Source organism: Micromonospora cabrerizensis, assembly GCF_022230955.1.
Lineage (GTDB): Bacteria > Actinomycetota > Actinomycetes > Mycobacteriales > Micromonosporaceae > Micromonospora > Micromonospora cabrerizensis.
Genome location: NZ_JAKKFI010000059.1, coordinates 1 through 56,002, shown reverse-complemented (window position 1 = coordinate 56,002; position 56,002 = coordinate 1). Strand labels below are relative to the sequence as shown.

Sequence of the window (56,002 nt, the reverse complement as noted above, 5' to 3'; positions counted from 1 at the left end):
CGTGCGAGATGTCGGTGAGCCGGCCCTTGCCGCTGGCCGCACCACGGGCGGCGGCGGCGATGCCGGCCCACATCGCGTCCTCCGCGACCGTGGCCATCTTCAGCAGAGCCGGGTCGACCTCGCCGACCCCGACGGTGATCGCCGAGTCGCCGTGCCACCCGTCCAGGACCGCACCGCAGTCGATCGAGATCAGGTCACCGGCCTGGAGCACCTGCTTCGGCGACGGGATGGCGTGCACGATCTGCTCGTTGACCGAGGAGCAGATCGACGCCGGAAAACCGTGGTAGCCCTTGAACGACGGAACGCCACCCGCCTCGCGGATGGTCGACTCGGCGATGGCGTCCAGGTCGGCGGTGCTCACGCCGGGGGCGACAGCATCCCTCATCCGGCGAAGCGCCTCGGCGACCACCAGCCCGGCGGCCCGCATCTTCTCGATCTGGTCAGGGGTCTTCAGCTGGATGTCCAGCTGGGGACGACGCATGGAGCGATTACCTTTCGTTGCCGAACAGCGGGGCACGTCACGCGTACCCCGCTGTTCGCACTCTATCCGCCGTGGCCCGGCCGGACCTCAGCCGCCGTACGACCGCAGGGCGTCGATGGCCCGGGTGGTCACGTCCTCCACCGGCCCGGTGGCGTCGATCCCGACCAGCTTGCCCTGAGCGCCGTAGTAGTCGACCAGGGGCGCGGTCTTCTCGCTGTATTCGCGGAGCCGGGTCGCGATCGTCTCCGGCTTGTCGTCGTCGCGCTGGAACAGCTCGGCGCCGCACCGGTCACAGATGCCGGGCCGGGTGGTGGCGTCGAACTCGACGTGCCAGATCTTGCCGCAGCCCCGGCAGGTACGCCGACCGGAGAGCCGCCGGATCACCTCGTCGTCGTCGACCACCAGCTCCAGGACCAGATCGAGCGCGGTGCCCAGGTCGGCGAGGAGCTTGTCCAGAGCGGCCGCCTGCGGAGTGGTCCGCGGGAAACCGTCGAGAAGAAAACCCTCGCTGGCGTCGGGCTCGGCCAGCCGGTCCCGGACCATGTTGATGGTGACCTCGTCCGGAACCAGCTCGCCCGCGTCCATGTAGCGCTTCGCCTCGACCCCGAGCGGAGTGCCCTGGGTGACGTTCGACCGGAAGATGTCTCCGGTCGAAATCTTCGGCACCGAGAGGTGCGCGGCGATGAACTCGGCCTGTGTGCCCTTGCCCGCCCCCGGCGGGCCAACCAGAACGAGTCTCATCTACCGCAGGAACCCTTCGTAGTTCCGCTGCATGAGTTGGCTCTCGATCTGCTTCACGGTCTCCAGACCGACGCCGACCATGATGAGCACAGCGGTGCCGCCGAACGGGAAGTTCTGGTACTGCTGGTTGTCCAGCCAGATGAAGAAGAAGTTCGGCAGGATCGAGATCACGCCCAGGTAGAGCGCACCCGGCAGGGTGATCCGGCTGAGGATGAAGTCCAGGTAGTCGGCGGTCGGCTTGCCCGGGCGGATGCCCGGCACGAACCCGCCGTACTTCTTCATGTTGTCCGCGACCTCGGTCGGGTTGAACGTGATCGAGACGTAGAAGTACGTGAAGAAGATGATCAACAGGAAGTAGACCGCGATGTAGATCGGGCTGCTCGGGTTGACCAGGTTGTTCTGGATCCACGCCTGGGTCTTGCCCGGGTCGTTCTGGTCGAAGAACTGAAGGGCGAGCTGCGGCAGGTAGAGCAGCGACGAGCCGAAGATGACCGGGATGACACCCGCCTGGTTGACCTTCAGCGGGATGTAGGTCGAGGTGCCGCCGTACATCCGCCGGCCGATCATCCGCTTGGCGTACTGCACCGGGATGCGGCGCTGCGCCTGCTCGATGAAGGTGACCGCGGTGATGACCACCAGGACCAGCGCGATGACCAGGGCGAACATGTCCCAGCCCTTGCTGGTCTTGATCTGCCAGCCCTCGCTGGGGAGCCGCGCCGCGATCGAGGTGAAGATCAGGACGGACATGCCGTTGCCGACGCCGCGGTCCGTGATCAGCTCGCCGAGCCACATGACCATGCCGGTACCGGCGGTCATCGTCATCACCAGGATGGTCAGGGTCAGCCAGTCCGGGATGCCGGTGCCGGTGGGGATGATCGGGAACTGGTCGCAGCGGTTCTGGAACAGCTGACCGGAGCGGGCCAGGGCCACGAAGGCCGAAGCCTGGAGCACGCCGAGGCCCAGGGTCAGGTAGCGCGTGTACTGCGTGATCTTCGCCTGACCGGCCTGGCCCTCCTTGCGGAGCTGCTCCAGACGCGGGATCACGACGGTCAGCAGCTGCAGGATGATCGACGCGGTGATGTAGGGCATGATGCCCAGCGCGAAGACCGAGAGCTGTAGCAGCGCTCCGCCGGAGAAGAGGTTGAGCAGGTTCACCACCCCGGTGGTGTCCCCCTGGATGGTGTCGAGGCACTTCTGCACGTTGCCGTACGAGACGCCCGGGCTGGGGAGCGTCGCGCCCAGCCGGTAGACCGCAATGATGCCTACTGTGAACAGCAGCTTCTTGCGCAGGTCAGGCGTACGGAACGCACTGAGAAAGGCGGACAGCAACTTCTTCCTCCTGCGCGAGGCGGGCCGCCGGTGATCCCTGGCGGGTCGGGGTGGATCACGGGCGAGTGCCCGCAATCCATGGCTGGGATGGGACTCTAACAGCCCCACCCCGGTCCGGGCAGATGCGCCCGACTACATAAATCGATTCCGATATTACCGGGCGCTCAGGCCCCAGGTAGACCATGGCGCCCGCCAGTTGCTCACAACTGGACGGGCGCCATGGGTCTTACGCCTTACAGCTCGGTGACGGAGCCACCGGCGGCAGCGATCTTCTCCTTGGCCGACGCACTGAACGCGTGCGCAGACACCTGGAGCGCCACACCGCCGAGATCCCCGGTGCCGAGGACCTTGACCGGGTGACCCTTGCGGACCGCGCCGGACTCGACGAGCTCCAGCGGGCCGACCTGACCACCATTCGGGAACAGCTCAGCGAGTCGGTCCAGGTTGACCACCTGGAAGACCACCTTGAACTTGTTCTTGAAGCCCTTCATCTTCGGAAGGCGCATGTGGATGGGCATCTGCCCACCCTCGAACGCCGCCGAGATGTTCTTACGGGCCTTGGAACCCTTGGTACCGCGACCAGCCGTCTTGCCCTTGGAACCCTCACCGCGACCCACACGGGTCTTCGCGGTCTTGGAACCGGGCGCCGGGCGCAGGTGGTGAACCTTGATCGTCATTACTCGACCTCCTCGACCTTCACGAGGTGGCTCACAGTGAAGATCATGCCGCGGATCTCGGGCCGGTCCTCCTTGACCACCACGTCGTTGATCCGCTTGAGACCGAGCGAACGCAGCGACTCACGCTGGTTGTGCTTGGTCCCGATACCGGACCGGAGCTGGGTGACCTTCAGGCGTGCCATCAGCGCGCCACCCCCGCACGAGACGCCAGCATGGCGGCCGGCGCGACGTCCTCCACCGGCAGGCCACGACGCGCCGCGACCTGCTCGGGGGACTCAAGCCCCTTCAGGGCCGCCACGGTGGCGTGCACGATGTTGATCGGGTTCGAGGAGCCGAGGCTCTTCGAGAGCACGTCGTGGATCCCGGCGCACTCCAGCACGGCGCGCACCGGACCACCGGCGATGACACCCGTACCGGCCGAGGCCGGCTTGAGCAGCACGACGCCAGCGGCGTCCTCACCCGTGACCGGGTGCGGGATCGACTGGCCGATCCTCGGAACCTTGAAGAAGTGCTTCTTGGCCTCCTCGACACCCTTGGCGATGGCCGCGGGCACCTCCTTGGCCTTTCCGTAGCCCACGCCGACCGTGCCGTCGCCGTCGCCCACGATCACCAGGGCGGTGAAGCTGAAGCGACGACCACCCTTCACGACCTTGGCGACGCGGTTGATCGCGACGACCCGCTCAAGGTGCGGGGTCTTCTCGACGGGCGCGTTTCCGCGGCCGCCCTCACGGCGGTTGTCGCGGCGACCACCCTCGTTGCCACCGGACCCGCCGCCACGGCGCTGTTGACCTGGCATCAGCAGCCTTCCTTATCTCTCGTGACGGGGTTGTTAGAACTCGAGCCCGGCTTCGCGGGCGGCGTCGGCAAGCGCGGCGACTCGCCCCGCGTACCGGTTGCCACCGCGGTCGAAGACGACCTTGGAGACGCCGGCGGCCTTGGCCCGCTCGGCGAGCAGCGCGCCCACCTTGCCAGCCAGGGCGCTCTTGTCGCCCTCCGTGCCACGCAGCGAGGCGTCCAGGCTCGACGCCGACGCCAGGGTGTGACCCTTGGTGTCGTCGACGACCTGGGCGACCATGTGCCGCAGCGAGCGGGTGACGACCAGGCGCGGACGCTCGGCCGTACCACTGACGTTCTTGCGGACGCGGAAGTGCCGACGCGCACGCCCGACGGCGCGCTTGGCGGCAACGCCGCGGCGGCGCTTGAGCAGCGTGGCGCTCACTTCTTACCTGCCTTTCCAGCCTTGCGGCGGATGACCTCGCCCTGGTACTTCACGCCCTTGCCCTTGTAGGGCTCCGGCGGGCGGATCTTCCGGATGTTGGCGGCGACCTCACCGACCTGCTGCTTGTCGATGCCAGCAACGTGGAACAGGGTCGGCCGCTCCACCGTGAAGGTGATGCCCGCCGGGGCGGGGACGACCACCGGGTGCGAGAACCCGAGCGCGAACTCGAGGTCCGAACCCTTGGCGGTGACCCGGTAACCGGTGCCGGCGATCTCCAGGCTCTTGCGGTAGCCCTCGGTGACCCCGACGATCATGTTGGCAACCAGCGTACGGCTCAGGCCGTGGAGTTCCTTGGCCTTGCGCTCGTCGTTCGGCCGGTTGACGCTCAGCTGCCCATCCTCGGCCCGCTCGACCGTGATCGGCTCGGCGAGGGTGTGCTCAAGCTGGCCCTTGGGGCCCTTGACCTTGACGGTCTGCCCGTCGATCGTGATGTCGACGCCGGCTGGCACCGGGATCGACTTACGTCCAATTCGCGACATTTCTACCAGTCTCCCGTTACCAGACGAAGGCGAGGACTTCCCCGCCAACACTCCGCTTGCGGGCCTGCCGGTCGGTCAGCAGCCCCTGGGACGTCGAAATGATCGCCACGCCCAGCCCACCGAGCACCCGCGGGAGCCCGTCCGACTTGGCGTACACCCGGAGACCGGGCTTGGACACGCGCTTGATGCCGGCCAGGCTCCGCTCGCGGTTCTGGCCGTACTTCAGCTCGACGACCAGTCGCTTGCCGACGGCGCCCTCCTCGGGCTCCTCGACCGACCAGGTGGCGATGTAACCCTCGGCCTTCAGGACCTCGGCGATGTTCGCCTTGATCTTGGAGTAGGGCATCTTCACCTGATCGTGGTACGCCTGGTTGGCGTTACGCAGACGCGTGAGCATGTCTGCGATCGGGTCGGTCATCGTCATGGATTTCGTCAGCCTTTCTCGCCGGGGTTCCCCGGGCATCAGCCCCGGGCCTACGGCGAAGAGCAATACCTAATCGGTGCAGGAGTTCCCGGCCGACGGCCGGGACGCGGTCGCCCTTACCAGGAAGCCTTGGACACGCCCGGCAGCTCACCACGGTGAGCCATCTCCCGGATGCAGACCCGGCAGAGCCCGAACTTGCGGTAGACCGCCTTCGGACGCCCGCACCGCTGGCAGCGGGTGTACGCGCGAACCGAGAACTTCGGCTTCGCGGCCGCCTTGATGATCAGCGCCTTCTTGGCCATCTCAGTTCTCCTTGAACGGGAAGCCCAGGAGCTTGAGCAGCGCCCGGCCCTCGTCGTCGGTCGTGGCGGTCGTGACCACCGTGATGTCCATGCCCCGCTGGCGATCGATCCGGTCCTGGTCGATCTCGTGGAACACCGACTGCTCGGTCAGACCGAACGTGTAGTTGCCGTGCCCGTCCAGCTTGCGCCCGTCCAGGCCGCGGAAGTCGCGGATACGCGGAAGCGCGATGGAGAGCAGCCGGTCCAGGAACTCCCACATCCGGTCGCCACGAAGGGTGACCTTCGCGCCGATCGGCATGCCCTCGCGGAGCTTGAACTGCGCGATGGACTTGGTCGCCCGCCGCACCTGCGGCTTCTGGCCGGTGATCGTGGCGAGGTCGCGGACCGCGCCGTCGATCAGCTTGGCGTCGCGAGCAGCCTCGCCGACACCCATGTTGACGACGACCTTGACCAGCCGCGGCACCTGCATGGGGTTGCCGTAGCTGTGCTGCTCGCGCAGCTGGGCCACGATCTCGTTGCGGTACCGCTCCTTGAGGCGCGGCAGGGTCTTTTCGGTAGCCGTGGTCATCACAGGTCCTTACCGGTGCTACGCGCGATGCGGACCTTCTGGCCGTTGTCGTCGATCCGGTAACCGACGCGGGTCGGCTTGCCGTCGGAGTCCAGGACCTGCACGTTCGAGACGTGGATCGGGGCCTCCTGAGTGACGATGCCGCCGGTCTTGGCGCCACGCTGGGTGGTGCTGATACGGGTGTGCTTCTTGACCCGGTTCACGCCCTCGACCAGGACCTTGTCCTGCCGCGGGTAGGCCTGAATGACCTTGCCCTTGGCACCCTTGTCCTTGCCGGCGATGATGACGACCGTGTCGCCCTTCTTGACCTTCACGGTCACAACACCTCCGGCGCGAGGGAGATAATCTTCATGAACCGCTTGTCCCGCAGCTCCCGGCCCACCGGGCCGAAGATGCGGGTACCACGCGGGTCCCCGCCGTCCTTGATGATGACGGCGGCGTTCTCGTCGAAGCGGATGTACGAGCCGTCCGGACGACGCCTCTCCTTGGCCGTGCGAACGACGACCGCCTTGACGACGTCGCCCTTCTTCACACCGGCACCCGGGATCGCGTCCTTGACCGTGGCCACGATGACGTCGCCGATGCTCGCGTAGCGCCGACCCGAGCCGCCGAGAACCCGGATGCACAGGATCTCCCGAGCACCCGTGTTGTCGGCGACGCGCAGTCGCGACTCCTGCTGAATCACGTCTATCTCCTATGTCTGCCGGTTCTCCGGCCGCCGCAGCGGCCGGCCGGAGCCTGGCGGAACCTACGCCCGACGCAACGCCGGGCTCGAGCCTTCGCTACTTGGCCTTTTCCAGGATCTCCACGATCCGCCAACGCTTGGTGGCGCTCAGCGGCCGGGTCTCCATGATGAGAACCCGGTCGCCGGTGCCAGCGGCGTTCTGCTCGTCGTGCACCTTCAGCTTGGCCGTACGGCGCATGATCTTGCCGTACAGCGCGTGCCGAACCCGGTCCTCGACCTCGACCACGACGGTCTTGTCCATCTTGTCGCTGATCACCAGGCCCTCGCGGACCTTGCGGCGCGACCGCGCGGCGGCGGTGGCGGTCTCTTCGGTCATGATGCAGTCACCTCAGTCGGCGCGGCCGAGAGCCCCAGCTCGCGCTCACGCATGATCGTGTAGATCCGGGCGATCTCCCGACGGATGACCTGCAACCGCCGGTTGTTGTCCAGCTGCCCGGTTGCGGCCTGCACGCGGAGGTTGAACAGCTCCGCCTTGGCCTCCCGCAGCTTCGTGACCAGCTCCTCTTCGGAGAGCTCACGCAGCTCGGTCGCCTTAACGCCCGCTGCCATCAGGATTCACCCACTTCGCGCGTAACAATGCGGCACTTCATCGGGAGCTTGTGGATCGCGCGACGCATGGCCTCTCGCGCGATCTGCTCGTTGGGGAAGGACATCTCGAAGAGAACCCGCCCCGGCTTGACGTTGGCGACCCACCACTCGGGCGAACCCTTACCGGAACCCATCCGGGTCTCGGCAGGCTTCTTGGTGAGGGCCTGGTCCGGGAAGATCGTGATCCAGACCTTGCCACCACGCTTGATGTGGCGAGTCATCGCGATACGTGCCGACTCGATCTGCCGGTTCGTCACGTACGCCGGCTCGAGAGCCTGAATCCCGAACTCGCCGAACACCACCCGGTTACCACCCTTGGACGCGCCACTGCGGTCCGGGTGGTGCGGCTTGCGGAAGCCCTTCGGAGGCTTGCGCGGCATCAGCATCTGTCAGCCCTCCTGCTGCGTTTCTGCCGGCTGAGTCGCGGCCGGAGCGGAAGCCGTTGCGGCGACAGCTGCGCTGTCGACCGGCTCGCCACTCGGCGTCTCGGCCTGCTGCGCGATGGTGGTCGCAGCAGCCCGGCCGGCCTCGGTGCCACCAGCCGTGGTGCCGGACGAACCCGACCGGCCACGACGCGGACGCTCGGGACGGTCGCCACGCTCACCACGACGCGGGCGGGACGGACCGGCCTCGGCCGGAGCCTCCCGGCCCGGAACGGCGTCGCCCTTGTAGATCCAGACCTTGACACCGATCCGACCGAACGTCGTACGGGCCTCGAAGAAGCCGTACTCGATGTTGGCCCGCAGCGTGTGCAGCGGAACCCGGCCCTCACGGTAGAACTCGGTCCGGCTCATCTCGGCGCCGCCGAGGCGACCCGAGACCTGAACCCGAATGCCCTTGCAGACCGGGTTCTTCATCGCCGACTGCATGGCCTTGCGCATCGCCCGACGGAAGCTGACCCGGCTGGACAGCTGCTCGGCCACGCCCTGCGCAACCAGCTGGGCGTCCGACTCGGGGTTCTTCACCTCGATGATGTTCAGCTGAACCTGCTTGCCGGTGAGCTTCTCCAGCTCGCCGCGGATCCGGTCGGCCTCCGCACCCTTACGGCCGATGACAATGCCCGGCCGGGCGGTGTGGATGTCGACGCGGACACGGTCGCGGGTGCGCTCGATGTCGACCTTGGAAATCCCGGCGCGCTCGAGGCCCTTGGACATCATGCGGCGGATCTTGACATCCTCGCCGATGTAGTCCTTGTAGAGCTTGTCCGCGAACCAGCGGGACTTCCAGTCGGTCGAGATGCCGAGCCGGAACCCAGTGGGGTGAACCTTCTGACCCATTACTCGGCGTCCTCCGTCTTGCTCTGCGCTTCGGCCGGTGCGGCCTCCGTGGCCGGGGCGGCCTTCTTCGCCGCGGCCTTCCTCGGCGCTGCCGGCGCGACCGCTTCGACCGCCACAGTGATGTGGCAGGTGCGCTTGCGGATTCGGTACGCCCGACCCTGCGCCCGCGGCTGGAACCGCTTCATCGTCGGGCCCTCGTCAACGAAGGCCTCGCTGACGAGCAGCGCGTCGGGGTCCAGCCGCTCGTTGTTCTCCGCGTTGGCGATCGCGCTAGCGAGCACCTTGTACACCTGCTCGCTCGCAGCCTGTGGCGCGAACTGCAGCACCGTTAGCGCCTCCTTCGCGGGCAGGCCGCGGACGAGGTTGACCACCCGGCGCGCCTTCATCGGCGAGATGCGCACGTGCCGCGCAACCGCCCGCGCGCCCGGAAGCACCGGAGCGTCGCCCTTTCCTGGCATCGCTGTAACCCCTTGTTCCCTCTATCCGTATGCCCGCGGCGTCAGCGCCGACGGCTCTTCCGGTCGTCCTTCTCGTGACCCTTGAACGTGCGGGTCAGCGCGAACTCGCCGAGCTTGTGCCCGACCATCGCCTCGGTCACGAACACCGGGACGTGCTTGCGTCCGTCGTGCACGGCGATCGTGTGCCCCAGCATCTCGGGGATGATCGTCGAGCGCCGCGACCAGGTCTTGATCACGTTCTTGGAGCCCTTGTCGTTCTGGACTTCCACCTTCTTGAGCAGGTGGTCGTCGACGAACGGGCCCTTCTTCAGGCTGCGAGGCATGTCTTATCTCCCTCAGCCGCGCTTACGCGTGGCGTAGCGGCGGCGGACGATCAGCCGGTCACTCGGCTGGCCCTTACGGCGGGTGCGGCCCTCGGGCTTACCCTGCGGGTTGACCGGGTGGCGACCACCGGAGGTCTTACCCTCACCACCACCGTGCGGGTGGTCGACCGGGTTCATGGCGACACCACGGACGGTCGGGCGCTTGCCCTTCCACCGCATCCGGCCGGCCTTGCCCCAGTTGATGTTCGACTGGTCGGCGTTGCCGATCTCGCCGACGCTGGCGCGGCAGCGCACGTCCACCCGCCGGATCTCGCCGGACGGCATACGCAGGGTCGCGTACGCGCCCTCGCGGCCGAGCAGCTGGATGCCGACGCCGGCGGAACGGGCCAGCTTGGCCCCGCCACCCGGACGCAGCTCCACGTTGTGGATCGTGGTACCGACCGGGATGTTGCGCAGCGGCAGGTTGTTGCCGGGCTTGATGTCGGCGCCCGGACCGGACTCGACGCGGTCGCCCTGCTTCATGTCCTTCGGCGCGATGATGTACCGCTTCTCGCCGTCGGCGTAGTGCAGCAGCGCGATGCGCGCCGTGCGGTTCGGGTCGTACTCGATGTGAGCGACCTTCGCCGGCACGCCGTCCTTGTCGACCCGCTTGAAGTCGATCAGACGGTACTGGCGCTTGTGACCGCCGCCGTGGTGACGCGTGGTGATCCGGCCGTGGGCGTTACGCCCGCCCTTCTTCGGCAACGGAGCCAGCAGCGACTTCTCCGGCGTGGACCGGGTGATCTCGGCGAAGTCAGCGACGCTGGAGCCTCGTCGGCCCGGCGTCGTCGGCTTGTACTTACGGATAGCCATTGTCTACACCCCTCAGCTGACCGGGCCGCCGAAGGCCTCGATGCGGTCACCGTCAGCCAGCTTCACGATCGCCCGCTTGGTCGCCTTGCGCTGACCGAAGCCGGTCTTGGTGCGCTTGCGCTTACCCTGGCGGTTGAGCGTGTTGACCGTCAGGACGCGGACGTTGAAGATCTGCTGGATAGCGATCTTGATCTCGGTCTTGTTCGCGTCCGGGTGCACCAGGAAGGTGTACCAGTTCCGGTTCAGCTCGCTGTAGCTCTTCTCCGAGACGACCGGCGCGACGATGATGTCGCGCGGGTCGGCGATGGTGCTCACTTGCCACCCTCCTCGGTGGTCTCGGCGGGCACGCCCAGGAACTCGTCCAGGGCGTCCTTGGTGAAGACCACGTCGTCGGCCACCAGCACGTCGTACGTGTTCAGCTGGCCGGACTCGATCAGGTGCACGCGCGGCTCGTTGCGCAGCGACACCCAGTTCAGTTCGTCGGTGCTGCTCAGCACGACCAGGACCCGACGGGCCTCGGTGAGCTTGGTCAGCGTGGCCAGGGCCGCCTTGGTCGACGGCTTCTCGCCCGAGACGAACGCCTCGACGACGTGCACCTGCCCGGCGCGGGCCCGGTCGGAGAGGGCACCCCGCAGAGCGGCTGCCTTCATCTTCTTCGGGGTCCGCTGGCTGTAGTCACGCGGCACGGGACCGTGCACGACGCCACCGCCGGCGAACTGCGGCGCGCGGATCGAGCCCTGCCGGGCGCGACCGGTGCCCTTCTGCTTGTACGGCTTCTTGCCGCCACCGGCGACCTCGCCGCGGGTCTTGGCCTTGTGCGTGCCCTGTCGGGCCGCCGCGAGCTGGGCCACCACGACCTGGTGCATCAGCGCGACGTTGGCCTGCACGTCGAAGATGTCCGCCGGCAGCTCGACGGAGCTGCTGGTGGTGCCTTCGACGGTGCGCACGTCAACGGTGGTCACTTGGCCGCACCGCCCTTCTTCACCTTGCTCTTGGCCGCGGTACGGACCAGAACAAGCGCGCCCTTGGGACCAGGAATGGCACCCCGGACGAGCAGCAGGTTGTTCTCGGTGTCGACCGCCTGGACGGTGAGGTTCTGCACGGTGTAGCGCACGCCACCCATGCGGCCGGCCATCCGGGTGCCCTTGAAGACACGACCCGGAGTGGCGCAGGCGCCGATGGAACCGGGCGAGCGGTGCTTGCGCTCGACACCGTGGCCAGCACCCAGGCCGTGGAAGCCGTGCCGCTTCATCGGGCCGGCGTAGCCCTTGCCCTTGGTCTTGCCGGTGACGTCGATGGTGACGCCAGCCGGGAACTCCTCGACCGTGACTTCCTGGCCGAGCGAGTATTCCCCAGCGTCCGTGGTGCGCAGCTCGACGATGTGCCGGCGCGGCGCCACGTCCGCCTTGGCGTAGTGGCCGCTGATCGGCTTCTTGACCTTGCGCGGGTCGATGATGCCGTACGCCAGCTGGACCGCGGAGTAACCGTCCTTCTCGGCGCTACGAACCTGGCTGATGACGCACGGGCCGGCCTCGACCACGGTCACGGGAACAACACGGTTGTTGTCCCAGACCTGGGTCATGCCGAGCTTGGCGCCCAGGATCCCCTTGACTTGCCTGTCCATTTGTCCGGTCCCTACAGCTTGATCTCGATGTCGACGCCAGCCGGCAGGTCGAGGCGCATGAGCGAGTCGACCGTCTTCGGGGTCGGGTCGATGATGTCGATCAGCCGCTTGTGCGTGCGCATCTCGAAGTGCTCGCGCGAGTCCTTGTACTTGTGCGGCGAGCGGATAACGCAGAAACGGTTGATCTCCGTGGGCAGCGGCACCGGGCCCGCGACCTGCGCCCCGGTGCGCGTCACCGTCTCGACGATCTTCCGAGCCGAGGAGTCGACGACCTCGTGGTCATAGGCCTTGAGCCGGATGCGGATCTTCTGTCCCGCCATGGTGGCTTCTGTTCCTTCTCTCGATGCCGCTGTGTTGCGGGCGCCTGTACCGGCTGGCACAGGCCCACTTCGCCGACCCCCGCGGTCGGGCGTGTCGCGCCCTCGGATCGGGCTCCGCCCCGTGGTTCCGGAGCGGTGCTGACCGCGCGGTGGGTCAAGGCGCCGATCGCATTACCGCGACCTGAACGCCGTGCGAGGGTGGTTGGCGACTGGGCCGCCAACCACCCCACGCTCGACTGCCTCGCCACCCGGAGGTTCAGCGAAAGCCGAACACAGGCGACGAACTGTCGTTACGCAACCTGACTAGTATGCCGCACGACCGGCGGCGGGTCTAATCGGGGTTACCTAGTTCACTTGATGATCTTGGTGACGAACCCGGCGCCGACGGTGCGGCCACCCTCGCGGATCGCGAACTTGAGGTTCTCCTCCATGGCGATGGGCTGGATCAGCTTCACCGACATGGTGGTGTTGTCGCCCGGCATGACCATCTCGGTGCCCTCGGGGAGGGTGACGACACCGGTGACGTCCGTGGTCCGGAAGTAGAACTGCGGGCGGTAGTTCTGGAAGAACGGGGTGTGGCGGCCGCCCTCCTCCTTGGAGAGGATGTAGACCGTCGCCTCGAACTCCGTGTGCGGGGTGTTCGAGCCCGGCTTCACGACGACCATGCCGCGCTCGACCTCGTCGCGCTTGGTACCACGCAGCAGCAGGCCGACGTTCTCGCCTGCGCGGGCGTCGTCCAGGGTCTTCCGGAACATCTCGATCGCGGTGACCTTGGTCTTGAAGCTCTTCTCCTTGATACCGACGAGCTCAACATCCTCGTTCGGCAGGAGAACGCCGCGCTCCACGCGACCGGTGACGACGGTGCCACGACCGGTGATCGTGAAGACGTCCTCGACCGGCATCAGGAACGGCATGTCGACCTCGCGCTCCGGCTGCGGGATCGAGGTGTCGACCGCGGTCATCAGGTCCAGCAGCTTGCCGGTCCACTCGGGGTCACCCTCGAGGGCCTTCAGCGCCGAAACCCGAACCACCGGCAGGTCGTCGCCCGGGTACTCCTGCGACGAGAGCAGCTCACGGACCTCGAGCTCGACGAGCTCCAGGAGCTCCTCGTCATCGACCATGTCGCTCTTGTTGAGCGCCACGACGATGTACGGCACACCAACCTGACGGGCCAGCAGCACGTGCTCGCGGGTCTGCGGCATCGGGCCGTCGGTCGCCGCGACCACCAGGATCGCGCCGTCCATCTGCGCGGCACCGGTGATCATGTTCTTGATGTAGTCCGCGTGGCCGGGGCAGTCCACGTGCGCGTAGTGCCGCGCCTCGGTCTGGTACTCGACGTGCGCGATCGAGATCGTGATGCCGCGGGCCTTCTCCTCCGGCGCCTTGTCGATCTCGTCGAACGGCGTGTAGGGGTTCAGGTCCGGGAACTGGTCGTGCAGGACCTTGGTGATGGCCGCCGTCAGCGTCGTCTTACCGTGGTCGATGTGACCAATGGTGCCGATGTTGACGTGCGGCTTAGTCCGCTCGAACTTAGCCTTCGCCACTGGTGTCCTCCTGTGGACTTCTTGGTTCGTACGCCCGGCGCGCCGGTCGGCGCTTAGGACTCTGTCGACAGCCTTTCCGGCCAGAAGGCCGGGAAGCCATTGTGGGTTCTGCGGCGATGAAGCCTACAGGCCCGGTCTCACGCGATCCGATCGTGGTGGCCGCGGGCGGGTAAAACCTCCCGCGACCAACCACGAATCACCTGCTCAGGGCGTTACTCGCCCGTTGCCTTGGCGATGATCTCCTTCGCGACGCTCTGCGGAACCTCGGCGTAGGAGTCGAACTGCATGCTGTAGCTAGCCCGGCCCTGGGTCTTCGACCGCAGGTCGCCGACGTAGCCGAACATCTCCGACAACGGCACCAGAGCCCGGACGATGCGGGCGCCACTGCGCTCCTCCATCGCCTGGATGATGCCGCGGCGGGAGTTGAGGTCACCGATGACGTCACCCATGTTCTCCTCAGGAGTGGTGACTTCAACGGCCATCATCGGCTCGAGCAGCGCGGGATCGGCCTTGCGGGCCGCGTCCTTCATCACCATCGAGCCGGCGATCTTGAATGCCATTTCCGACGAGTCGACCTCGTGGTACTGACCGTCCAGCAGCGTCAGCTTCACACCGACCAGCGGGAAGCCCGCCAGGATGCCGTACTGAAGCGCGTCCTGCGCACCGGCGTCCACCGACGGGATGAACTCCCGGGGGATGCGGCCACCGCTGACGGCGTTGGCGAACTCGTAGGTCGGCGATTCGTTGTCCAGCGGCAGCGGCTCGACGCTCACGATGACGCGGGCGTACTGGCCGGAACCACCGGTCTGCTTCTTGTGGGTGTACTCGACCTTGTCCACCTTGCGGCGGATGGTCTCGCGGTACGCCACCTGCGGCTTGCCGACGTTGGCCTCGACGTTGAACTCACGCCGCATCCGGTCGACCAGGATGTCCAGGTGCAGCTCGCCCATGCCGGAGATGACCGTCTGACCGGTCTCCTCGTCCAACCGGACGCGGAAGGTCGGGTCCTCTTCGGCCAGCCGCTGGATGGCGGTGCCGAGCTTCTCCTGGTCGGACTTGGTCTTCGGCTCGATCGCCACCGAGATGACCGGCTCCGGGAAGGTCATCGACTCCAGGATCACCGGGTTCGCCGGGTCGGAGAGCGTGTCGCCGGTGGTGGTCTGCTTGAGACCCTGCACGGCGATGATGTCGCCGGCCTGCGCCGTCGGACGCTCTTCGCGCTTGTTGGCGTGCATCTGGTAGATCTTGCCGATCCGCTCCTTGCGGTCCTTGGTGGAGTTGACCACCTGGGAGCCGGATTCGAGCAGACCGGAGTAGACCCGGACGTAGGTGAGCTTGCCGAGGTGCTTGTCCGTCTGGATCTTGAAGGCCAGGCCGGCGAACGGCTCCGTCTTGGAGGGCTTGCGAACGATCGGCGTCTCGCCGTCGGTCGCCGTGCCCTCGATGGCGGGAACGTCCAGCGGCGACGGCAGGAAGTCGACCACGGCGTCGAGCATGGGCTGGACGCCCTTGTTCTTGAACGCCGAGCCGCACAGCACCGGGTTGGCCTTGCCGGCGATGGTGGCACGCCGGATGGCGGCCTTGATCTCCTCGGTGGAGACCTCCTCGCCTTCCAGGTACTTCTCCATCACCGAGTCGTCGACGTCGGCCAGGGTCTCCATCAGCTTCTCGCGCCACTCGGCCGCGGAGTCGGCCAGCTCGGCCGGGATCTCCTCGATCGCGTAGTCGTCACCCTTCTGGGTCTCCCCACGCCAGGTGAGAGCGCGCATACCGATCAGGTCGACGACACCGATGTGGTCGCCCTCGAGCCCGATCGGGATCTGGAGCACCAGCGGGGTGGCGTTCAGCCGGTCGATCATCATCTGCACGCAGCGGAAGAAGTCGGCGCCGGTCCGGTCGAGCTTGTTGACGAAGCACATACGCGGGACGTTGTACTTGTCGGCCTGCCGCCAGACGTTCTCCGTCTGCGGCTCCACGCCGGCGACACCGTCGTAGACCGCGACCGCACCATCCAGAACCCGCAGCGACCGCTCGACCTCGACCGTGAAGTCGACGTGGCCCGGCGTGTCGATGATCTGGATCGTGTGGCCCTTCCACTCACACTTGGTAGCAGCGGAGGTGATGGTGATGCCACGCTCCTGCTCCTGCTCCATCCAGTCCATGACGGCAGCGCCCTCGTGGACCTCACCGATCTTGTACGTGATGCCGGTGTAGAACAGGATCCGCTCGGTGGTCGTGGTCTTACCGGCATCGATGTGCGCCATGATGCCGATGTTGCGTACGTTGGCGAGCGCGTCTGCGGCGGCCACTTCAATCCCTACTTATCGTCGTCTCGACTCAACTGGTGGCGGTTCCGGCGCCCGAGGGCGCCGGAACCAGGGTGTTACCAGCGGTAGTGCGCGAAGGCCTTGTTCGACTCGGCCATCTTGTGCGTGTCCTCGCGCCGCTTGACGGCGGCACCGAGACCGTTGCTCGCGTCGAGCAGCTCGTTCATCAGCCGCTCGACCATGGTCTTCTCGCGACGAGCGCGGGAGTAGGTGACCAGCCAGCGCAGGCCCAGGGTGGTCGCCCGGGTCGGGCGGACCTCGACCGGCACCTGGTAGGTGGCGCCACCGACACGACGGCTGCGCACCTCGAGGGTCGGCTTGACGTTGTCCATCGCCCGCTTGAGGGTGACGACCGGGTCGGTGCCGGACTTCTCGCGGCAGCCCTCGAGGGCCGCGTACACGATCGACTCGGCGAGCTGACGCTTGCCGCGGAGCAGGATCTTGTTCACCAGCTGGGTGACCAGCGGCGAGTTGTACACCGGGTCAGCGACCAGTGGCCGCCGCGGAGCGGGTCCCTTACGCGGCATGTCAGCTCTTCTCCTTCTTCGCGCCGTAACGGCTGCGCGCCTGCTTGCGGTTGCGGACACCCTGGGTGTCCAGCGAGCCGCGAACGATCTTGTAACGCACGCCGGGGAGGTCCTTCACCCGGCCACCGCGCACGAGCACGATCGAGTGCTCCTGGAGGTTGTGACCGACGCCCGGGATGTAGGCGGTCACCTCGATCTGGCTGCTGAGCTTCACGCGAGCGACCTTGCGCAGCGCCGAGTTCGGCTTCTTCGGGGTGGTGGTGTACACGCGGGTGCACACGCCGCGCCGCTGAGGGGAACCCTTCAGCGCCGGGGTCTTGGTCTTGGTCGTCTTCGCCTGGCGGCCCTTTCGGACCAGCTGCTGGATCGTGGGCACCGGGTTTCTCCGCTCCCTTCGGCCGCATTCGCGGCCGCGCCGTCGCTCGTTAGCCGGCCTGATGACCGGCTCTCCTACATTCCGACCAGGGTCACCTTGCGGAGACCCCGGCACCCGCGGTCGGGCGTGTCGCCCTCGTCACGGCCCCGTTGCGACGCTTTCGCGTTGCGTACCGGGTTTGTTCACCGGTGCGCGGGTCGCCCCGCCCCGGATCTTTGGCTTGTCGTGCCGCCGCCCGGGCTCCGGGCACAGCGCACGCACGAGTTGCCCGGGCATGCCCGGGCACAAGGGGAAAGAGTACCTACCACAACCGCCCAGGTCAAAACGGAATGGCCCGGCGACTGTCTCACATCCGCCGGCCCGAACTCGTTCTGCCCCGTCGCCCGCGATGGGCACCTACGAACACAAGTGTACCGGCTTCCCCGCGGGACCACCCGTCGGCCCCGGGCCGGCACCGGGGAGTCACCACTCGGCCCCGACATCGTGGACCGGACGGCGACCGACCTCAGGCCAGGGTGAGGAGCAACGCCAGGCCCAGGCCCAGGAGGCTGAGCACCCCTCCCGCCACGCCACAGCTGATTCCGGCCACCGCGAGCCCCCGGCCGGTGAACCGGACCGCGGGAGGCGCCGCCGGCCGGCGGATCTGCCGCTGGCCGAGCAGGCCGGTGACGATCGCCGCCACACCGGCCAGCACCCCGAGCACGGCGAACGCTCCGGAGGCCCAGGCCCCGCCGTCGTCCCTGAAGCTCACCCCGAAGCAGATCACCAGCAGCGAGACCAGGACCGAGGCCACCCCGGCCACCAGCGCCCCGATGGCCAGCCCGGAGGTGACCGGCGCCACGTCCAGGTGCACGACGCCGAACGGCGTACCGGGCACCGCCTCCACCCGCTTCGGCGGCCGGCGCTGGTCATCGGTGGGAGGCGGCACCGGATGCCCGGCCATGCCACCCCAACCGGGTGCGCGACCCGGTGGCGGCGGACCCCAACCCGCGGGTGCGCCGGGCCCCGACGACGGCGGACCCCAACCAGGAGGCACACCAGGCCCCGACGACGGCGCACCCCAACCCCCAGGTGCGCCAGGCCCCGACGACGGCGGACCCCAACCAGGAGGCACACCAGGCCCCGACGACGGCGCACCCCAACCAGGTGGTGGCGGGGTCGGCGCACCGGAGACCGGGTACGGCTGGCCGGAGCCGGTCGGCGTGGTCGGGCCCCAACCGGGGTGCGGCGCGGGAGACGACGGCGCGACAGATGACGGCGCGGAAGACGACGGCGCGGCCGCGGGTGGGTGCGGCGCGCTGCTCGGGCCCGGTCGCGCCCAGTCACTCGGCTCGGGCGGGGTCGGCGCGTCCGGATGACCGGCCGGTTCGTCCGCAGGGGGCCGCGCCGGTTCCGTCACGAGGTCCTCCTGTCGAAAGGGCACCGCCGCCGCACGGCGGACACCGGCCAGGCTACCGCCGAGGGTGCCGCCGCCCGCGCCCGGCGCGGCCACGGGCGGCTCAGTCCATGTTCGTCGGGTAGTCGTGGCCGAACGGCGCGCCGGCCAACCGCACCACCCCGATCACCACGGCGACGACCACGGTGACCGCGACCAGCACGAGGCCGGTCCAGGCCATCCGCTCCCCCCGTCGCAGCCAGGCCCCGCCGGTCAGGAAACCCCCCGAGGTGTACGCCTCACGGCGCGCCTGGCGGGCCAGTTGCAGTGCCACCGTCGCCGGCACCACCCCGCCGATGAAGAGACCGGTCAGCATGCCGATCAGCCCCAGCGCGAAGACCGCCCGCGCCTTCGTGGCGCGGGCCGGGTCCGGGTCGAGCGGGTGGCGCAGGCCCTGCTGCGCGACGGGCACCTGCCCGGGTGCGGTCGTCATACCCCCATCATGCCGAACTCGGACCGGGGGTGGGTGGGTCCGGACACGACGAGGCCCCCGGCGGAAACCGGGGGCCTCGTCGTGCGATTGGTGCTTAGCGGTACGACCCGAAGTCGAAGTCGTCCAGCGGCACAGCCTGCCCGCTGGCCGGCCCGAACCCGTAGTCGGTCTCCGGGTAACCGGTCATCGAGTAGACCTTGGCCTTGGCCTCCTCGGTCGGCTCCACCCGGACGTTGCGGTACTTGCTGATGCCCGTACCGGCCGGGATGAGCTTTCCGATGATCACGTTCTCCTTGAGGCCGACCAGCGAGTCGCTGCGCGAGTTGATCGCAGCGTCGGTCAGCACCCGGGTGGTCTCCTGGAAGGAGGCCGCCGAGAGCCAGGAGTCGGTGGCCAGCGAGGCCTTGGTGATACCCATCAGCACCGGACGACCGGCGGCGGGCTCGCCGCCCTCCGAGACGAGTCGGCGGTTCTCCGACTCGAACAGCGCCCGGTCGACCAGCACACCCGGCAGGAACTCGGTCGAGCCGGAGTCGATGACCGTCACCCGCTTGAGCATCTGGCGGATGATGATCTCGATGTGCTTGTCGTGGATGAGCACACCCTGCGAGCGGTAGACCTCCTGGACCTCACTGGTCAGGTGGACCTGGACCGCCCGCGGACCCATGATCCGCAGAAGCTCGTGCGGGTCGATGGTGCCCTCGGTCAGCTTCTCGCCGACCGCGACGTGACCGCCGTCGTGGGTACGGAGCTTGACGCGCTTCGAGATCTTGTCGTAGACGATCTCTTCGCTGCCGTCGTCCGGCACCACGATGATCTTGCGCGAGCGCTCGCCGTCCTCGATCCGGATCCGGCCGGGGGTGTCGGCGATGGGCGCCTTACCCTTCGGGACCCGAGCCTCGAAGATTTCCTGAACACGCGGCAGACCCTGGGTGATGTCCTCACCCGCGACACCACCGGTGTGGAAGGTACGCATCGTCAGCTGCGTACCCGGCTCACCGATGGACTGGGCGGCGATGATGCCGACCGCCTCGCCGATGTCGACCGACTTACCGGTCGGCAGCGACCGGCCGTAGCAGGCCGCGCAGACACCCAGCTTGGACTCGCAGGTGAGCACGCTGCGCACCCGGACCGTCTCCACGCCGGCGGCGACGATCTTGTCGACCCCGATGGAGTTGATGTCCTGACCGCGCTCGGCCACCACGGTGCCGTCCGGCCCCTTGATGTCGTCGGCCAGCGTCCGGGCGTGCACGCTGGTCTCGGCGTGGGTGTGGACGACGAGCTTGCCGTCCAGCTTCTCGCCGATCTGCATCGGGATCGCCCGGTCGGTGCCGCAGTCTTCCTCGCGGATGATGACGTCCTGCGAGACGTCCACCAGACGACGGGTCAGGTAACCCGAGTCGGCGGTCCGCAGCGCGGTGTCAGCGAGACCCTTACGGGCACCGTGCGTGGAGATGAAGTACTCCAGCACGGACAGACCCTCCCGGTAGCTGGCCTTGATCGGCCGCGGGATGATCTCGCCCTTCGGGTTGGCCACCAGACCACGGATCGCCGCGATCTGCCGGAGCTGGAGCAGGTTACCGCGGGCACCCGAGTGGATCATCTTCCACAGTGGGTTCTCCTGCGGCAGCGCGGTGTCCATCTCCTTGGCGACCTCGTTGGTCGCCTTGGTCCAGATCTCGATGAGTTCGCCGCGACGCTCCTCGGCGGTCATCAGACCACGCTGGTACTGCTTGTCGATCCGGTCGGCTTCCTTCTCGTACTTCGCCAGGATCTCCGCCTTGCGCGGCGGAGCGATGACGTCCTCCATGCCGATCGTCACGCCGGACCAGGTGGCCCAGTGGAAACCGGCCTCCTTGAGCCCGTCCAGGGTGGCGGCCAGCGCCACCTTGGGGAAGCGCTCGGCGAGGTCGTTGACGATCGCGGAGAGCTGACCCTTGCGGATCTCGTAGTTCACGAAGCGGTAGCCCTGCGGCAGCGTCTCGTTGAACAGCACCCGACCCAGGGTGGTCTCCACGGTCAGCGCGTCACCCTCGACGAAGCCCTCCGGGGCGGACCACGTCTCGGCGCCAGCACCGTTGTCGACCTCGGTCACACCACGAAGGCGGATCTTCACGGGCGCCTGCAGGTGCAGCTCACCGTTGTCGAAGGCCATCCGCGCCTCGGCGTCCGAGCTGAACGCCCGGCCCTCGCCCTTCTCACCGGCGGTGAGGTGGGTGAGGTGGTAGAGACCGATGACCATGTCCTGGGTGGGCATGGTGACCGGCTTGCCGTCGGCCGGCTTGAGGATGTTGTTCGACGACAGCATCAGGATCCGGGCCTCGGCCTGAGCCTCGGCGGACAGCGGCACGTGCACCGCCATCTGGTCACCGTCGAAGTCGGCGTTGAACGCCGTGCAGACCAGCGGGTGGATCTGGATGGCCTTGCCCTCGACCAGCTGCGGCTCGAAGGCCTGGATGCCCAGGCGGTGCAGGGTCGGCGCCCGGTTGAGCAGCACCGGGTGCTCGCCGATGACCTCTTCCAGCACGTCCCACACGACCGGGCGCTGACGCTCGACCATCCGCTTGGCGGACTTGATGTTCTGCGCGTGGTTGAGGTCCACCAGCCGCTTCATGACGAACGGCTTGAACAGCTCCAGGGCCATCTGCTTGGGCAGACCGCACTGGTGCAGCTTGAGCTTGGGGCCGACCACGATGACCGAACGGCCGGAGTAGTCGACGCGCTTGCCCAGCAGGTTCTGGCGGAACCGGCCCTGCTTGCCCTTGAGCATGTCGGACAGCGACTTGAGCGGGCGGTTACCCGGGCCGGTGACCGGCCGGCCGCGACGACCGTTGTCGAACAGCGCGTCGACGGCCTCCTGGAGCATCCGCTTCTCGTTGTTGACGATGATCTCGGGAGCACCGAGGTCGATCAGCCGCTTGAGGCGGTTGTTCCGGTTGATCACGCGGCGGTACAGGTCGTTGAGGTCCGAGGTCGCGAACCGACCACCGTCGAGCTGCACCATCGGGCGCAGGTCCGGCGGGATGACCGGGACGCAGTCCAGCACCATGCCGAGCGGCGAGTTGCGGGTGTTCAGGAACGCCGCCACGACCTTGAGCCGCTTGAGCGCACGGATCTTCCGCTGGCCCTTGCCGGACCGGATGGTCTCCCGCAGGCTCTCGGCCTCGGCGTCGAGGTCCATGTTCTGGACCAGCGCCTTGATCGCCTCCGCGCCCATGGAACCGGTGAAGTACTCACCGAACCGGTCGCGCAGCTCGCGGTAGAGCAGCTCGTCGGTGACCAGCTGCTTCGGCTCCAGCTTGCGGAAGGTGTCCAGCACCTCGTCCAGGCGGTCGATCTCGCGCTGGGCCCGGTCGCGGATCTGGCGCATCTCGCGCTCTCCGCCCTCCTTGACCTTGCGCCGGACGTCCGCCTTGGCACCCTCGGCCTCCAGCTCGGCCAGGTCGGCCTCGAGCTTGGCGGCCCGCTTCTCGATCTCCGAGTCGCGGCTGTTCTCGGACTGCCGCTTCTCGGCCAGGATCTCGTTCTCGATCGTCGAGAGGTCACGGTGACGCGACTCCGCGTCCACGCTCGTCACGACGTACGAGGCGAAGTAGATGATCTTTTCGAGGTCCTTGGGGGCGAGGTCCAGCAGGTAGCCCAGCCGGCTCGGAACGCCCTTGAAGTACCAGATGTGGGTCACCGGAGCAGCGAGCTCGATGTGCCCCATCCGCTCACGACGGACCTTGGAGCGAGTCACCTCGACGCCGCAGCGCTCACAGATGATGCCCTTGAACCGAACGCGCTTGTACTTACCGCAGTAGCACTCCCAGTCGCGCTGCGGACCGAAGATCTTCTCGCAGAAGAGCCCGTCCTTCTCCGGCTTCAGGGTGCGGTAGTTGATCGTCTCAGGCTTCTTGACCTCGCCGTGCGACCACTGACGGATGTCGTCGGCGGTGGCGAGACCAATGCGCAGCTCGTCGAAGAAGTTGACGTCGAGCACTATGTCCCCTATGTCGTCGTCTGTACTGCTAATTCTCGGGCGGGGTCGGGGGCCGGCGAACCGGCCCCCGACCGCTCACCTCAGACCTCTTCGACCGAGCTCGGCTCGCGCCGGGACAGGTCGATGCCCAGCTCCTCAGCGGCCCGGAACACCTCGTCGTCGGTCTCGCGCATTTCCAGGGCCACACCGTCGCTGGAGAGCACCTCGACGTTGAGGCACAGCGACTGCAGCTCCTTGAGCAGCACCTTGAACGACTCCGGGATGCCCGGCTCCGGGATGTTCTCGCCCTTGACGATGGCCTCGTAGACCTTCACTCGGCCGAGCACGTCGTCGGACTTGATCGTGAGCAGCTCCTGCAGGGCGTACGCGGCGCCGTACGCCTGCATCGCCCAGCACTCCATCTCACCGAAACGCTGACCACCGAACTGCGCCTTACCACCCAGCGGCTGCTGCGTGATCATCGAGTACGGGCCGGTCGAACGAGCGTGGATCTTGTCGTCGACCAGGTGGTTGAGCTTCAGGATGTAGACGTAACCGACCGCGATCGGGTCCGGCAGCGGCTCACCGGAACGACCGTCGAACAGCTGCGCCTTGCCGGTACGCCCGATCAGCTGCTTGCCGTCCCGGTTGGGCAGGGTCGACTCGAGCAGACCGGAGATCTCCTCCTCGCGGGCACCGTCGAAGACCGGGGTGGCCACGTTGGTGTCCCCCTCGGACTCGTGCGCGTCGATCGAGCGGAGCTGGCGCTTCCAGTCGGCGTCGTCACCCTCGACCTTCCAACCGGTCTTGGCGACCCAACCGAGGTGGGTCTCCAGAACCTGGCCGATGTTCATCCGGCTCGGCACACCGAGCGGGTTGAGCACGATGTCGACCGGGGTGCCGTCCTCGAGGAACGGCATGTCCTCGATCGGGAGGATCTTCGAGATGACGCCCTTGTTGCCGTGCCGGCCGGCGAGCTTGTCGCCGTCCTGGATCTTGCGCTTCTGGGCGACGTAGACCCGGACCAGCTCGTTGACACCCGGCGGCAGCTCGTCGCCGTCCTCGCGGGAGAACGTGCGCACACCGATGACCGTGCCGGTCTCGCCGTGCGGCACCTTCAGCGAGGTGTCCCGAACCTCACGCGCCTTCTCACCGAAGATCGCGCGGAGCAGCCGCTCCTCCGGGGTCAGCTCGGTCTCACCCTTGGGCGTGACCTTGCCGACCAGGATGTCACCGGGGACGACCTCGGCACCGATCCGGATGATGCCGCGCTCGTCGAGGTCAGCGAGCATTTCCTCGCTGACGTTCGGGATGTCGCGGGTGATCTCCTCCGGGCCGAGCTTGGTGTCCCGAGCGTCGACCTCGTGCTCCTCGATGTGGATCGAGGTGAGCACGTCCTGCTGCACGAGGCGCTGCGACAGGATGATCGCGTCCTCGTAGTTGTGGCCCTCCCAGCACATGAACGCCACCAGCAGGTTGCGTCCGAGTGCCATCTCGCCCTCGTCGGTGCACGGACCGTCGGCGATGACCTGACCGGCCTCGACGCGGTCGCCCTCGAAGACGACCGGCTTCTGGTTGACGCAGGAGCCGGCGTTGGAGCGGCGGAACTTGTGCAGCAGGTACGTCCGGCGGTGGCCGTCATCCTGGTGGATGGTGACGTAGTCGGCGCAGAGATCCTCGATCACACCGCCGACCTCGGCGACCACCACGTCGCCAGCGTCGACCGCGGCCCGGTATTCCATGCCCGTGCCCACGAGCGGCGCCTCGGCCTTGACCAGCGGCACCGCCTGGCGCTGCATGTTCGCGCCCATCAGTGCCCGGTTGGCGTCGTCGTGCTCGAGGAACGGGATCATGGCGGTCGCGACCGAGGTCATCTGCCGGGGCGAGACGTCCATGTAGTCGACGGCACCGGGGACGACGTCCTCGGTCTCGCCACCCTTACGACGGCAGAGCACCCGGTCCTCGGCGAACGTGCCGTCAGCCTTCAGGCGCGCGTTGGCCTGGGCCTTGACGAACCGGTCCTCCTCGTCCGCGGTCAGGTAGTCGATCTGGTCGGTGACCCGACCCTCGACGACCTTCCGGTACGGCGTCTCGATGAAGCCGAACGGGTTGACCCGGGCGAAGGTGGACAGCGCGCCGATCAGGCCGATGTTCGGGCCTTCCGGCGTCTCGATCGGGCACATCCGGCCGTAGTGGGACGGGTGCACGTCGCGGACCTCGAAGCCGGCCCGCTCACGGGACAGACCACCAGGGCCGAGCGCGCTCAGCCGGCGCCGGTGGGTCAGGCCCGCCAGCGGGTTGGTCTGGTCCATGAACTGGGACAGCTGCGACGTACCGAAGAACTCCTTGATCGCCGCCACCACCGGGCGGATGTTGATCAGGGTCTGCGGCGTGATCGCCTCGACGTCCTGCGTGGTCATCCGCTCCCGGACGACCCGCTCCATGCGGGACAGGCCGACCCGAACCTGGTTCTGGATCAGCTCACCCACGGTGCGCAGGCGACGGTTGCCGAAGTGGTCGATGTCGTCGGCCTCGTAGCCGTCCTCACCGGCGTGCAGCCGGCACAGGTACTCCACGGTGGCGACGATGTCGTCCTCGGTGAGCGTGCCCGTGGTGATCGGCACGTTCACTTCGAGCTTCTTGTTGAACTTGTAGCGCCCGACCTTGGCGACGTCGTACCGCTTCGGGTTGAAGAAGAGGTTGTCGAGCAGGGTCTGGGCGTTCTCGCGCGTCGGCGGCTCGCCAGGGCGCAGCTTGCGGTAGATGTCGAGCAGAGCCTCGTCGGCGCCGGCGATGTGGTCCTTCTCGAGCGTGGTCATCATCAGCTCGGACCAGCCGAACTTCTCACGGATCCGCTCAGCCGACCATCCGACGGCCTTGAGCAGGACCGTGACGGCCTGCCGACGCTTCCGGTCGATACGTACGCCGACCGTGTCGCGCTTGTCGATGTCAAACTCCAGCCAGGCACCCCGACTCGGGATGACCTTGACGCTGGAGAGGTCGCGGTCGGAGGTCTTGTCCGGCTGCTTGTCGAAATACACGCCCGGGGACCGGACGAGCTGGCTGACCACGACGCGCTCGGTGCCGTTGATGACGAAGGTGCCCTTGGGCGTCATCATCGGGAAGTCACCCATGAACACCGTCTGGCTCTTGATCTCGCCAGTGGTGTTGTTGGTGAACTCCGCGGTCACGAAGAGCGGAGCGCAGTAGGTCAGGTCCTTCTCCTTGCACTCCTCGATCGAGGCCTTGACCTCGTCGAAGCGCGGCGCCGAGAAGGAAAGTGACATGGTGCCGGAGAAGTCCTCAATGGGACTGATCTCTTCAAGGATCTCCGCGAGACCCGAGCGTGCGTGCGGGTCGTCCGCCGACCGGCCCTGCCAAGCCTCGTTGCCGACGAGCCAGTCGAAGGACTCGTTCTGGATGGCAAGGAGGTTGGGGACCTCGAGGTGTTCGGTGATCCTGCCGAATGAAACTCGGCGGGGAGCGAATGCGCTCGACGTACGACTGGTCTTCGCAGGGCGGGAAGCTGCCAAGATGCGTCCTTCCGAGGACCGGTGCTGCAGAACGGCTGGTACGCGTGCACTCCAATGACCCCACCAGAAATATCCGTAAACGGACATTTCCGAGCAGGGGTCAAGTCGGAAGGCAGCGCAAACTAGCAGTGTAGCCGAGAGGCTAACCGCTGTCCAGCCCACCCCGCAGGTCGTTTGCGGAACGTGCCTCGGCCCCCGTCAACCGGGGTCTGCCGGGCCGCTCAGAACGCAACGTCCCCACTGGGCCGCTCGGGTCGAAGCGGCCGATGGTGCCGCCGCTGTCATACCCACGTCGTGGCCGTCGCAAGCGCGGTGTCTTGCTGGTGTCAGCGTGCCTGGCAGCCCGGGGCCGCGTCAAGGGCCGGTATCCGGGTCGCCGCTTCTTTCCTCCTGGCGGGCGACCCTCCGCGCTCGTTCGGGTCGCCCGTGCCGGTGGTCCGAGCCCAGCTCAGGAGCGGTCGGCACCGGATCCACCAACACGGCGGGCGGCGATCCGTGTCGGATCACCGCCCGCCGCGACGCGATCGTGTCCCGGCTCACGAGCCGGGATACGCGCTGGTGGAACTCAGGTCACTTGAGGGTGACCTTGGCGCCTTCGCCCTCGAGCTTGGCCTTCGCCTTGTCGGCGGTCTCCTTGTTGACCTTCTCCAGGATGGCCTTCGGCGCGGACTCGACCGCGTCCTTGGCCTCCTTGAGGCCCAGGCCGGTCAGCTCACGCACGACCTTGATGACCTGGATCTTCTTGCCGCCGTCAGCCTCGAGGATGACGTCGAACTCGTCCTTCTCCTCCTCGACCGGAGCAGCAGTGCCGCCGCCCCCGCCCGGGCCCGCGATGGCGACCGGAGCCGCGGCGGTGACCTCGAAGGTCTCCTCGAACTGCTTCACGAACTCAGAGAGCTCGATCAGCGTCATCTCCTTGAACGCGTCGAGCAGCTCGTCGGTGCTGAGCTTCGCCATATCTGGCGTCCTTTCCTGATTCTGTTAAGTAAGAACTGGTGCGCCGTGGGAGCCATCAGGCCGCCTCGGCGCCCTCCTTCTCGCGCTTGTCCTGCAGAGCTGCCGCCAGGCGGGCGGTCTTCGACAGCGGGGCCTGGAACAGGGCCGCGGCCTTGCTCAGGTTGCCCTTCATCGCGCCGGCCAGCTTGGCCAGCAGCACCTCGCGGGACTCCAGGTCGGCAAGCTTCGTGACCTCGGCCGCGGAAATGGCCTTGCCCTCGAAGACACCGCCCTTGATGACGAGCTTCGGGTTGGCCTTCGCGAAGTCGCGAAGCCCCTTCGCCGCCTCGACGACGTCGCCCGAAACGAAAGTCAGCGCGGTAGGACCGGTGAACAGCTCGTCGAGGCCGGTGATGCCCGCGTCCGTCGCTGCACGCTTCGCGAGCGTGTTCTTCGCGACCGTGTAGCTGGTCTCGGCGCCGAGCGAGCGCCGAAGCTGGGTGAGCTGGGAAACCGTCAGACCGCGGTACTCGGTCAGCACGGTGGCGCCCGAACTGCGGAAGCTCTCGGTCAGCTCAGCAACGGCCGTGGCCTTGTCGGCCCGGATCGGCTTGTCCGCCATGTCCCTCCTCTCTCGTTACTCGAGGCTGGTCCCCGTCACGGCCGAAACCGAGAACGGGGGCGGAGGCAGCACGACAACGAAAAAGCCCCGGCGCAGGGCGCACGGGGCGAGGGCCGGTAGATCATCACGGTCGGCGGACCATGAACACTGCCGAGTTACGCTTGCCGCCCTACGCGGGTCGCCCGTCGTCGCGGGACCTTCGACCGTGCCGAAGCACGGTGACCAGCGGTCTTTGGGTGGTTCCTCAACCGTGAGAACACGGATGACGGTTGAAGAGTACGCGCCCCGGCCACCAGCACCAAATCGCGGCCGGTGAGCCGCGCCACCGGCAGCCGCAGGGTCAGCCCTGGGCCCGCCGCCGCCACAGATAGCCGCCGACCACCGCGGCGCTCCAGGCCAGCGCCCACCCGCTCAGCCCCAACAGGGTGAGCGCGGCCGCGTCGCCGCCGGTGGTGCGGGCGGCGGCCATGATCGGCGGGGCCAGCCAGGGGGCCACCGACCCACTCAGGCCGAGCACCACCGCCCCGACCCCGCCGAGGGTCAGCACCGCGACGCCGTACCCGGCACCGCCCACCGACGCCCGGCTGGCCAGCGCGCCGAGGGCAACCGCAGCGGGTACGGCGAGCAGGTGCGCCCACACTCCCAGCGCGAGCCCGACCGGGATCGACCGGTCCCCCGGGTCGACCGGGCCGGTGACCCCGCCGACGAGCCACGGAAAGAGCAGCGCCACGGCCACCGTCACCAGGGCCGCCACACCGGCCGCGAGGAGCCCGGCCAGCCGCTCCCGGGCAACCCCGACCGCCACCTGCGCCAGCCGGCGCTGCACGTCCGGCTCCACGTCCAGAAGGATCTTGGTCTGCCAGGCGATCACCGGGAAGAGGACCACGGCCGAGACGCCGTACGCCTCCGCCGGCTGGGCGCGGCCCCCTCCGTAGAGGGTGCCGAGAACGACCAGGCCGGCGAGCAACGGGGCCAGTGCACGCCCGGTCCGCAGGAAACCGGCCAACCGCATCCGCACCAGGGCGTTCACCGGGCCTCCCCCGCTGCCGGCTCGATCACCGGGTCGGCGCCCTGGTCGGCCCCGGACTGCGCACGCGTCGGCTCAGCGGCCGCCGGTCGGACCTGCGGTGCGGCGGGTCGCGCCCGCGCGGTGGCGGTGGAGGCGTCGGCGCGTACCCCCAGCACCTGGTGGCCCTCGGCGCGCAACCGGGCGACGGTGCCGGCGACCCGCGCGGCCGGCACCGCGACCTCGACCACCGCGAACGTCTCGTCCGCCGACGACGTCTCCTCGGTCAGCGAGCCGTCGGCCACCAGCCAGCGGCGCGCGGCCGGCAGCCGGACCGTCTCCCCGCGGTGGTCGCTCACCAGGACGGCGCCGTCGGCGGCGAGCACCTCGGCGATCAGCTCGGGCACCAGCTCGCGGGTGGCGGCGTCCAGCCCCTCCCACGGCTCGTCGAGGACCAGCAGGCCCGGCGGGCGCAGCATCGCCTGGGCGAGACCCACCTTCTGGGCGGTGCCCTTGGACAGCTCCGGCAGGCGCACCGAGCGGAAGGCGGACAACCCGAGCCGGTCCGTCCAGGTGGTCACCGCCTCGTCGGCCGCTGCGCCGCCCAACCCCGCCATCCGGGCCATCCCGGTCAGGTAGCGGGCCACGGTGAACGGCTGGTCGGCCGGGAAACGCTCCGGCACCCAGCCCACCCGCGTCGGCCGGCCGGTGACCCGGCCCCGGCCCGGCCGGAGCACCCCCGCGGCCACCTGGAGCACTGTCGACTTGCCCGCCCCGTTGCGGCCCAGCACGACCGCCACCTCACCCGGACCGAGGTGCACGTTGATGCCTCGCAGCACCCACGGCCCTCGCCGGTGGTACCGCAACCAGACGTCCTCCAGCCGCATGGGCCGAGCCTGCCACATCGCAGACGCGCCGGGGCGCCGCCACAGTCGTGGCGGCGCCCCGGCGGAGCGGAACTGTCGGCTCAGGCCTCGGCCTGGTCCTCCCGGAGGTTCTTCACCAGGTTCGGGTCGACCGGGACGCCCGGGCCCATCGTGGTGGTCAGGATGACCTTGCGGAGGTACTTGCCCTTGGCGGCGGACGGCTTGGCGCGCAGCACCTCGTCGAGCACCGCGGCGTAGTTGTCCACCAGCTGGGTCTCCGTGAAGGAGGCCTTGCCGATGATCAGGTGCAGGTTGGAGTGCTTGTCCACCCGGAAGGTGATCTTGCCGCCCTTGATGTCCTGCACCGCCTTGGTGACGTCCATGGTCACCGTGCCGGTCTTCGGGTTCGGCATGAGACCGCGCGGGCCCAGGATCCGCGCGATCCGGCCGATCTTGGCCATCTGGTCCGGCGTGGCGATCGCCGCGTCGAAGTCCAGCCAACCACCCTGGATCCGGGCGACCAGCTCGTCGGTGCCCACCTCGTCGGCACCCGCGGCGGCGGCCTCTTCGGCCTTCGCGCCGCTGGCGAACACGATCACGCGGGCGGTCTTACCGGTGCCGTGCGGCAGGTTGACCACGCCGCGGACCATCTGGTCCGCCTTGCGGGGGTCGACGCCGAGGCGCATGGCGACCTCGACCGTGGCGTCGAACTTGACGTTGGTGGTCTCCTTGGCCAGCTTCACGGCCTCGGTGGGGGTGTAGAGCTTCGACCGGTCGATGACATCGGCGGCCTTGCGGTAGCTCTTGCTGCGCTGCATTGCTGATTACTCCTGTGGTCTCTGGCGGGCCGCTCGGCGCGAGCCCTCCCACGGTTTGGGTCGAAGGCCGGGGCCGACGTCAGTCGTTGACGGTGATGCCCATCGACCGGGCGGTGCCGGCGATGATCTTCTCGGCCTGGGCCAGGTCGTTGGCGTTGAGGTCGGCCATCTTCTTCTCGGCGATCTCACGCAGCTGGGCGCGGCTGACCGAGCCGACCTTCTCGGCCTGCGGAACACCCGAGCCCTTCTGCACACCGGCGGCCTTGATCAGCAGCCGGGCAGCGGGCGGGGTCTTCAGCACGAAGGTGAAGGACCGGTCCTCGTAGACGCTGATCTCGGCGGGGACGATGTCGCCCCGCTGGGACTCGGTCTGCGAGTTGTAGGACTTGCAGAACTCCATGATGTTGACGCCGTGCTGGCCGAGCGCGGGGCCGACCGGCGGCGCCGGCGTGGCCTGGCCCGCCGGCAGCTGAAGCGTGAACGTCTTGACGAGCTTCTTCTTCGGAGGCATGTCACTTCCTGGGGCTTGGAGCTGGGAAAATGCGGCTGTCGCCGCCCTCGGAGCGCGCACGGTCAGCGCGGTGCGACAGCGGCGACATTCAAGAGTAGCGCAGGCCGCAGCCCACTCGTCCGCCGAGGTCGAGCGGGAGGGCTAACGCGACGTCGGCGGCGGGCCGGGCCCGCCGCCGACGACCAGTCAGATCTTGGCGACCTGGTTGAAGTTGAGCTCCACCGGGGTCTCGCGACCGAAGATCGACACCAGCACCTTGAGCTTCTGCTGGTCGGCGTTGATCTCGCTGATGGTGGCCGGCAGCGATGCGAACGCGCCGTCGGTGACGGTGACGGAGTCGCCCACCTCGAAGTCGAGGACCTTGATCTCCGGCTTCGACTTCTTCTGCTCGGTCTCGACGGCCGGCGCCAGCCACTTCAGCACCTCGTCGAGGGAGAGCGGGGCGGGCCGGTCGGCCCGGTCGGTCGCGCCGACGAAGCCGGTCACGCCCGGGGTGTTACGGACACAGGAGTACGACTCGGCGGTCAGCTCCATCCGGACCAGGATGTAGCCCGGGAAGACCTTCGCCTGGATCTGGGAACGCTTACCGTTCTTGACCTCGACCTCTTCCCGGGTCGGCACCTCGACCTGGTAGATGAAGTCCTCCATGTCGAGGCTCGTGATCCGGGTCTCGAGGTTGGTCTTGACCTTGTTCTCGTAGCCGGCGTAGGAGTGCACCACGTACCAGTCACCCGGTGCGTAGCGCAGCTTCTGCCGCAGCTCGGCGACTGCGTCGTACTCCTCGTCCGGTGCGGGCTCGGTCGTTGGGAACTCCGGCTCGCTGGCGGCCTCAACCGACTCGTCACCAGCCGCCGTCGCGACCGTGGACTGCTCGTCCACCGGTCCGGCGGTCTCGTCGTACTCAGGCACGCTCGCTCACTTCCGTCACTATCGGCTGAAGGCAGCCGGTCAGTCCGAGTTGCCAAAGACAAACAGCACGACCTTGGCGAAGCCGAAGTCCAGCACGCCGACGATCGTCAGCATCACCGCGACGAACGCCACCACCACGGCGGTATAGGTCAGCAACTCCTTGCGGGTCGGCCAGATGACCTTACGCAGTTCGGCTACGACCTCGCGGAAGAAACGGGCGATGCGGCCGAACACGCCCACCCGACCCGTTTCCGACCGGGTGGTCGGCCGACTGTCCGCCGACTCCGCCCGGGCACGGGACCGCGTGGCGGTGCCTCCCCGGGAAACCGGCTCGTCCGCGCCGGAGGCGTCGTCGTCGGCCACGTCGTCGACGATCTCGTCGTCAAGACGATCGTCGCCGTCGTCGTCGCGCCGCTTGTTGTCGGCCACTTCGCCCTCCGTCGCGGAATCTGGGGTCGCACGCCGAGCGGCGTACGCGGCGCTGGTCACGCCGGCCGAACCCAACCGTCCCGCGACGGGCCGCGGCCGGTGGATCACCCGGAGGGCCCGATTGCCTCGGACCACCCCGCCGATGCCACCACCACGGGCCGGACGCCGCCATGCTGGCGGCGCGACCCACGGGAACGGTCAGGCCTGAGGCGCAGGGGTGACAGGACTTGAACCTGCAGCCTGCGGTTTTGGAGACCGCTGCTCTGCCAATTGAGCTACACCCCTATGCGGCAACACTCGCCCCACGCGGTCACAGACGACCGAGCAGGGGTCACTTGCCCCACGGCGGACCAGTGTACGGGTAGCCACCCGACTTTCCCAACCGGTCTCCCCGCCACGCGTGGCGGGGAGCGGTCAGCGGGTCGAACGGATGGTCGCCCGGGCCTGTGAGAGCACCTTCTCGCCCCCGCAGACCGCGGTCACATCGATTCGGGTCAGGCCGTCCTCGGTCACCTCACGGACCCGCGCGGTGACCTCGATCTCGGTCCCCTGGTCGTCGTCGGGGACGACCACGGGCCGGGTGAAACGGACCCCGTACTCGACCACCGCGTCCGGTGCCCCGGCCCACTCGGTGATCGCCCGGCCGACCAACGCCATGGTGAACATGCCGTGGGCGATCACCCCGGGCAGACCGACCTTGGTCGCGACCCGGTCACTCCAGTGGATCGGGTTGAAGTCGCCCGAGGCACCGGCATAGCGGACCAGGTCCGCGCGGGTCACCCGGAACGTCTGTGCTGGCAGCTCCATCTCAGGCCTCCCCGCGTACGACGTACTTGGCCCAGACGGAGACGACCGGATCCCCGCCGACGGTGCTCACGTCGGTGCGGGTGGTCAGGAAGCCGTGCCCGCCCCGGGTGCTGACATCCTCGATGGTGTTCGTGCAGACCAGCTCGTCGCCGGCGACGACCGGCCGGGTGTACGCGAACCGCTGGTCGCCGTGCACCACGCGGCTGTAGTCCACGCCCAGGGCCGGGTCCTCGATGATCTGGCTGCTCGCGGCCATCGTGATGATCACCGGAAAGGTCGGCGGGGCCACCACGTCGGAGTGGCCCAGCGCCCGAGCGGCCTCCGGGTCGTGGTGAGCCGGGTCGGTGGCGCCGATGGCACCGGCGAACTCACGGATCTTTTCTCGGCCCACCTGGTAGGGGGCGGTCGGCGGATAGGTCCGGCCGACGAAGGAAGGGTCCAGAGACATGCCGCGAACCTACACGGAAAGCACAATCGCCGATCTGGTCGGCAGGCGGCGGCGGAGCCGCGCCAGACCGGTCAGATCGGCGATTGAAAAGCTTCGACAGCGGCCGGCGCGAGGCCGGCCACAGGTCAGCGGGTCTCGCGGTGGACCGTGTGCCGACCGTCGCGCGGGCAGAACTTCTTCAGCTCGATGCGGTCGGGGTCGTTGCGCCGGTTCTTGCGCGTGATGTAGTTGCGCTCCTTGCACTCCACACACGCCAAAGTGATCTTCGGCCGGACATCGGTAGCCTTCGCCACGGCGGAGTGCCTTCCTCGCTAACGGAAACAACTACGACGCGCCAGCCTAGACGCTGACAGCGCGGACATGCAAAGTGGGCGCCAGAAGCGCCCATTTTCTTACGACCACCGGCAACGAGCCCGGAAGACGAGAGTAGCGGTGGCCGGACTTGAACCGGCGACACAGCGATTATGAGCCGCTTGCTCTACCATCTGAGCTACACCGCTGCGATGGGTCCAGCTGAACCCTCGAGCCCCCTTACGGAATCGAACCGTAGACCTTCTCCTTACCATGGAGACGCTCTGCCGACTGAGCTAAGGGGGCCTGCGCGATCTCCCCGTGGGGCGCGCAGGAGTAAGAGTACACGGCCCGGCTCGACAGGTGAAATCGGATCCCCGGTGATCGTCCGGGCCCTGCTCAGGGCACGACACGCAGGCGCGGAAGCTCCCCGTTGGCGACCGTCTCCGGCTCGACCTGGGCACCGAACCAGGCGGCCAACCGCTCGTACGGCAGCGGCCTGCTGAACAGGAAGCCCTGCCCGATCTCACAGCCGATGTCCTGGAGAAGCTCCAGGGTCAACTCGCTCTCCACGCCCTCGGCGACCACCGCCAGGCCGAACTGCTGCGAGAGGGTCACCACGGCGTTGACGATCGCGAGGTCCCCCGGGTCGGTCGCCATGCCCTGCACGAAGGACCGGTCCACCTTCACCTCGTGCACCGGCAGCCGACGCAGGTGCGCCAGGGACGAGTCACCGGTGCCGAAGTCGTCCACCGACAACCGCACACCGAGGTCGCGCAGCCGCCGCAGCGTCGGGATGGGCCGGTCCGTGCCGTCCAGCACGCCCGCCTCGGTGATCTCCAGGGTGAGCCGCTGTGCCGGCACCCCGTACTCGGTCAGCAGCTCCTGGACCCGATCCGGGAAGTGCTGGTCGGTGAGCGTACGGGCGGCGAGGTTGACCGCGATGGGCAGCGGCTGATCGGCCAGCGCCCAGTCCCGGCTGCGGCGCAGCCCTTCGCGGAGCACCACCTCCGTGAGGCGGCTCAACTGGCCGGTGTGCTCGGCCACCGCCACGAAGTCCTCGGGAGCGACAGTGCCGTGCGTCGGGTGCTCCCACCGCGCCAGGCACTCGACACCCACCAGGCGCCGGTCCCCCAGAGTCACCTTCGGCTGGAAGTAGACCTCCAGCTCGTCGTCGTCCAGTGCTCGGCGCAGATCGCCGGCCAGACCAAGCCGGCGCAGCGATCGGGACTCCAGCGCGGGGTTGAACAGCTGCACACTGCCCGGCACCGACTTGGCCGCCGTTGCCGCCAGGTCGACCCGCAGCAGCAGGGTCGCCGCATCGCTGCCGTGATCGGGGTGTACGGCAACCCCGACAGCGGTGTTGACGTCCAGGGTGAGCGCGTCGAAGACCATCTCGTCGCGGATCTGGTCGCGTAGTTGCGCGGCCAACTCGAGTGCCGCCTCCGCGCTCTCCAACCGCAGCGTCACCAGGAACTCGTCCCCACCCGCCCGGCCGACAAGGGCCGACGAGGGCGCGCTGGCCCGCAATCGGCTCGCGACCTCGGTGAGGACCTTGTCCCCGGCCGCGTGACCGAGAGACTCGTTGACCTGGCGCAGCCCGTCGACATCGAAGAGCAGCAGTGCCACGACCTCGCCGGGAAGGCGGATCTTGACCGACTCGTCCAGCGCACCGATGATCCGCCGCCGATTGGGCAGCCCCGTCAACGTGTCGTGATACGCGTCGTGCCGCAACCGGTCGACCAGCCGCGAGTTCTCCAACGCAACGGCGACGTGGGCGGCCACGGTTTCGAAGACCGGGATGTCAGCGGCCGTGAAATGGCCGACGTCACTGAGCCGGTTGACCACTTCGAGGGTGCCGATCACCGCCTGGCCGGACCGCAGTGGGACCACGATGACGTCTTTGACCTGGTGCTTGCCGAGCGCCCTACGGACGTCATCGTCATCGTCGAAGGCTCGTCCGGCGGCCAGTGTGCGGCCGGACTGCCGGACGCGTTCGCGGACGATGGAGGGAGTTAGAGCGACATCGAGCAGGCCACGGTCATCGAGGCGGGCACTCAGCAGGACCTCGGGGTGGCGTCCCTGGGCCGGCAGCCAGAGCGTGGCGTACTCGGCCTGCATCAGCGCGCGGACCCGGTCCAGCAGCGCGTCGACCAGGCCGCCCTCCTGACCACTCTCGCTGATCGCCCGGGTCAGCTCGTACATGCTGCCGAGCGTGCGGTGCTGGCGGAGGAACTGAGCGTACGAGCGATAGACCAGAACGACCGCGATCGCCAACACCGCGATCAGGAGCACGGACCACACGTTGGATTCGATCGCCATCAGGATCACCAGCCCGATGACGGCATTGATTGCGCAGATCACCTGCGGGGCAGGGGCGTTACGGATCAACTCCCACCCTGCCTGCCACCCGTGCAGCAGGGTGATGACAGCGCTGATCGCCGCCAACGAGATCAAGCTGTTGACACTGACCACGGCGAAGAGGACGGCCCACGTCTTCGGGCCCACGCCCTCGACGGGAGGAAGCGCCAGGAGGACAACGCCCGCGGCCGAGGCGGCTCCGGCCGTTCTGGCGAGATTGAACCAGACCTTCGGAGCGCTGAGGCGCCGACGAAGCTGGCCGACCAGCGCAGCCATGACGGCGATCAGGACGACCGTCAACGGCGGCAGGTAGAAGAAGGCAAGGACCAGCGGGATCTCGGTGACGATGACTTCGAGCGCCTGCCGACGTACGACAACTTGCAGCACCTGGGTGCTGGTCGCCACCATCACACCGAAGATGGCCACCGCTCCGAAGAGGTTGCCCGGAGGCGGCGGCCCAGCCAACGCGAGGACGAACGAGCAGACGATGGCCAGCACAGCCAAAGGTCCAGTGATCAGCCAGGCCTGCTCATTGGATCTACGGGCTGAGGGCGTGCCAGCCTTCATTCCGCTCCCTCGCTGGGTGTTGCGGAACCGGGCCTATCGGGCGACGGTGGCGCCCTTGTCGAGGACCGGCGCGCCCCACGAGTAGTCGAACAGCTGAAGATCACTGGCTTGACCAGAGAAGGCGCCCGCGAACGCGACCACGGCCGCGAACGCGAGGGCGGCGCGAAGGCGGCGCGGCGACCGTCCAAACATCAGCGTGCTCCTGTCGGGGGGTCAGAACAAGAATCAGTGCCCCTGATCGTGCCACAGTCGAAACGACCCGCAAAGCCCACGTACGGCCGATCGGCATGGCCGACCGGGCAAGCCGGCCGGTTGAGGTGACCGCTTGGTAATAAGTGGCAGACGGAGCGTCTACGGAACGCGATCCCGGACCACCCATCAGCACATAGTGCGGCTTCCAGCTAAGGCGGCGATTCGGAACTTTGCCCTTGCTGACCCAGAGGCGACAAATCGCGCTATTCCCTGGCTCATCGGACCCGGGGTAGCGCCGACCGGAGGTGCTCGGGGTGAGCTTTCGGCTGACGTCGTGCGCCCAGTGCATCGAGGACGCCCAGGTGCAGCTCACTCTCCACGTACCACCGAAGGCTGAGAGTAGCGGGAAACTTCCGGGGGGTGGGGTCGAACACGCGGGAGGATGTTTGTCGATGCGGTGATCAGGGAACTGGCCCCGGCGCGGGCGCTCTCCGAGCACAGACCTACCGGTGATGCCGGCAGCCGAGCGCACCAGCTCCGGTGGCACCGGAGATCCAAGACGTCGACCCCTTGCGACCGGTCCGGCCGACGCCAGCGTCGCAGCCTCGCCGTCCCCGGGACACGCGCCTGCGGTGTCGTCAGTGGCCGACATCGGTGTCGCCCTGGCACAGGCCGTCGCACAGACGGCCAGCCCGTTCCCATTCCCGGCCGGCGGCCTTCCGCAACAATCAGGCGGGTCGCGCATTTCCGCGTACGGCATTCGCAGGCGGAATGTTTTCGCCGCGGACGCCGACCGGGATTCACCACTTAGTGCCGGGCGGTAGACCCGTACCGACGAATTAACTGGAGCATCCGACGAGCGGCACCGGTATTAGTGGCTATTGCGGCTCACTGACCAGCAGGTTCTTGCTTGGACCGGCTGCGGTTCAGGCTTTCCGTAGCGGCCGGAACGCGGCTCGAATCTCGGCCGAGAAGAGGTCCTGCTCCTCCCAGGCCGCGAAGTGGCCGCCACTGTCAGCCTCGTCGAAGTACGCGACTCCGGGGTAGACCGCCTCGACCCGACTGCGCGGGGCAGCCCAGATCTCGCCCGGGAAGGTGGTGAAGACGACCGGGACCGGGACGTCTCACCTACCGCATCGACTCGGCCGGCGCCGGAGCGCTGGCGCCGCTGGCACTCGCCCAGCCTGGCAACGGCCCAGCGACCGCCCGGCCGAGACAGGGATCGCGGATCACCCTGCGCAACGACTACCGGTGGTATTGGCGCCAAGGTGCAGGGTTTGGTCCAGCCGGGGCGGAAAGCCACCGGATACCGCCGGGCAGCCGCCCCACGCCGAGGTGGGGGCAGTCGATCCGCCGGCTACCGTCGTGCAGCGTCTTCCCTGTCCTGACTGACCGCGAGGCAGGCGACGAGGCGGGAGCCGTCAGGTGTGAGGAAGAGTTGGTAGAACCACGTTGTCCCGGCGCCGCCAACCTGACCGATCAGCAATTCTCCCAGTCTTTCGGCCGAGACCAGCCGATCCACCGCCTGAACGAACCCGAGCGTCCGAATGCCGCGCGTACGGGTGTGACGCTCTCGACGCCGGTAGGTGGTGAGCAGGGCCTCAACCGGTACGGCCCCGTCGAAGACCTCGAAGTCGTAGCCCGCTTGCAGAGCGTCACGACATGACTCGTAGACGTCACCGTCCTCCGCGCAGAGAAGGGCGATCAGGGTGTCTCGCTCCACCGGGCCATCCTGCCGGTCCGTCGACGTTTCCGTCCACGTGAGGGGCCGGTTTGCCCGAGTCCAAGGAATCCATGCTCGGCCACTCGACGTCGACCGGCAGATGCAAGACCGATCTGCCCACACCCAGTCGCCTCCGGCTGGGCTCAGCCAGACTCGGCCAGATCAACGACAACGGCCCCCGATCAGCATCTCTGCTGGTCAGGGGCCGTGTCTGCACCTGGTGGCGGGTAGAGGATTCGAACCTCTGAAGCTTTCGCGACGGATTTACAGGGCGTCAGAGATCTTGGCCGAGTCAGCGGCGTTGACCTGCTGTTTCTCTGCGTCGACCGCCGCGCTCGCATCCCAGTGCCCACCATCCGCCCACGCTCGCGCCTTCGGCGGCAGTAGAAGTCCCTCTGGAGGCGACCCGCCAGGCCAAGCGTCGAACTCAGGTGGCACTTCGATGAGCGCCTTGTCAAGCCGCACCTGCCCCCCACTAAACGACGCCCCGTCGAAGTACACCCGCCCACCATCGAACGACGCCACGCCAAAGTTCACCCACCCGGCAGTGAACGACGCCACGCCGAAGCTCACCCACCCGGCACTGAACGAGGCTCCAACGAAGTTCACGCGCCCACCACTGAACGACGCCCCACCAAAGTTCACCCGGCCACCACTGAACGACGCCCCACCAAATGACACATCCCCGCCGCTGAACGACGCCCCACCAAAGTTCCCCCCGCCACCACTGAACGACGCCCCACCAAATGACACATCGCCGCCACTGAACGAGGCTTCACTAAAGGACACATCCCCGCCAGTGAAAGACGCCCGGCGAAAGTTCACTAGCCCGCCACTGAACGAAGCCCCATCGAAGGCCACATATCCGGCACTGAACGACGCCCCGGCAAAGGACACCCGACCACCACTGAACGACGTCCTGCGAAAGTTCACCTTCCCACCGTTGAACGACGCCTCATCGAAGGACACCCGCCCACCACTGAACGTCGCGTCCGAGAAGTCACCACCGTCGAAAACTGCACCGGTGAAATCGAAGTCGAGGCCGCGCCATGATGTCAGATCCTCATCGACTAGGCGTAGATGCCTACCGATCAGTCGGATGACGGTATGACGCACCTCCCGCTCCTCGTGAGCGGCCCGGTTCGTCTCCGCGTCCACGATCGGCGCTTGGCCATCAGCTTGCCGTGCCGAAGCTCCGCTGGGAGTCTCCGGCGACGTGTAGGGCATACGGAGGTAGGCGCAGAGGACGTCAATGCAGGTCTGTCGCCCCTCCCGCCAGTCATCTGCAAGACCGGCCGTGGCGTACACCCCAGCCAGTCGAATGGCCGCCTTGTCCGAACCAATCTGCTCGGACGCCTTGGCGAAGCGTTCGTTGAACAGGCGGACACCGTTACGTTCTGTCTCCACCTTGGCCCGTTCGTCTGCGGCCTCAGCGAGAGCTTTGGCAACCTCGGCGCGCAGGTCAGCTGCGAATGCCAGTTGGTGAGCGAACTCGGCCAGCTCGTTCGTGTGCTCTGCGACTCGCTGCCGACGATATGCGACCACCAGAGCCGCGACGCCACCAACGCCCGCCACAACGGCAAAAACGAGCTTCAGGAGGTCGAAGAGAGTAGCCGTCGTGACGGTTGCATCCCGCCGAATACCAGGCCAACCCGCGTACCACGACGCTGCGACGATCAAGGCGACGACCACCGTCAACGCGGCTGCGACAGCCAGAGTTATTGACCGGCGGATGCCCCAGAGCCGCAACGCCGGCACCGGGCTTTCGTTGGTCGTGATCGAACGGACCTCGACGTGAACATCAGGCCGGGGTGATGCTGGCGATACAGGCAACTCCACTCCTCAACATCTAGCGCATCTCGTCCACTCGACCGCTCATCCGAGGGCGTCGCCGATCTTGTCGTTCATGGTCTCGTCGCCGCCGTCGATGCAGTTGGCGTAGACGCGGAGCAGGACGGCGACGCCGTGGCCCAGGCGCCGGGCGACCTCGGTCGGCGGGACGCCGGCATTCAGCCAGAGCGAGGCCGCCGCGTGCCGCAGGTCGTAGGGCCGGCGGACGAGCGGCGAGGCGACCTGCGATTCGGTCAGGGCCTTTTCGCGGGCGAGCTTCCACCACCGGTCGTAGACCGACTCCGACAGCGGCCCACCGTGCAGACCCCGGAAGAACCGGCCGTCCGGACCGACTCCGTGATTCTCGACATGCGCGCACAGCAGCTCGACGAGCCGGGCGGGATCGGGACCGTCCGAGTCTCAGCCCTCCCCGGTGCTTGAGTCCGCGTCGCTCGTGGGAGCCGCCGTCATCGGTCCAGTGCGATCCGGCACGCGGCGAGGTGCCGGGGAGCACCAGGCGGCCCCAGCGATATTCGATCTTCTCGTGGTCGCAGGACCGGGAAGGCTTCACCGCCGCCAGGTCGTCGAAGTCGGCCCCGCAGTCGGCGCACCGGCCGGCAAGGTCGCAGTCCTCCCGCCGTAGGTCCGCGGCTTCCGAGGGACGCATGCCCGCGTAGTAGAGGCAGCCGAAGAAGGCCGTGACCTTGTCGGCGCGTTTGCCGAGAGATTTCACCGCCTCCAGCAGCGTGGCGACCTGGGCCGGGTTCGCCACCACCCGCCGGTCGATCGATTGCGCGACCTCGGGAGCAGTCCACTGAACCCGGTCGACCGGGTTGGAGGCGATCAGCTCCAGCTCGACGGCGTACCCGAGCACGTTGTGGAAGGTGGCTCGCTTCCGCTGGACGGTGGAGGCCGCCGCCGGCTTGCCGTCGAGGCGTACGCACAGGCTGTCGAGGACCCGGGCGGACCATCGCCGGTGAATCGAGTTCGACTACCGGGAGGGACGCGGTTTCCAGCCAGGCGAGCGCCGCCGCGTGGTCGGCGGGGATCTCATCGGACCAGCGGCGGGGGTTGAGGCCGTAGAGGTACAGCGCCTCACGGAGCAGGGCGTCAGTCGGTCGGCCCCGCTTCGCCGGCCGGGTCAGGGTCACCGTGATCGAGGTCAGCGCTTCGACGATCGAGCGCCGGGTCTTGGCCGCTGCCCGGGGCCACTTCATCTCGACGTACGCCCGGCTGTGCGCGTACCAGGTGGTGGGGTTCTTGGTTCTGGCCTCGGAGACCGGGCGGCCGGTGGCCGGGTCGAAGGGCTCCCCCGCGTTGGCCGCCTGGACCAGCTCGGCGCGGAACGAGTGCGCCAGGGCTTTGGTACGGAACATGTCCTCGAAGCGTTGGCCGCTAACCGCCCAGCGGACCCGCCACGGCCGAGCCTTCCGGTCAGCGCGCTTAGCGATCTCCCAGATCTGGACCTCGTAGCTCTTCATGCCGCGTCCTGCCCCAGGTCGCCAAGCCACCGACCGAGCGCCGACCGGCGGACCCGAAGCTGCCCATTCGGGAGCTTGATCACCCGTGGTCCCTTGCCGGTCTGGCGCCGTCGGTGCCCGGGGGCGCGGAGCCGGTAGAAGGTTCGGCCGTCGGTCGGGGCGGTCACCGCGGCTCACCCCCGTCGGTGTCCCGGTCGAGGATGTTCAGCAGCGAATCCGGCAGCAGTGGTCCGCGACGTTGCCGGGGCAGAGGCGGCCGGGTTGGCTCGGTGGCGGTTTCCCGGTCGACCTGGGCGAGGATGTCCGCCGCGTCGGCAGGTGCCGGGTACTCGGTGGCCAGCGCCCGGATGTCGGCTACCAGCCTCCCCAAACGGGGTCAAGGCCGTTCGTACGGTAGGGCGCTCCACCTTGGCCCCGTTTGGGGAGGCCGGACGGTCTGACGACTGCCCGACGAGGAGATCCGCTAGTCCACCGGACGAGCTTGCGCCCAGCGCGTGACGAACTCTCGACCTTTCTCGGTGAGGCCGAAACACTCCGCCGCAGGCATCCCCATGATGTAGCCCCGGTTCCCGCCCATGTCCACCGGCACCAGGAGGGCATCCTGAATCAGGTAGCTGAGCATGATCCCGAAGCCGCCTGGCAGTTGAATCACGGCCGTCTTCGGCTCTGCCGCGAAAAGCTCCAGCAACCTTCGTTCAAGGTCACCGTAGCGGTGGTTCAGCACCGACAGGTTGGCCTTGTACTGCAACATCGACTGCCGGTCGATCTGCCCCTGGTCGTATCGGGAGTGGCACGTCGGGCAGAGGGCGATGATGTTTGCGAACGTGTGCTCTTGGACCTTGCTCCAGGGATCAATGTGAGCCAACTCAGTCGGAACCTGACGACAGGTCGGGATCGCGCAGCGATGACCAGCCTCGACCAGGACGTCGCGCTGAATCGCCATCGGGACCGAGGGCCTACCTTCTGGCATCTCATCTCCTGTCCAGGATGTGCCCGCTACGTGCCCGATCAGAGGGTCTAGGAGGGTCGACCAGCGTCAAACGAGCCGCAGACGGCGAAGGCCCTCAACCAAGCGTTTCCGCAGGTCAAGGGCCTTGCCGCTCCCTGGTGGCGGGTAGAGGATTCGAACCTCTGAAGCTTTCGCGACGGATTTACAGTCCGCTCCCATTGGCCGCTCGGGCAACCCGCCAGGGCACCCCACCGCGTCGTAACGCGGCGGCGGAAGCAAGGATAGCGGCTCCCCCCGGCACCTACGCAACCGGGTACGGTCAGGGGGTCGTGCCGCTGGTCGGTGGCCGACGGCAAGCCCAGACCGCCGGACAGCAGGAGCAGAAACATGGCAGCGAACCCGTCGTTCGACATCGTGAGCAAGGTTGACCGCCAGGAGGTCGACAACGCCCTTCGGCAGGCGGAAAAGGAGCTCGCGACGCGGTTCGACTTCCGCGGCACCGGTGCGGAGATCTCCTGGTCCGGTGAGGAGGCGATCGGTCTTCAGGCGGAGACTGAGGAGCGGGTCCTCGCCGCACTGGACGTGTTCAAGGAGAAGCTGGTCAAGCGGAACATCTCGCTGAAGTCGCTGGACGCCGGCGAGCCGCGCGGGTCCGGCAAGATCTTCAAGATCGACTGCAAGGTGATCCAGGGCATCGAGACGGACAAGGCCAAGGCGATCAGCAAGAAGATCCGCGAGGAAGGCCCCAAGGGCGTGCAGGCGCAGATCCAGGGCGACCAGTTGCGGGTCACCGGCAAGAAGAGGGACGACCTCCAGGCGGTCATCTCGCTGCTCAAGGGCGAGGACTTCGGCGTCGCTCTCCAGTTCAACAACTACCGGTAGGTCGGGCCCGGCCCACTGGGCGGTCCGGCGGCGTCGACCCACGATCTGGCGGGGATCACCGGTCTCTGCCGCTGAGCTGGCCTCGCTGTCGAGCGCGTCATCCAGGTGGCGTCACTGCCGCGTGGTCATTCGTAGGCTGACTGCTCGCTCCGGGTCTCATCGAGGTGCTCCACGGGACTCACCACCGACGACGCGGGTTCAGTAGACGACGGTGTACCAGTGCTCGGTCTCGCCGGGCAGTGGCACCAATCGCACCTTGGTGCCGCCCGGGTGGTCGAACATGCGCACCCCGTCGCCGAGCAGCACCGGGGCGAAGAACATGAGGACCTCGTCGAGCAGCCCGGCCTCGATGCACTGCTTGGCGACGTTCGCGCCCAGGATGTTGACGTACCTGTCCCCGGCTGCCTCCTTGGCCTGGGCCACGGCGGCGTGCAGGTCACCGACGAACGTCACGTCGGCGGGTGGCTCGGCCGGTGGACGGTGGGTGAGGACGAACACCGGCCCGTGGTACTGGCCGCCGAACGCGCCTTCGTTGTCGGTGCCGCGGTTCGGGTCGTCGCCGCCGAACGTGCCGTTGCCGGCCAGGATCGCGCCGACGCTGTGGAGCAGGCGCTCCGCCGTCGGATTCTCACCCCCGAGGTGGTCGGTCAGCCAGGACATGTCGCCGCCGGGGCCGGCGATGTAGCCGTCGAGCGACGCCGTCGCCGAATATAGAAGCTTGGCCATGAGCCCAGGGTAGGCGGCGGAACCCGAGTTCCTTGAAATCGGGGTGTCCGCCGCGCAGGGACACCCCGATTTCAAGGAACCCGAGTCGATCAAGCCCGCAACGACCCCGAGTCGATCAAGCCCGCAACGACCCCGAGTCGATCAAGCCGCACGGCACGCACGCCCGCACGGAGGACGGCGGGTCAGACGGTGACGGGCTGTTCGGCGCGTACCGCTGCGTTTTCCGCACGGGCGATGGGCCCGGCGGGCAGCGCGGCGACGGCGGCCCCGACGGCGACCGCCGCTCCGGCGAAGAGGAAAGCCCAGCTGACGCCGCCGGCGTGGTCCACGATCAGGCCGGCCACCGAGCCGCCGGCCGCGCTCGCCGCCACCGCCACGGTGACCACCCAGGTGTACGCCTCGTTCAGCATGCCGGCCGGGGCGATCCGGCCGACCAGGGTGTTCTCCAGGGTGAGCGCGGGCGCGATGGTGGCCCCGCCGACGACCAACGCGACACCGAGCGCCAGCGGGGTGGGCATCACCGCGAACACCACGAAGGTGCCGGCCAGCGCGGCCAGCAGCAGGGCGAACTGGCGGGTCATGTTCGGTGCCGGCTTGCGGACGCCGAACCAGAACCCGCCGATGGCGCTGCCGATCCCCCAGACCGCCAGCAGGAGGCCGGCGAGGCTCTCCGGGTCGTCGGTGGTGTGGCCGCTCGCGTACGCGGGGACGATCACCCCGGCGGCGCCGAACGCGATGCCGAGACCGGCGACGCACACCAGCAGGGCCGGGAATCCACCGACCCGCAGTGGCCCGAGCCCCCTGGCGTGGTGCTCCTTCGGGTGCGGACGCCAGCCGCGCATCACCTGGCCGAGGGCCACGGCGGTCGTGCCGACCAGGGTGACCACGGCCGCACCGATCAGCGCGGCCGCCGCGTCGGCGACCAGCACGAAGCCGGCGACGAGCAGTGGGCCGAGCACGAAGACGATCTCGAACAGCGACGTCTCGGCGGCGAGCGCGGTGTTGCGCAGGTGGTACCGGCCGGAGTTGGGGCCGGTCAGGTCGTTCCAGGCGTTACGGATGGCGGCGGTGAGCGGCGGGTACGTGGCACCGGCCACGGCGCTGGCGAGGTAGATGGTGGGTAGGGCGTCGTCGCCCGAGCGGCTGGCCAGCAGCAGCGCGATGAGTGCCACGGGGTGGGCCACGGCGGTCACCAGCAGGACGGGGGTGGGGCCGACGCGGTCGGCGACCCGCCCGGCCACGGGGCTGAGCGCGGCGCCGGCGACGGCGTAGATCCCGCCCGCGATGGCGGCCAGCGCGTAGCGCCCGGTGACATTCTCGACCACCAGCAGCAGCGCCAGCGGGGTCATGCCGATCCCGAGTCGCCCGATGATGCCGGTGATCAGCAGCATCGGCGCGCCGGGGATCCGCCACACACCCAGGTACTGACGCAGCGCGGCCACCGGAACCTCCCGAAGATGTAATGAGCGTGAGCCGTTACGACCCTAACGCTGCCGCCGGGCGGAAGGACAACGGATAACAGCGCTCCGCCCGTACCCGGTGCGACCAGGTACGGGCGGAGGCGTGGATCAGCGGGTCAGCGCTGGAACTGCACCGGCCCCGCGTTGGCGGCCATCTGCTCCAGCCGGGCGACCCGGTCCTCCATCTTCGGGTGGGTGGAGAAGAGCGCCGCCATGCCGCCGCCCCGGAACGGGTTGGCGATCATGAGGTGCGCGGTGCTGGTGAGCTGGCCCTGGGCCGGCAACGGCCGGCGGCGGGCCACCGCATCGATCTTGCGGAGCGCGCTGGCCAGGGCCAGCGGGTCGCGGCTCAACTCGGCACCCGAGGCGTCGGCCTGGAACTCACGGCTCCGGCTGATCGCCAGCTGGATCACCGTGGCCGCGATCGGGCCGAGGATCAGGGTGAGCAGCAGCACGGCCGGGTTCGGCCGGTCCTCGTCGTCCCCGCCGCCCAGCGGGATGAAGAAGGCGAGGTTCGCCAGCAGGGTGATGATGCTGGCCAGACCCGCCGCCACGCTGGAGATGAGGATGTCCCGGTTGTAGACGTGTGACAGCTCGTGCCCGATCACACCGCGCAGCTCGCGGTAGTCGAGGATCTCGGTGATGCCCTGGGTCACGCAGACGGCCGCGTGCTGCGGGTTACGACCCGTGGCGAACGCGTTGGGCTGCGAGGTCGGGCTCACGTAGAGGCGCGGCATCGGCTGCCGGGCGTCGGTGGCCAACTCGCGCACCATCCGGTACAGCTCGGGGAACTGTGCCTCGGTGACCGGTTGCGCCCCCATCGAGCGCAGCGCGAGCTTGTCGGAGTAGAAGTAGGTGACGCCGTTCATGACCAGAGAGACGACGACAGCGATGACGAGGCCGCCACTGCCGCCGAACCAGTAGCCCACCGCGAGGATCAGGGCGCTGAGCAGGCCAAGCAGCGCTGCGGTCTTCAGACGGTTGTGGTGCACGATGTCTCCTTCGGTGCACGGATCGCCGGGATCCGCTGACCGGTTCAACAACCCCGTACCCGCCAACCATCCGTCTCAACGCTGAGAGTTCACTGAGACCGAAGTGCCTGGTCAGGGTCAGCGGCCGGCCAGGTCGAGCACCAGTTGTGGGGCAACGCCGAGCACCACGGCGGCCACCGTCGCCACCGCCAGCACCACGGCCACCACACCCACCACGGGTACGGCAGCCGCTCCGCCGCCGGCTTGCGCCGCGGCCGGGCCGGGCGGCGTCGTCGCCGGTGCCCAGAGCGCGGCGGTCACCCGCAGGTAGTAGGCGAGCCCGATTACCGCGTTCAGCGCCACCACGAGCGCCAGCCAGGCCGCCCCACCGTCCAGCAGGGCCCGGACCACTGTCACCTTCGCGAAGAGGCCGGCGAGCCCCGGCGGCAGGCCGGCCAGGCCCACCAGCGCCAGGCCGAGCGCCGCGGCGCGCCAGGGGTGCCGGCGGGCCGCCCCACGGAGGTCGTCCAGCGTGCCGCCGTCCGCACCGGCCGGCCGCAGCGCGGTCACCCCGGCGAACGCGGCCAGCTCCAACACCACGAAGAAGACGGCGTACGCCATCGCGGCGGCGTACGCGGCGGAGCGTGCCTCGTCGGTGCGACCGGCGGCCAGCGCCAACGCTCCCAGCGGGGCGAGGATGTAACCGGCCTGCGCGACGGACGACCAGGCGAGCAGCCGGACGGTACGCCGCTGGCGCAGCGCGACGAGGTTGCCGACGGTCATGGTGAGCACGGCGAGCAGGGCGAGCACCGGGCCGGTCTGGTCCGGCGGGAGCGCCCGCTGCACGACGGCGAGCAGAGCGACCAGGCCGCCCAGTTTCGACGCCGTCGACAGGTACGCGGCCACCGGCAGCGGCGCGCCGTCGTAGGTGGCCGGCGCCCAGGCGTGGAACGGCACCGCCGCCACCTTGAAGGCCAGCCCGACCAGCAGCACCGCCACCGCGGCCGTGGTCAGCGGCAGGTCCCGCAGCTCCGGCCGGTCGGCCAGCAACGCGCTGAGCCGCTCCAGGTGCAGCCCACCGGTCACCGCGTACAGCAGCGCCGCTCCGAGCAGGGTCAGCGTGGTCGCCACCACGCTGACCACGAAGAACGTCACCGCCGCCTCGGCGCTGGCGAGGCTTCCCCGGCGCAGGCCCACCAGCACGTACAGCGGCAGGGTCAGCGTCTCCAGGGCGACGATCAGGGTGATCAGGTCGCCGGCCGCACCGAGCACGACGCCGCCGGTCATCGAGCAGGCCAGCAGGAAGCAGTACTCCCCCACCGGCGACCGCCCCGCCCGCAGCGCGGGCACGGACAGCCCGAGCACACCCAGGGTCAGCAGGGCCACCACCGCGCCGACCAGGGCCGCCCGACCGCCGAAGATCCAGGAGCAGTCCGCGCCGACACAGAACGTGCGCCGCTCCCCACCCGCGCCGACCAGGGCGGCGCCGACGGCGGTGCCGAGCGCGCCCAGCGCGGCCACCACGATCGTGGCCCGTGGCCGGGCCAGCAGCAGGTCGGTGAGGAGCACGAGCACGGCGGTGCCGGCGGCCAGGTAGGCCGGCAGCAGCGCGACGCTGTCCACGCTCTGCACGACGTTCATGGTTTGACCACCCCGATCAGGGCGTCGACGGGGGCCTCGGCGACGCCGAGGACCAGCGCCGGTGCCAACCCGATGGCCAACGCGAGCAGCACCAGCGGCACCCAGGCGGTCAGCTCCGCACCGGCCAGACCCGGGCCGACCCGACCGACGGCGGGGCTCGGACGGTTGTGGGTGACCTGGCGCAGCAGCCGCAGGAAGTACGCGGCGGTGAGCGCACCACCGACTGCGGCCAGCACCCCGAGGGTGATCCAGAGCGGGCCGCCCACCTGGACGGCCGCGATCACCGCGAACGCCTCACCCCAGAAACCGGCCAGCCCGGGCAGACCGAGCGACGCGACAGCCGCGAACGCCAGCAGACCGGCCAACCGGGGCGAGGTCTCCCGCAGCCCGGACAACTCGGCGAGAGTGCCCGTGCCGGTGCGGTCCTTCACCGCACCGGCCAGGAAGAACAGCAGACCGGTGATCACCCCGTGCGCGATGTTGCCGATCAGCGCCGCCTGGATGCCGATGGTGGTCAGCGTGGCGACGCCCAGCAGCACGAAGCCCATGTGCCCCACGCTGGAGTACGCGATCAGCCGCTTCACGTCGGACTGGGCCAGGCAGACCAGCGAGCCGACCAGGATCGCGGCCACGGCCAGCACCCCGAGCACCGGCGCCGCCCACCGGGCGCCCTCCGGCGCAACCCCCACCGCCACCCGGATCAGGCCGTAGGTGCCCATCTTCAACAGCACGCCGGCCAACACCACGCTGCCCACCGTCGGGGCCTGGGTGTGCGCGTCGGGCAGCCAGGAGTGCAGCGGCCACAGCGGGCTCTTCACCGCGAACGCCAACGCCAGCAGGGTGAACGCGGCCAACTGGGTGCCGCGCGACATCCCCGCCCCACCGGTCAGGGCCACCACGTCGGCGGTGCCGGCGGCGGCGACCACCACGTACACGCCGACCAGCAGCAACACCGAGCCGAACAGGGTGTAGAGCGCGAACTTGCGGGCCGCCCGACGCCGGTCGGTGCCACCCCAACCGGCGATGATCGCGTACATCGGCAGCAGGACGACCTCGAAGAACAGGAAGAACAGCACCAGGTCCAGGGCGAGGAAGGTGCCCAGGATGCCCACCTCGACCACCAGCAGCAACGCGACCAGCGCCCGGCCACTGCCGCCGTCCGGGACCCGCCACATCGTGTACGCGCAGCAGAGCAGGGTGAGCAGCGCGGTCAACACCACCAGCGGCCAGGAGATGCCGTCGACGCCGAGGTGGAAGCGCAACTCCAGGCCGGGCACCCAGGGCAGGTCCAGTTGGTGCCACGGACGCACCGCCGGCGCGCCGGCCGACCAGGCGACCCAGCCCCGGCCCCCGAACACCAGCGGCACCGCGGCCAGCAGGGTCAGCGCCGCGGCGACCGTGCCGACCAGCCGGGCCGCCCGGTCCCGGGGGGTCGCCGCCACCGCGACCGCGCCGAGCGCCGGCACCGCCAGGACAGCGACCAGCAACACCTGCCCGAACGTCATTGGATCGCCTTCGATCGCGACTGCGGGGCTCGCAAACCCGGCTCACTCCTCGCGCTCACTGGATCGCCTTCGATCGCGACTGCGGGGCTCGCAAACTCGGCTCACTCCTCGCGCTCACTGGTTCACTCCGATCACGGCGGCGGCCAGCCCGATCAGCAGCGCGCCGGCCAGCACACCGGCGGCGGCCCGGGGCAACGCCGCCCGGTGCAGCGTGGCCAGCCCCGCGCCCAGACCGGACACGGCCCGGCCACTGCCCTCGACAGCGCCGTCCACCACCACCTCGTCACCGGTGCGCGCGACGCGGGCCAGCGCGCGGACGGGGCGTACGACAAGGGTGTGCTGGACGTCGTCGAGCCGGAACGCGCGGGCGAAGATCGGCCGCAGCGGGCCCAGCGCGACCGCCGGGTCGGCGGTCGGGTCCCGACGCCAGCCCAGCGTGACCAGCACCGCGCCGACCAGCAGCAACGCGAGCGGCAACAGCACCCCCGGCGCCAGGTGGACCAGGCCGTCCTCGGAGCCCGCCACCGGCACCGTCGGGAAGCGCAGGCGGTCGGCGAACGCCCCGACGAACCCGGCCAGACCGAGCAACGCGGCCGGCACGGTCAGCAGCAGCACCGGCCAGCGCAGCACCGCCGGCGGGTCGTGCGGCCGGACCAGCGGCAGGCGTGGTGTGCCGAAGAACGCGCGCAGCAGCAGCCGGCCGGCGTACCAGGCGGTGATCGCCACGCCGAGCAGCCCGGCGATCCAGACCAGCCAGCCCACCCAGGACGGTGCCGGGCCGGTGCCCTCCAGCGCGGCGGACTCGGCGACCGTCAACACGCCGTCCTTGCTCCAGAAACCGGCGAGCGGCGGCACCCCGGCCAGCGCGCCCAGGCCCACCACGGTGCACCAGAACGTCACCGGCATGGTGCGCCGCAGCCCGCCCATCTCCGACATCAGGGTGGTGCCGACCGCGTGGATGACCACGCCGGCGGCGAGGAACAGCAGCGCCTTGAACGCGGCGTGGGTGAGCAGGTGGAACAGCGCCGCAGACGGGGAGCCGACCGCCAGCGCACCGGTCATGTAGCCCAACTGGGACACCGTCGACCAGGCCAGCACGCGCTTGATGTCGTCCTGCGCGGTGGCGGCGAGCGCGCCGAGCAACAGGGTGATCGCGCCGACCACCCCGAGCACCGTCAGCGTCACCGGCGCGGCCGTGAACAGCGGGTAGAGGCGGGCCACGGCGTACACGCCGGCGGCGACCATCGTGGCGGCGTGGATCAGCGCGGAGATCGGCGTCGGGCCGGCCATCGCGTCCGGCAGCCACGTGTGCAGCGGGAACTGGGCGCTCTTACCGGCGACACCGGCGAGCAGCAGCAGGCCGGCAGCGGTCAACGTCGCGCCGGAGTGGTCGTGGGCGAGCACGTCGGCGATCCGGAAGCTGCCCGTCGACACGCCCAGCAGCGCGATGCCGAGCAGGAACCCGACGTCACCGACCCGGGTCACCAGGAACGCCTTCATCGCGGCGGCCGGCGCGCCGGGCAGTCGGCGGTCGTGGGCGATGAGCAGGTACGAACAGAGGCCCATCACCTCCCAGCCGACCAGCAGCATGATCAGGTCGCCGGCGACCACCACCAGCAGCATGGCACCGGTGAAGAGGCTGATCTGGGCGGCGTACGGCGGGTAGCGGTGGTCGACGTCGATGTCGTCGTGCGGACCGCGCCGTAGGTAGCCGATCGAGTAGACCTGCACCGCCAGGGCGACCGCGGTGACCGCCACCGCGACCAGCGCGGCGGCGCCGTCCAGCCGTACGCCGAGGGTCACCATCAGCCCGCCGACGTCGACCCAGGTGGTCGACGCCTCCGTCGGCCCGTCGACGGTGACGAGCAGCGCGACGGCCAACGCCAGCGCGCCGGCCGCACCGGTGACCCCGAGCGCGACGGCCACGGTCCGGGCCCGATCGCCGCCGGTCGCGCCGTCCCGCCGGGGGGCCGGCGGCAGCAGCAGGCCGAGCAGGCCGGCGACCAGCGGTACGGCGGGCAGCAACGCCCCGAGCAGCCCGGTCACCGGCGAGCCTCCGCGTCCAGGACGGCCGGCTCCCGCTCGTCGACGGGTTGCGTCGGCTCGGTCAGCGGCACGTCGTCCACCGCGACGGTGGCCCGCAACCGGTAGAGCTGGAGGACGATCGCCAGCCCCACGCCGATCTCGGCGGCGGCGAGGACGATGACGAACAGCGCGAAGACCTGCCCCGAGTGCGGGAGCACGGCGCGGGCGGTGGTGTCCGCGGTGACCAGGATCAGGTTGACGGCGTTGAGCATCAACTCGACCGACATCAGCACCAGCACCGCGTTGCGGCGGCGCAGCACGCCGTAGACGCCGAGGCCGAACAGCAACGCGGCGGTGACGTACGGGATGACCGGCCTCACCGGCGCCCCCCGGGCTCGACGTCGACCCTGGCAGCAGGTGCTGCCGGGCGTTGCGGGGCGGGTCGGCCGATGTCCGGCCGGGACAGCACGATCGCGCCCACCAGGGCGGAGAGCAGCAGCACGGACAGCACCTCGAACGGCAGCACCCAGGACTGGAAGATCTGCTCCCCCAACCGCTCGGCGGTGCCCGCGGCGGGCAGCGCGACGCTGCTCCAGCGGTACGCGTCGACGAGCAGGACGGTCAGCCCCAGCCCGGCGCCGCCGCCGATCAGGGCGGCCGGCCAGCCCGGGCGGTCCAGGTCGTCGGAGGCCCCGATCGGGGCCCGGGTCAGCATCACCGCGAACAGCAGCAGGACCACCACCGCGCCCACGTAGATCAGCACCTGCACCCAGGCCACCAACTCGGCGCTGAGCACCAGGAAGTCACCGGCCAGCGCGCCCAGGCACACCACCAGGTAGAGCCCGGCCCGGACCAGGTGTTTCGTGGTCACCACCAGCACGCCGGCACCCACCGCCACCGCGCCGAGGGCGAGCAGCAGCACATCCGCTCCGGTCACCGGGCCGCCCCTCCGGCTCGGGCGGTCACGACGCGGGGTCCTGATCGGCGTCGGGGCGTACCGATGGAGGGGCCGGACGGGCGGCGGCCGCCTTGCGCGCGGCGGCGGTCTCCTCCTTGGCCGGCTCACCGTGTGGGTCATGCGCGGGCGGCGGCGGGACCGTGGCCATCCACTGACCCAGGTGGTCCTTGTCGTGCAGCAGGTCCTTGATGTCGTACTCGGCGTACTCGAACTCCGGCGACCAGTAGAGCGCGTCGAACGGGCAGACCTCGATGCAGATGCCGCAGTACATGCAGAGCGAGAAGTCGATGTCGAACTTGTCGAGCACGTTGCGCTGGCGGGGGCGGGCGGCGCCGGGCACCGCCACCTCCTCCTTGTGCGAGTCGATGTAGATGCACCAGTCCGGACACTCGCGGGCGCAGAGCATGCAGACCGTGCAGTTCTCCTCGGACAACGCGATCACGCCGCGCGAGCGGGGCGGCAGGTCAGGGGCGACGTCCGGGTACTGCTGGGTGGTCGACCGGCTGGTCATCGTCTTGAGGGTGACCGCCAACCCCTTCACCAGGCCCGCGCCGGGCAGGCCGCGTGCGCCGGTGGCGCTGGCCGGGTCGCCGTGCTCGCTGGGGTCGCTCATGTCGACCATCCTGCCCTGTGGCCCCGGCGCGCGCGACCACCACCCACAGGTCCAGGGCGGTACCGTGGTCGCGGGGAGAACGAACGCACCTGGAAGGACCTGCCATGACCGCCGCGCTGCAGAGCGACTACCCGCCCGAGAGCGAGTGGACGACTGACGACCTGGATGCGCTGCCCGAGGATGGTCGCCGCCGGGAACTGCTCGATGGAGTGCTGCTGATGTCCCCCTCCCCCACCCGCAAGCATCAAATCATCGCTGGGCTACTGATGGCCGAGCTGCACGCTGACTGCCCCGACGACTACGACGTCACTCAGGGCGTCGAGGTGCGGATCAACCGCACCCGGTCCTTCATCCCCGACGTTCTGGTGACCACGTCGGTCGCCGCCGCCCGCGAGCCGTCGAAGTACGAACCGCACGAGGTGGTGCTCGCCATCGAGATCGTCTCGCCGAGCACCCGCTCGATCGATCGGGTGTTGAAGCCGGCGCTGTACGCCCAGGCGGGCATCCCCTACTACTGGCGGATCGAGACGGAGGGTGGCGCGCTGGAGGTCGTGACCTACCGGATCGACGCGGTGAACGAGGTCTACAGCGAGACCGGGCGGTGGACGAAGTTCGTCGACACCGGCGAGCCCTTCCCGATCAACCTGGCGATCAGTCGGATCACGCCCCGGGTCCGCTGACGCCGGTCGGGGGCAGCATCTCGACGCCGAGTTGTTGGAGCAGTTGGAACAGCTCGTTGCAGCTCCACACCTCGACGATCCGGCCCGCCGCGTCGAAGCGCAGGAACGTCGCCCCGGAGTAGCTGACCACCTGCCCGGTCGGTGGCACCGGCCCGAACTGCCCGGCGTGCGTGCCGGCCGCCCGCCAGTGCACGGCCACCCGTTCGCCGGCCGCCACCACGTCCACGATCTTGTAGCGCAGGTCCGGGAAGGCCGCGCGGCGCTCGCGGTGCCAGGCCAACGTCGCCTCCGGCCCGGTGCCGCCCAGCCCCGGGCACTCCTCGGCGACCAGCTCGTACGCCGACTCCTCCTGGCGGGCATTCCACACGTCGGCAATGAACCGCCGGGCCGCCGCCTCCACATCCGTCATGCCGGCAGGTTATCCGGGACCACTGTGCGCCGTAGATCCGCGAGGATTGGGTAGAGACACTGACCTGACCGGGAGGGTGACGTGGGCGAGGAAACAGGCGGCAAGTACGTCGAGCCGGGCGGCGAGTTCACCCGCGACCAGCGGTACATCGCCACTCGGATCACCGAGGACGGGCGGGACGGGTACCCGGTGGAGCCGGGCCGGTACCGGCTGGCGGTCAGCCGAGCCTGCCCGTGGGCCAACCGACTGATCATCGTGCGGCGGTTGCTCGGTCTGGAGGACGCCATCTCGATGGCGGTGGCCGGCCCGACCCACGACGCCCGGAGCTGGACCTTCGACCTCGACCCGGACGGCCGGGACCCGGTGCTCGGCATCGAGCGCATCCAGGAGGCGTACTTCAAGCGCTTCCCCGGCTACGAGCGCGGCATCACCGTGCCGGCGATCGTGGACGTGCCGACCGGGCAGGTGGTGACCAACGACTACGCGCAGATGAGCCTCGACCTGTCGACGCAGTGGGGCGCGTACCACCGCGAGGGCGCACCGCAGCTCTACCCCGAGCACCTGCGGGCGCAGATCGACGAGGTCAACGCGGTGGTGTTCCGGGACGTCAACAACGGCGTCTACCGGTGCGGCTTCGCCGGCAGCCAGGAGTCGTACGACAAGGCGTACCACCAGCTCTTCGACCGACTGGACTGGTTGACCGAACGGCTGACCGACCAGCGTTACCTGGTCGGTGACACCATCACCGAGGCCGACGTGCGGTTGTTCACCACGCTGGTCCGC

The 56,002-nt window shown here is 68.8% G+C and carries 62 protein-coding genes and 4 tRNA genes (1 of these 66 cut by a window edge); 3 read left to right on the top strand and 63 right to left on the bottom strand.

Annotated features, from left to right (window positions below; genetic code table 11):
* The 53 genes from map to LADH09A_RS13345 form a co-directional block, all read right to left on the bottom strand.
* Positions 1-481 carry the 5' portion of a type I methionyl aminopeptidase gene (gene map / locus LADH09A_RS13610; protein ID WP_238645358.1) on the bottom strand. The gene continues 371 nt to the left of window position 1, outside the view, so only the first 481 of its 852 coding nucleotides appear in the window; its start codon is at positions 479-481; the stop codon falls past the left edge of the window.
* A gap of 87 nt (positions 482-568) precedes the next feature.
* The gene (locus LADH09A_RS13605; protein ID WP_088950228.1) at positions 569-1,222 is read right to left on the bottom strand and encodes an adenylate kinase; all 654 of its coding nucleotides are present in this window, start codon (positions 1,220-1,222) and stop codon (positions 569-571) included.
* The gene (gene secY, locus LADH09A_RS13600; protein ID WP_238645355.1) at positions 1,223-2,551 is read right to left on the bottom strand and encodes a preprotein translocase subunit SecY; all 1,329 of its coding nucleotides are present in this window, start codon (positions 2,549-2,551) and stop codon (positions 1,223-1,225) included. It lies immediately after the preceding gene.
* Between the two features lie 233 nt (positions 2,552-2,784).
* Positions 2,785-3,228 carry a 50S ribosomal protein L15 gene (gene rplO, locus LADH09A_RS13595; protein ID WP_030329906.1) on the bottom strand — a complete coding sequence of 148 codons (444 nt, stop codon included), beginning with the start codon at positions 3,226-3,228 and terminating at the stop codon, positions 2,785-2,787.
* Complete coding sequence (gene rpmD / locus LADH09A_RS13590; RefSeq protein WP_007465262.1) at positions 3,228-3,410, bottom strand: 50S ribosomal protein L30; 183 nt, start codon at positions 3,408-3,410, stop codon at positions 3,228-3,230. Before rpmD ends, rplO begins: the two co-directional genes overlap by 1 nt.
* A complete protein-coding gene (gene rpsE, locus LADH09A_RS13585) occupies positions 3,410-4,024 on the bottom strand; it encodes a 30S ribosomal protein S5 (protein ID WP_007465263.1) in 615 nt (204 codons plus the stop codon). The genes rpmD and rpsE overlap by 1 nt, the downstream gene beginning before the upstream one ends.
* Positions 4,025-4,057: 33 nt before the next feature.
* A complete protein-coding gene (rplR, locus tag LADH09A_RS13580; RefSeq protein ID WP_088950232.1) occupies positions 4,058-4,447 on the bottom strand; it encodes a 50S ribosomal protein L18 in 390 nt (129 codons plus the stop codon).
* Complete coding sequence (gene rplF, locus LADH09A_RS13575) at positions 4,444-4,986, bottom strand: 50S ribosomal protein L6 (protein ID WP_088950233.1); 543 nt, start codon at positions 4,984-4,986, stop codon at positions 4,444-4,446. The genes rplR and rplF overlap by 4 nt, the downstream gene beginning before the upstream one ends.
* Before the next feature lie 16 nt (positions 4,987-5,002).
* On the bottom strand, positions 5,003-5,410 hold the full coding sequence (gene rpsH, locus LADH09A_RS13570) for a 30S ribosomal protein S8 (RefSeq protein ID WP_007465270.1): 408 nt from the start codon (positions 5,408-5,410) through the stop codon (positions 5,003-5,005).
* 116 nt (positions 5,411-5,526) lie between these two features.
* The gene (locus tag LADH09A_RS13565; RefSeq protein ID WP_007465272.1) at positions 5,527-5,712 is read right to left on the bottom strand and encodes a type Z 30S ribosomal protein S14; all 186 of its coding nucleotides are present in this window, start codon (positions 5,710-5,712) and stop codon (positions 5,527-5,529) included.
* A 1-nt stretch (position 5,713) separates the two neighbouring features.
* Entirely contained in the window at positions 5,714-6,280 is a 567-nt protein-coding gene (rplE, locus tag LADH09A_RS13560) for a 50S ribosomal protein L5 (RefSeq protein ID WP_088950235.1), read from the bottom strand.
* Positions 6,280-6,600: a 50S ribosomal protein L24 gene (rplX, locus tag LADH09A_RS13555; protein WP_203120238.1), complete on the bottom strand. Its 321-nt coding sequence runs from the start codon at positions 6,598-6,600 to the stop codon at positions 6,280-6,282. Before rplX ends, rplE begins: the two co-directional genes overlap by 1 nt.
* On the bottom strand, positions 6,597-6,965 hold the full coding sequence (gene rplN / locus LADH09A_RS13550; protein ID WP_007465279.1) for a 50S ribosomal protein L14: 369 nt from the start codon (positions 6,963-6,965) through the stop codon (positions 6,597-6,599). Before rplN ends, rplX begins: the two co-directional genes overlap by 4 nt.
* 97 nt (positions 6,966-7,062) lie before the next feature.
* Complete coding sequence (rpsQ, locus tag LADH09A_RS13545) at positions 7,063-7,341, bottom strand: 30S ribosomal protein S17 (RefSeq protein WP_030489590.1); 279 nt, start codon at positions 7,339-7,341, stop codon at positions 7,063-7,065.
* On the bottom strand, positions 7,338-7,574 hold the full coding sequence (rpmC, locus tag LADH09A_RS13540) for a 50S ribosomal protein L29 (protein WP_007465283.1): 237 nt from the start codon (positions 7,572-7,574) through the stop codon (positions 7,338-7,340). The genes rpsQ and rpmC overlap by 4 nt, the downstream gene beginning before the upstream one ends.
* Positions 7,574-7,999 (bottom strand): 50S ribosomal protein L16, encoded by a 426-nt coding sequence (rplP, locus tag LADH09A_RS13535; protein WP_007465292.1) that lies wholly within the window; start codon positions 7,997-7,999, stop codon positions 7,574-7,576. Before rplP ends, rpmC begins: the two co-directional genes overlap by 1 nt.
* A gap of 3 nt (positions 8,000-8,002) precedes the next feature.
* A complete protein-coding gene (rpsC, locus tag LADH09A_RS13530) occupies positions 8,003-8,890 on the bottom strand; it encodes a 30S ribosomal protein S3 (RefSeq protein WP_238645353.1) in 888 nt (295 codons plus the stop codon).
* Positions 8,890-9,348: a 50S ribosomal protein L22 gene (gene rplV / locus LADH09A_RS13525; protein WP_007465297.1), complete on the bottom strand. Its 459-nt coding sequence runs from the start codon at positions 9,346-9,348 to the stop codon at positions 8,890-8,892. Before rplV ends, rpsC begins: the two co-directional genes overlap by 1 nt.
* 41 nt (positions 9,349-9,389) lie before the next feature.
* Positions 9,390-9,671 (bottom strand): 30S ribosomal protein S19, encoded by a 282-nt coding sequence (gene rpsS, locus LADH09A_RS13520; protein WP_007465299.1) that lies wholly within the window; start codon positions 9,669-9,671, stop codon positions 9,390-9,392.
* 12 nt (positions 9,672-9,683) lie between these two features.
* A complete protein-coding gene (rplB, locus tag LADH09A_RS13515; RefSeq protein ID WP_088950237.1) occupies positions 9,684-10,523 on the bottom strand; it encodes a 50S ribosomal protein L2 in 840 nt (279 codons plus the stop codon).
* Between the two features lie 12 nt (positions 10,524-10,535).
* On the bottom strand, positions 10,536-10,838 hold the full coding sequence (gene rplW, locus LADH09A_RS13510) for a 50S ribosomal protein L23 (protein ID WP_007465304.1): 303 nt from the start codon (positions 10,836-10,838) through the stop codon (positions 10,536-10,538).
* Positions 10,835-11,485, bottom strand: coding sequence for a 50S ribosomal protein L4 (rplD, locus tag LADH09A_RS13505; protein WP_007465305.1), 651 nt, complete (start codon positions 11,483-11,485; stop codon positions 10,835-10,837). The genes rplW and rplD overlap by 4 nt, the downstream gene beginning before the upstream one ends.
* A complete protein-coding gene (rplC, locus tag LADH09A_RS13500) occupies positions 11,482-12,147 on the bottom strand; it encodes a 50S ribosomal protein L3 (protein WP_099848680.1) in 666 nt (221 codons plus the stop codon). Before rplC ends, rplD begins: the two co-directional genes overlap by 4 nt.
* A gap of 11 nt (positions 12,148-12,158) precedes the next feature.
* A complete protein-coding gene (gene rpsJ / locus LADH09A_RS13495; RefSeq protein ID WP_007073037.1) occupies positions 12,159-12,467 on the bottom strand; it encodes a 30S ribosomal protein S10 in 309 nt (102 codons plus the stop codon).
* A 350-nt stretch (positions 12,468-12,817) separates the two neighbouring features.
* Entirely contained in the window at positions 12,818-14,011 is a 1,194-nt protein-coding gene (tuf, locus tag LADH09A_RS13490) for an elongation factor Tu (protein ID WP_110563098.1), read from the bottom strand.
* Between the two features lie 212 nt (positions 14,012-14,223).
* Positions 14,224-16,320: an elongation factor G gene (gene fusA / locus LADH09A_RS13485; RefSeq protein ID WP_308194551.1), complete on the bottom strand. Its 2,097-nt coding sequence runs from the start codon at positions 16,318-16,320 to the stop codon at positions 14,224-14,226.
* 74 nt (positions 16,321-16,394) lie between these two features.
* Positions 16,395-16,865, bottom strand: a complete 471-nt coding sequence (gene rpsG, locus LADH09A_RS13480; protein WP_007465317.1) for a 30S ribosomal protein S7 — start codon at positions 16,863-16,865, stop codon at positions 16,395-16,397.
* Position 16,866: 1 nt separating this feature from the next.
* Positions 16,867-17,241: a 30S ribosomal protein S12 gene (gene rpsL / locus LADH09A_RS13475; RefSeq protein WP_007465318.1), complete on the bottom strand. Its 375-nt coding sequence runs from the start codon at positions 17,239-17,241 to the stop codon at positions 16,867-16,869.
* A 505-nt stretch (positions 17,242-17,746) separates the two neighbouring features.
* Positions 17,747-18,127: a hypothetical protein gene (locus tag LADH09A_RS13470; protein ID WP_238645400.1), complete on the bottom strand. Its 381-nt coding sequence runs from the start codon at positions 18,125-18,127 to the stop codon at positions 17,747-17,749.
* 613 nt (positions 18,128-18,740) lie between these two features.
* The gene (locus tag LADH09A_RS13465) at positions 18,741-19,109 is read right to left on the bottom strand and encodes a hypothetical protein (protein WP_238645352.1); all 369 of its coding nucleotides are present in this window, start codon (positions 19,107-19,109) and stop codon (positions 18,741-18,743) included.
* A 94-nt stretch (positions 19,110-19,203) separates the two neighbouring features.
* On the bottom strand, positions 19,204-23,091 hold the full coding sequence (locus tag LADH09A_RS13460) for a DNA-directed RNA polymerase subunit beta' (RefSeq protein WP_238645351.1): 3,888 nt from the start codon (positions 23,089-23,091) through the stop codon (positions 19,204-19,206).
* Positions 23,092-23,171: 80 nt separating this feature from the next.
* Entirely contained in the window at positions 23,172-26,603 is a 3,432-nt protein-coding gene (rpoB, locus tag LADH09A_RS13455; protein WP_238645348.1) for a DNA-directed RNA polymerase subunit beta, read from the bottom strand.
* Positions 26,604-27,173: 570 nt separating this feature from the next.
* Positions 27,174-27,560, bottom strand: coding sequence for a 50S ribosomal protein L7/L12 (gene rplL / locus LADH09A_RS13450; RefSeq protein WP_238645347.1), 387 nt, complete (start codon positions 27,558-27,560; stop codon positions 27,174-27,176).
* A gap of 55 nt (positions 27,561-27,615) precedes the next feature.
* A complete protein-coding gene (gene rplJ, locus LADH09A_RS13445; protein WP_238645346.1) occupies positions 27,616-28,161 on the bottom strand; it encodes a 50S ribosomal protein L10 in 546 nt (181 codons plus the stop codon).
* 340 nt (positions 28,162-28,501) lie between these two features.
* Positions 28,502-29,191, bottom strand: coding sequence for a hypothetical protein (locus LADH09A_RS13440; RefSeq protein WP_238645345.1), 690 nt, complete (start codon positions 29,189-29,191; stop codon positions 28,502-28,504).
* A complete protein-coding gene (locus LADH09A_RS13435) occupies positions 29,188-30,054 on the bottom strand; it encodes an ABC transporter ATP-binding protein (RefSeq protein WP_238645344.1) in 867 nt (288 codons plus the stop codon). The genes LADH09A_RS13440 and LADH09A_RS13435 overlap by 4 nt, the downstream gene beginning before the upstream one ends.
* Positions 30,055-30,134: 80 nt before the next feature.
* Positions 30,135-30,851, bottom strand: coding sequence for a 50S ribosomal protein L1 (gene rplA / locus LADH09A_RS13430; RefSeq protein ID WP_238645343.1), 717 nt, complete (start codon positions 30,849-30,851; stop codon positions 30,135-30,137).
* Between the two features lie 79 nt (positions 30,852-30,930).
* The gene (gene rplK / locus LADH09A_RS13425; protein WP_110563109.1) at positions 30,931-31,362 is read right to left on the bottom strand and encodes a 50S ribosomal protein L11; all 432 of its coding nucleotides are present in this window, start codon (positions 31,360-31,362) and stop codon (positions 30,931-30,933) included.
* Between the two features lie 186 nt (positions 31,363-31,548).
* Positions 31,549-32,271 (bottom strand): transcription termination/antitermination protein NusG, encoded by a 723-nt coding sequence (gene nusG / locus LADH09A_RS13420; protein ID WP_179781037.1) that lies wholly within the window; start codon positions 32,269-32,271, stop codon positions 31,549-31,551.
* Positions 32,272-32,310: 39 nt separating this feature from the next.
* Positions 32,311-32,700, bottom strand: coding sequence for a preprotein translocase subunit SecE (secE, locus tag LADH09A_RS13415; protein WP_030329860.1), 390 nt, complete (start codon positions 32,698-32,700; stop codon positions 32,311-32,313).
* Positions 32,701-32,912: 212 nt separating this feature from the next.
* Positions 32,913-32,985, bottom strand: a tRNA-Trp gene (locus LADH09A_RS13410).
* Between the two features lie 129 nt (positions 32,986-33,114).
* On the bottom strand, positions 33,115-33,507 hold the full coding sequence (locus tag LADH09A_RS13405; protein WP_238645342.1) for a MaoC family dehydratase: 393 nt from the start codon (positions 33,505-33,507) through the stop codon (positions 33,115-33,117).
* A gap of 1 nt (position 33,508) precedes the next feature.
* Positions 33,509-33,955 (bottom strand): MaoC family dehydratase N-terminal domain-containing protein, encoded by a 447-nt coding sequence (locus LADH09A_RS13400; protein ID WP_238645341.1) that lies wholly within the window; start codon positions 33,953-33,955, stop codon positions 33,509-33,511.
* A gap of 125 nt (positions 33,956-34,080) precedes the next feature.
* Entirely contained in the window at positions 34,081-34,248 is a 168-nt protein-coding gene (rpmG, locus tag LADH09A_RS13395) for a 50S ribosomal protein L33 (protein ID WP_007073056.1), read from the bottom strand.
* Between the two features lie 134 nt (positions 34,249-34,382).
* Positions 34,383-34,455: transfer RNA gene (locus LADH09A_RS13390), tRNA-Met, on the bottom strand.
* A gap of 24 nt (positions 34,456-34,479) precedes the next feature.
* Positions 34,480-34,552 (bottom strand) — tRNA-Thr (locus LADH09A_RS13385).
* 93 nt (positions 34,553-34,645) lie between these two features.
* Positions 34,646-37,174 carry a putative bifunctional diguanylate cyclase/phosphodiesterase gene (locus LADH09A_RS13380; protein ID WP_238645339.1) on the bottom strand — a complete coding sequence of 843 codons (2,529 nt, stop codon included), beginning with the start codon at positions 37,172-37,174 and terminating at the stop codon, positions 34,646-34,648.
* A gap of 33 nt (positions 37,175-37,207) precedes the next feature.
* Positions 37,208-37,366, bottom strand: coding sequence for a hypothetical protein (locus LADH09A_RS13375; RefSeq protein ID WP_167524762.1), 159 nt, complete (start codon positions 37,364-37,366; stop codon positions 37,208-37,210).
* A gap of 1,357 nt (positions 37,367-38,723) precedes the next feature.
* Positions 38,724-39,089, bottom strand: a complete 366-nt coding sequence (locus tag LADH09A_RS13370; RefSeq protein ID WP_238645338.1) for a hypothetical protein — start codon at positions 39,087-39,089, stop codon at positions 38,724-38,726.
* Positions 39,090-39,353: 264 nt separating this feature from the next.
* Positions 39,354-40,928 carry a pentapeptide repeat-containing protein gene (locus LADH09A_RS13365; RefSeq protein WP_238645336.1) on the bottom strand — a complete coding sequence of 525 codons (1,575 nt, stop codon included), beginning with the start codon at positions 40,926-40,928 and terminating at the stop codon, positions 39,354-39,356.
* 1,635 nt (positions 40,929-42,563) lie between these two features.
* A complete protein-coding gene (locus LADH09A_RS13355; protein WP_238645334.1) occupies positions 42,564-42,770 on the bottom strand; it encodes a hypothetical protein in 207 nt (68 codons plus the stop codon).
* A 93-nt stretch (positions 42,771-42,863) separates the two neighbouring features.
* Entirely contained in the window at positions 42,864-43,343 is a 480-nt protein-coding gene (locus tag LADH09A_RS13350; protein WP_238645332.1) for an HNH endonuclease signature motif containing protein, read from the bottom strand.
* Positions 43,344-43,505: 162 nt separating this feature from the next.
* Positions 43,506-43,589 (bottom strand) — tRNA-Tyr (locus LADH09A_RS13345).
* A 147-nt stretch (positions 43,590-43,736) separates the two neighbouring features.
* Here LADH09A_RS13345 and LADH09A_RS13340 point away from each other — a divergent pair.
* The gene (locus tag LADH09A_RS13340) at positions 43,737-44,231 is read left to right on the top strand and encodes a YajQ family cyclic di-GMP-binding protein (protein WP_238645331.1); all 495 of its coding nucleotides are present in this window, start codon (positions 43,737-43,739) and stop codon (positions 44,229-44,231) included.
* A 198-nt stretch (positions 44,232-44,429) separates the two neighbouring features.
* Here LADH09A_RS13340 and LADH09A_RS13335 read toward each other — a convergent pair whose 3' ends face one another.
* The 9 genes from LADH09A_RS13335 to LADH09A_RS13295 all read right to left on the bottom strand — a co-directional run bounded on the left by LADH09A_RS13335 (position 44,430) and on the right by LADH09A_RS13295 (position 54,139).
* On the bottom strand, positions 44,430-44,957 hold the full coding sequence (locus LADH09A_RS13335; RefSeq protein WP_238645329.1) for a dihydrofolate reductase family protein: 528 nt from the start codon (positions 44,955-44,957) through the stop codon (positions 44,430-44,432).
* Between the two features lie 182 nt (positions 44,958-45,139).
* Positions 45,140-46,399 carry an MFS transporter gene (locus LADH09A_RS13330; protein ID WP_238645327.1) on the bottom strand — a complete coding sequence of 420 codons (1,260 nt, stop codon included), beginning with the start codon at positions 46,397-46,399 and terminating at the stop codon, positions 45,140-45,142.
* Between the two features lie 134 nt (positions 46,400-46,533).
* Complete coding sequence (gene htpX / locus LADH09A_RS13325) at positions 46,534-47,409, bottom strand: zinc metalloprotease HtpX (protein WP_179781045.1); 876 nt, start codon at positions 47,407-47,409, stop codon at positions 46,534-46,536.
* 117 nt (positions 47,410-47,526) lie between these two features.
* Positions 47,527-49,029, bottom strand: a complete 1,503-nt coding sequence (locus tag LADH09A_RS13320; protein ID WP_238645324.1) for an NADH-quinone oxidoreductase subunit N — start codon at positions 49,027-49,029, stop codon at positions 47,527-47,529.
* Positions 49,026-50,534 carry a complex I subunit 4 family protein gene (locus LADH09A_RS13315; protein ID WP_238645322.1) on the bottom strand — a complete coding sequence of 503 codons (1,509 nt, stop codon included), beginning with the start codon at positions 50,532-50,534 and terminating at the stop codon, positions 49,026-49,028. The genes LADH09A_RS13320 and LADH09A_RS13315 overlap by 4 nt, the downstream gene beginning before the upstream one ends.
* A gap of 114 nt (positions 50,535-50,648) precedes the next feature.
* Positions 50,649-52,580 carry an NADH-quinone oxidoreductase subunit 5 family protein gene (locus LADH09A_RS13310; protein ID WP_238645320.1) on the bottom strand — a complete coding sequence of 644 codons (1,932 nt, stop codon included), beginning with the start codon at positions 52,578-52,580 and terminating at the stop codon, positions 50,649-50,651.
* A complete protein-coding gene (gene nuoK, locus LADH09A_RS13305) occupies positions 52,577-52,939 on the bottom strand; it encodes an NADH-quinone oxidoreductase subunit NuoK (RefSeq protein ID WP_238645319.1) in 363 nt (120 codons plus the stop codon). Before nuoK ends, LADH09A_RS13310 begins: the two co-directional genes overlap by 4 nt.
* Positions 52,936-53,496, bottom strand: a complete 561-nt coding sequence (locus LADH09A_RS13300; RefSeq protein ID WP_238645318.1) for an NADH-quinone oxidoreductase subunit J family protein — start codon at positions 53,494-53,496, stop codon at positions 52,936-52,938. Before LADH09A_RS13300 ends, nuoK begins: the two co-directional genes overlap by 4 nt.
* Positions 53,497-53,521: 25 nt before the next feature.
* Positions 53,522-54,139, bottom strand: a complete 618-nt coding sequence (locus LADH09A_RS13295) for a NuoI/complex I 23 kDa subunit family protein (protein ID WP_238645315.1) — start codon at positions 54,137-54,139, stop codon at positions 53,522-53,524.
* A 95-nt stretch (positions 54,140-54,234) separates the two neighbouring features.
* Between LADH09A_RS13295 and LADH09A_RS13290 the strand changes: the two genes are divergently transcribed.
* Entirely contained in the window at positions 54,235-54,810 is a 576-nt protein-coding gene (locus tag LADH09A_RS13290; RefSeq protein ID WP_238645314.1) for a Uma2 family endonuclease, read from the top strand.
* On the opposite strand, the gene LADH09A_RS13285 is transcribed toward LADH09A_RS13290, so the two are convergent.
* Positions 54,791-55,219: an ester cyclase gene (locus LADH09A_RS13285; protein ID WP_238645313.1), complete on the bottom strand. Its 429-nt coding sequence runs from the start codon at positions 55,217-55,219 to the stop codon at positions 54,791-54,793. The two genes, LADH09A_RS13290 and LADH09A_RS13285, sit on opposite strands and share 20 nt — an antisense overlap.
* Before the next feature lie 81 nt (positions 55,220-55,300).
* Between LADH09A_RS13285 and LADH09A_RS13280 the strand changes: the two genes are divergently transcribed.
* A partial coding sequence (locus tag LADH09A_RS13280) for a glutathione S-transferase C-terminal domain-containing protein (protein ID WP_238645312.1) occupies positions 55,301-56,002 on the top strand: 702 nt, incomplete at its 3' end.

What these genes read in the sequence shown, in the direction of transcription:
- LADH09A_RS13605 (WP_088950228.1), bottom strand. Translation starts at nt 1,222, where the DNA reads ATGAGACTCGTTCTGGTTGGCCCGCCGGGGGCGGGCAAGGGCACACAG.
- rplO (WP_030329906.1), bottom strand. Translation starts at nt 3,228, where the DNA reads ATGACGATCAAGGTTCACCACCTGCGCCCGGCGCCCGGTTCCAAGACC.
- rpmD (WP_007465262.1), bottom strand. Translation starts at nt 3,410, where the DNA reads ATGGCACGCCTGAAGGTCACCCAGCTCCGGTCCGGTATCGGGACCAAG.
- rpsE (WP_007465263.1), bottom strand. Translation starts at nt 4,024, where the DNA reads ATGCCAGGTCAACAGCGCCGTGGCGGCGGGTCCGGTGGCAACGAGGGT.
- rplF (WP_088950233.1), bottom strand. Translation starts at nt 4,986, where the DNA reads ATGTCGCGAATTGGACGTAAGTCGATCCCGGTGCCAGCCGGCGTCGAC.
- rpsH (WP_007465270.1), bottom strand. Translation starts at nt 5,410, where the DNA reads ATGACGATGACCGACCCGATCGCAGACATGCTCACGCGTCTGCGTAAC.
- LADH09A_RS13565 (WP_007465272.1), bottom strand. Translation starts at nt 5,712, where the DNA reads ATGGCCAAGAAGGCGCTGATCATCAAGGCGGCCGCGAAGCCGAAGTTC.
- rplE (WP_088950235.1), bottom strand. Translation starts at nt 6,280, where the DNA reads ATGACCACGGCTACCGAAAAGACCCTGCCGCGCCTCAAGGAGCGGTAC.
- rpsQ (WP_030489590.1), bottom strand. Translation starts at nt 7,341, where the DNA reads ATGACCGAAGAGACCGCCACCGCCGCCGCGCGGTCGCGCCGCAAGGTC.
- rpmC (WP_007465283.1), bottom strand. Translation starts at nt 7,574, where the DNA reads ATGGCAGCGGGCGTTAAGGCGACCGAGCTGCGTGAGCTCTCCGAAGAG.
- rplP (WP_007465292.1), bottom strand. Translation starts at nt 7,999, where the DNA reads ATGCTGATGCCGCGCAAGCCTCCGAAGGGCTTCCGCAAGCCGCACCAC.
- rpsC (WP_238645353.1), bottom strand. Translation starts at nt 8,890, where the DNA reads ATGGGTCAGAAGGTTCACCCCACTGGGTTCCGGCTCGGCATCTCGACC.
- rplV (WP_007465297.1), bottom strand. Translation starts at nt 9,348, where the DNA reads ATGCCAGGAAAGGGCGACGCTCCGGTGCTTCCGGGCGCGCGGGCGGTT.
- rpsS (WP_007465299.1), bottom strand. Translation starts at nt 9,671, where the DNA reads ATGCCTCGCAGCCTGAAGAAGGGCCCGTTCGTCGACGACCACCTGCTC.
- rplB (WP_088950237.1), bottom strand. Translation starts at nt 10,523, where the DNA reads ATGGCTATCCGTAAGTACAAGCCGACGACGCCGGGCCGACGAGGCTCC.
- rplC (WP_099848680.1), bottom strand. Translation starts at nt 12,147, where the DNA reads ATGGACAGGCAAGTCAAGGGGATCCTGGGCGCCAAGCTCGGCATGACC.
- rpsJ (WP_007073037.1), bottom strand. Translation starts at nt 12,467, where the DNA reads ATGGCGGGACAGAAGATCCGCATCCGGCTCAAGGCCTATGACCACGAG.
- rpsG (WP_007465317.1), bottom strand. Translation starts at nt 16,865, where the DNA reads ATGCCGCGTAAGGGACCCGCTCCGCGGCGGCCACTGGTCGCTGACCCG.
- LADH09A_RS13465 (WP_238645352.1), bottom strand. Translation starts at nt 19,109, where the DNA reads ATGACGACCGCACCCGGGCAGGTGCCCGTCGCGCAGCAGGGCCTGCGC.
- rplL (WP_238645347.1), bottom strand. Translation starts at nt 27,560, where the DNA reads ATGGCGAAGCTCAGCACCGACGAGCTGCTCGACGCGTTCAAGGAGATG.
- rplJ (WP_238645346.1), bottom strand. Translation starts at nt 28,161, where the DNA reads ATGGCGGACAAGCCGATCCGGGCCGACAAGGCCACGGCCGTTGCTGAG.
- LADH09A_RS13435 (WP_238645344.1), bottom strand. Translation starts at nt 30,054, where the DNA reads ATGCGGCTGGAGGACGTCTGGTTGCGGTACCACCGGCGAGGGCCGTGG.
- rplA (WP_238645343.1), bottom strand. Translation starts at nt 30,851, where the DNA reads ATGCAGCGCAGCAAGAGCTACCGCAAGGCCGCCGATGTCATCGACCGG.
- rplK (WP_110563109.1), bottom strand. Translation starts at nt 31,362, where the DNA reads ATGCCTCCGAAGAAGAAGCTCGTCAAGACGTTCACGCTTCAGCTGCCG.
- LADH09A_RS13405 (WP_238645342.1), bottom strand. Translation starts at nt 33,507, where the DNA reads ATGGAGCTGCCAGCACAGACGTTCCGGGTGACCCGCGCGGACCTGGTC.
- LADH09A_RS13400 (WP_238645341.1), bottom strand. Translation starts at nt 33,955, where the DNA reads ATGTCTCTGGACCCTTCCTTCGTCGGCCGGACCTATCCGCCGACCGCC.
- LADH09A_RS13380 (WP_238645339.1), bottom strand. Translation starts at nt 37,174, where the DNA reads ATGAAGGCTGGCACGCCCTCAGCCCGTAGATCCAATGAGCAGGCCTGG.
- LADH09A_RS13375 (WP_167524762.1), bottom strand. Translation starts at nt 37,366, where the DNA reads ATGTTTGGACGGTCGCCGCGCCGCCTTCGCGCCGCCCTCGCGTTCGCG.
- LADH09A_RS13350 (WP_238645332.1), bottom strand. Translation starts at nt 43,343, where the DNA reads ATGGCGATTCAGCGCGACGTCCTGGTCGAGGCTGGTCATCGCTGCGCG.
- LADH09A_RS13340 (WP_238645331.1), top strand. Translation starts at nt 43,737, where the DNA reads ATGGCAGCGAACCCGTCGTTCGACATCGTGAGCAAGGTTGACCGCCAG.
- LADH09A_RS13335 (WP_238645329.1), bottom strand. Translation starts at nt 44,957, where the DNA reads ATGGCCAAGCTTCTATATTCGGCGACGGCGTCGCTCGACGGCTACATC.
- LADH09A_RS13320 (WP_238645324.1), bottom strand. Translation starts at nt 49,029, where the DNA reads ATGAACGTCGTGCAGAGCGTGGACAGCGTCGCGCTGCTGCCGGCCTAC.
- LADH09A_RS13315 (WP_238645322.1), bottom strand. Translation starts at nt 50,534, where the DNA reads ATGACGTTCGGGCAGGTGTTGCTGGTCGCTGTCCTGGCGGTGCCGGCG.
- LADH09A_RS13295 (WP_238645315.1), bottom strand. Translation starts at nt 54,139, where the DNA reads ATGGTCGACATGAGCGACCCCAGCGAGCACGGCGACCCGGCCAGCGCC.
- LADH09A_RS13290 (WP_238645314.1), top strand. Translation starts at nt 54,235, where the DNA reads ATGACCGCCGCGCTGCAGAGCGACTACCCGCCCGAGAGCGAGTGGACG.
- LADH09A_RS13285 (WP_238645313.1), bottom strand. Translation starts at nt 55,219, where the DNA reads ATGACGGATGTGGAGGCGGCGGCCCGGCGGTTCATTGCCGACGTGTGG.